Source organism: Polaromonas sp. (genome assembly GCF_035638815.1).
Lineage (GTDB): Bacteria > Pseudomonadota > Gammaproteobacteria > Burkholderiales > Burkholderiaceae_C > Polaromonas.
In genome coordinates, this window is sequence record NZ_DASQZG010000014.1 from 1 (window position 1) to 57,671 (window position 57,671).

Here is a 57,671-nt window from a genome sequence, read left to right on the forward strand (position 1 = left end):
CCAGGGTGTAGCTGATGGAGGAGATGACGCGGTCTGTGCCTTCGGCTGCCGCCTCAACGACGCTGTCAGAGGCGTTGTCTACGTAGTACGTGTCGTCGCCCAAGCCGCCAGCCATGGTGTCGGCGCCTAAGCCGCCGTTCAAGGTGTCGTTGCCAGCACCTCCAGAGAGGGTGTTGGCTGCGGTGTTTCCTACCAGGGTGTTGTTGAGGGCATTGCCTGTGCCATTGATGGCTGCTGTGCCGGTCAAGGTCAGGTTCTCGACATTCTCTGCGAGGCTGTAACTGACTGCGGCCTTGACCGTATCCGTCCCCTCATTGGTCAGTTCGATGACGGAGTCTGCGGCGTTCTCAACGGTATAGATGTCGTTGCCTGCACCGCCGAGCATGGTGTCTGCGCCTGCACCACCGTTTAGGGTGTCGTTGCCTTCCAAGCCATACAGGTAGTCTCGCCCGGTGGTGCCCGTCAAGGTGTCACCGACAACGGTCCCATTGACGCTATTGGCGATATCCAGACTGAAACTTGTTGTCTCACTCGCGCCGGTCAGGTCGGTTGCGGTGATCCGCAACGTCAGAATCCCAGAAGCCGTGTCGGGCGGCGCTCCAGTGAGGGTGCGCGTGGCTGCATCAAAAGACAGCCAAGATGGCAGCGCGCGGCCATCGGACAGTGCGGCACCGTAGGACAGCAAGTCGCCAGCGTCAACATCGGCAAACACATCATCAGGCAACACGTAAGTCCAGACGCTACTTTCGATAGCATCCTGGTTTGCAATTGCCCTAGCTACCGTCGGGGCGTCATTTCTGTTTGTAATCGCCAGACTGAATGTGCTTGATGCGCTGGCACCTGAGGGATCAGTTGCGATAAGTCGAAATGTCAGACCACCAACATCTGCATTTGAAGGAACACCACTGAACGTCTGAGTCTGGGCGTTGAAACTCAACCAGGCAGGAAGTGGACCTCCGTCAGCCAACGTTGCGTCGTACGTCAACACATCGGCGTCGACATCGCCAAATGCGTCAGCAGGTATCGTGAAGTGCCATGCTGTGTCTTCATTGGCCACTTGCTGGCCTATTGTTTGAAGCGCTACCGGGGCCTGGTTGCTACTCGCCGCCATCAACGCATTCCAGGCCCACACCGTGCCATCGGCAAACTTTACCTGCTCTATTGAGCTCGGAGTCGGAAAAACACCATCACCTCTGTAACTGGGCGAATAGATAGAAATTTTGTCAGATGTGTCTCTGAAGGTGATGTGAATAAAGTGCTCGTCGCGACCGAAGATTAGGTCCGACGCTGCAATGCCATCACCAAATTCAATTCGATCGGTAACGCCTCCCGTGTCGTCCATGACGTCTTGGCCGTCACCCCGATTAAATTTGTATGTGTCGTTCGAGGTTTCGTCACCGTCAAACACGCGATCATTTCCACGGCCGCCTTCGAATACATCGTCATCAGAGATCCAGGAATTCCCGTTGCCAAAAAGCTCGTCGGCACCGTCTCCGCCCATCAAAATATCACTGCCGCCCGAGCCAAAAATTTGGTCATCACCCTCGCTGCCGTTGATGAAGTCACTCGTCTCGTAGCCTTCGATGCGATCGTCACGCAAGCTTCCCTCCAGCGACTTCGCTCTCATAGTCGTCCAGTCCCAGCGAGTGCCGTCAGCAAATGCAACGTATTCCATTGCTTGCGCCTGCAGGGAATTGTCAGACCAATGGAACATCGAATCAATCCACATGGTGTTCAGTGAATCCATCTCCAGATAGAAATGCCTGCCGAAATGCCGCACTATCACTTCGTCTGAAGAGATTCCCTGCCCAAACTCAATGGTGTCCGTACCGCCAGCATCCCAGATGTCGTCCCACCCATCCCCGCGGTTGTATCGATACACATCGCTGGAGGTCATGTTTTCATCATAGAGACGGTCGTTGCCGGTGCCGCCTACAAAGATATCGTTGCCTTCGTAATCAACGAGCACGTCGTTACCGCCAAAACCCTGCAATAAATCGTTCCCTACGGTACCGACAATTGTTTCAGCACCTTCAGTCCCAAGAAGCGATTTCTGCGCGATGGTAGCCGCATCCCAAACAGCACCCGAAGCAAATCGAATGGCTTGAATTCCATGCGGTGCTGCAGCAGTCGGTTGCGCGGCAGACACGTGCAATGAGTCACCGGTGAGAAGATTAACAATGACCAGCCGCTCCGCTACGTTGCGAAGCATCAAATCCTGTTCATTGACGCCAGCACCAAATTCAATAACATCCAGCGAATCCTCCGTGGATATCCAATCGCTTCCCCAACCTGCCTCCAGCTTATAGACATCTGCCCCGCCGCCTCCGGTCAGCTGATCGTTGCCATTTTCACCAGCCAAAACATCGTCCCCATCCCCGCCCGAGAGAATGTCGTTTTCGGCGCCGCCGTGCAGGGTATCGTTATCCGCTCCACCGTTTAGTTGGTCATCGCCTGCGCCCCCCCGCAACTCATCCGAACCTGCCTCGGCATTCAGAGAATCAGCGCCATCGCCACCGTCGAGTGCGTCACTGCCCTCACCACCGAACATCGTGTCGTCGTCCCCGCCGCCACTCATGACATCGTCGCCCTCGTCGCCATACAGCAGATCGATACCCGTATTGCCCGTCAAAGTATCGTTACCGCTACCCCCCAGCATTGTGTCTGTACCCTCTCCACCATGGAGGGTGTCATTACCACTGCCACCTTCCAGAATGTCATTGCCGTCACCGCCATCGACCATATCGTCGCCACCGCCGCCGTACAAAAGATCCAAGCCTTCGTTGCCCTTCAGAATGTCGTTACCAGAACCTCCAACCAGCTCGTCGTCGCCCAGTCCACCTGTCAGGGTGTCGTCATTGCCACCACCTTCCAGAATGTCGTTTCCCTCTCCCCCGTCGAGTATGTCTTTGCCGTGGGTAGCCGGGTCAATGACAAAGTTGCCTGAGGCATGCGTGATGTCATCACCGTAGATTTCATCGTCCCCAGCACCGCCCCAAATGACGTCGTCGCCCCCACCGCCAATTAAGCCGTCATTTCCCCCGAAACCTCGGATGCGGTCAGTGATGTTGGTGCCAAGTAGAACGTCGTCTAGCTCGCTACCGTCAACATCAAACCCGCGCGTTAGCAATTGGCTGCTGCTCAAACTGCTGCCATCGGAAAACTGGAAGCTGTCGATCGCAACGCTGTTGTATGCATCGTTTTGATCAAAATTGTCGATATGGATCTGATCGCCGTTCCCTATATCTAACAACAACGAGCCCAAGCGCAGGGTGATGTCGTTGGAGGTGATCCCTGCTCCGAAGCGAAAAATGTTGTTTTCAGATTTCGTGTCAATCACCGTATCGGTACCGTCACCCCGATTGAAAAGATAGATATCTTGACCGGCGCCACCTTCAAGATAGTCGTCCCCGGCGCCACCCACCAAGATGTCATTCCCGACCCCTCCCCAAAGTTGATCAGCTTCAGCGCCGCCATCCAGGTAGTCGTCACCCATAAAGGCTTCGACATCTCCATTAACATCAATGCCATCACCATTGAGTACGTCTTTTCCTGCGCCTCCAAACAGTGCGTCGTTGTCACCGTCCCCGACCAGGACGTCGTCTCCACTTTCGCCGAACAGCACATCGTTACCGCGGCCACCCCAGGCGTGATCATTGCCTGTGCCCGCATAAATCACGTCCGCACCAAAGTCAGCGGGATTGGAAGTTCCACTTGCAGGAGTAAATAGCCGCGTAGTGCCAGCCACCACTTGCCAGTTCAGGCTGCTTGGCATCCAGTCCACATCTCCCGAAATGTCGTCGTCGCCTGCGCCACCAACCATGAGGTCAGCTCCGCCGCCCCCAAAAAGAACATCGTTATCTGTCCCGCCAATCATGATGTCGTCACCAGAATTACCCGCCAGCCAATCCCCTCTATTTCCGCTGCCATTCTGGCTGTTGCCGCTGTCAATCGCCTGAGCTACGGTAATTTGACTGTCGGCGTAAAGACGATCATCACCGCCGCCGCCCTGCAAGATGTCACCATCCGACCCGCCCATCACCAAGTCTTTGCCCGCCCCACCATATACCCAGTCGCGTCCGCTGCCGGTTTCCACCTTGTTATCGCCGCCACGGGTTGTGTAGACGACATCATTGCCGCCCCCACTGGTTATGTGATCGTTGCCAGCACTGTCTTTGAGCGTATCCCTGCGATCAGCGTCGGCTTCCCCGCCGACAATGATGTTGCCCAATGCATCTTCCTTGTATTGATCGCCTTCCTCAGCGGGGTCGGTGTCTATTGGCTTGAGGTCGCCTTTGATCTCCCTAGTGGTTGCCGGGCTCTCCACCACGGACGCGTCGCTGTAGGTAATACCGAAGTCAGATCGACCCTTGTCATAGGTTTGCACCACAATCTGGCCATCAATGATGAGGGTCCTGTCGTCGGCAAGGACATAAAGGTGTTTATTGTCGGCGCTGCGGTAGACGCGGTTGTCGCCATACTGGGCACCTCCAGTTAATGTTTCGCCGTCCCGGATGATGCTGCCCTTGCCGTCGCTGTCGAGGATGGTGTCCAGCCCATCACCGCTTTGGAAAACGTAGGTGTCGCTTCCTAATCCGCCCAACAGGGTGTCGTTGCCGGTTCCACCCATAAGCAGATCGTCGCCAGCGTTGCCCACCAACAGGTCGGCGGCGATTCCGCCCACCAGGGCATCGCTGTTACTCCCGCCTAGCATGAAAGCGCCACGATTGAAAATGTCGGTGTTGGCCAGACCGTTTGCGCCGGCTTGTACGTACCAGTCGCGCATATAGGGCAGCATGGACTGGATGAGTTGGTGCTCGAAGCTAGTTAATCCTGATGATTGAGTGAGGTAGTTCTGGAAATAGAGATCAAAGCCTTTGGCGTCGGTCAAGTCGAGCTTTTCGTTGGATTGAAATGCTGCGGCGAATTCAGTGGAGACGTTCGCCATGTCGAACTGGATGCCGCCGGTGACATCGGTAAAGAGTTCTTTTTTGTAGCCTGCGCTAGCAGAATTTTCTTCGTAATACTTTTGCATTGCGAAGGCGGTTAACGCCTTGCTGATATTGTTGGCGGCACTTCTAAAGATGCCTGCGTTGCCGTCTGTCAGGGTCAAGCCGTTGTCTTGAGCTAGCTTGATCATGTCCTTCGTGAAGCGGGTAATCATGGCATCAGCCCCTGTCACCAAAGGTGCGTCGCCGAATTCATGTCTTACCAAACGATCAATAAAATTCTCGTTTTCTTTATCCGTTGGAAAGCCATAAAGCTTGTCACTAAAGATCAACCGAATCATGTCAGGTAGTTTGAATGACACCTCCCTCAATGACGAAGTAACTACGCCGCTTTGCTTGGACATATCACTTTGCAAGAAAGCTGCCAGAAGAGCCTGTGAATGCAGCGCAATACCTAGACTAATATCTGTTGTCCCGTGGTCTAAAGTGATCTGCTGATTCCCAATTCTGCTGAGTAGAGGCTGTACGGTTAAAAATTCACCTTTAACGTTTATGTTGGAAACTCTGGCTTCTCTGATCGCCAAGCCGTCTTGTGACCAGCCTAACCCCAAGGGATCCAATGATGAAATAAATCGGTCTAACGGTGCGAGCCAAGTTGATGCCATTGGGTAGCTCGCGGCTGGGAACATCGCCATCAATTCACTTCGTAATCCGTGAGCCACTGCCGCATTGGCGGCGTTGCGAAACGGTGCTTGATCAAATGTCAAAGCGGTTTCATTGAAAAATATTGCAGTTAAAGAAGCCAGTCCACCGCCTAGTGAGTGACCAGTGAAAGTGAATTGAGCCGTTGGGTAATCAGTTTTTATTTGCAAGTAATACTGCGCGGCTTGTAGTAATTGAATCGATCCAACACCTGAGCCAAGACCCAAATTTGCTGCGTTATCCCCAGCCAAATCGCTTGGGTAAGTACCCGCGTAGGAGATGACAATTTGATTGCCCTTAAAAAACGCCCCAGCTTCAAATCCAGTTGTCAAATTTACATGTGAAAGCGGTATTTCCGACCAGCCATCTGGCACTGGTAGTTTATTGATGCTGGTACGTGTCGAAAGATAGACTTGTCCAGCCATCAATGCGCAATCAATTTCAAATTGTGTTGCCATAGTCTGCTTCTTAAGTTTTATTTGGTTTTGTTTAACTGTTGATCCATCATGCGTTTGCCAATCGAATTGCCAGGGCTTACCCAACCGCCGTCAATCCGAACCATCTCCGGGCAACCCTCGGAGCCTTCCCGTTTAACTGGCGCACGCAATATAGTTTGATACTCCGCCTGCGTCAGGCTGCTATTAAGTTTTTTGATGCTCGCAGCTGATACAGTGCCAGCCTGACGACTTTCGTCAATCAACTTTTTCTCATGTGCTGAGGTATTAATGACAACATTAATTTCCTTGAATACAGCAGGTAATTCGGTGAGGGAAATTCGTATCCACGCTGACGTGTCGTACCGAAAGAAGACATATGGCGGGTTTGGTCGACCCCATTTGTTATATGCGAGACATCCGTAGGCTGATGTCACGATATAAGCAGTACCGTTGAGTACATGTACGGCCAGTAAGTCAAAATTCGAATGCCCTACATCCTCACTGAATTCATCCTTCCATGTCACTGGCTTGGCTGTGCCCGGTAGCGCAAAACTAATTACTTGTTCTTTGATGGGCGATTGACCAACTTCACCCCTGCCCCCCCGACTTTGAGAACGTGTCACCACCATCTTGCTTCCATCGTGCAACAACACTTCCTCTTTCCAAGTTGTTTCTGAACATGCTGTCATGCTGACTCCTAATGTCATTACAAATCCAATTGTTTTGAATACCCTCACTAGCCTACGTCCGTAGTCCATGCTGTTTTCCTTTCAAATGAACTTCCATATTTCGCATTGATCGTCGTTATGGCAGTCACCAACAGCGCTGGTGCACCCCTACGGCATAGGCTGCCATTCTTCTGACGCAAGTTGCCACCCAGAAGCAGAGCCCGCCTCGCGCTCATCTCTCCCGCCCCGCCTCAGCCGACACCTTCTGCACCGGGCTCAACAGATACTCCATGATGGTTCTGCGGCCTTGGTGAATCTCTACAGCCACCTGCATGCCAGCCTCAAGGCCCTTGCGCTGGCTGGTGTCGCCGTTGAGCGATTCCAGAAACTGTGTATCCAGCTTGACCATCGCTTTGTAGCCCTGCGGCGCGGGCTGGCCGGGGTTGTTGGTGTTCGATTGCGCGTCGGGTGCCAAAGTTTGCATGCGCCCTTCTATCAGGCCGTATTTTTGAAATGGGTAAGCCGCTACCTTGATGCGCACCTGCTGGCCCGCCTGCACAAAACCCACGTCTTCGTTTTTAACCTGCACCTCAGCCAACAGCTGCTCGCCCTTCGGAACCAACGTCAGCAGAACCATGCCAGGCTGCACCACAGCACCCTTGCTCGTAGTGGCTACGTCCTTGACGATGCCGGCTTGCGGCGCCTTCAACTCGAGCAGGCCGGTTTTATAGCCCATTTTCTGGGTGTCTTGCTCCAACTTTGCAAGTTGGCCCATGGCCTCGGTGCGCTCAATCAGCAGTTGGCTGCGGAAGGTGCTGGATAGGCCAGCGATTTTTTTGTCTTGAGCGGTGATGGTGGACAGCAAGCCCTGTACGGTGGCAGCCTGCGCTTTGAGGTCTTGCGACTTTTCAATGGCTTCGCGCTCTTTGTCGTTGCCAGCTATCGGACTCAAAAAGCCTTCTGCCACCAGCTTGTTGTGCGCTTTGGCGCTCTGCTCATAGCTGGGTAGTGTGCTTTTGAGTTTGGTGAGAGTTTCTTGCGCAGAGCGCAGCTCGTTTTGTGCCCGCTCGCGCGTGGCCACCTCTTGTGCCAGCGAATCGGTGAAGGCTTGGCGGTGTGCGTTGGCCTGGGCCTGCACCTGGGCAATCATGGCGGGCTCGTCCCCGTCCTTGATGGCCAGCGGAATGCCTGCCAGTTCTGAATCTACACGCCGCAATGTGAGGCGTTTGAGTGTCAGCTCGCTTGCCAAGCTGCGGCTGTCGGCGCCTGTCATGGTGGGGTCAAGACGGATCAATACTTGCCCGGCTTGCACCTGGTCACCCTCTTTCACCAGAATTTCGGCCACCACGCCGGCCTCGGCGGGTTGAACGATTTTTGTATAGCTGATGGGCACCAGCTTGCCTTCGGCTACGGCAACGATGTCAACCTTGGCGAAGATGGTCCACGCCAGCAAGATGGTGAAGAGCACCGCGACGATGTAAAAAATCAACCGCGGCAGCTTGGGCATCGGGCTTTCCTGAATGGCTAGCAAGCCAGGGGAAAACTCGGCTGCATCAGGCAACAGGCGTTTGGTCAGGGCTTGGGTCAAGTTGCTCATGCCACTGCCTTTGTCTGCACAACTCTTTTCAGGTGCCCGCCGCCGATGACGAAGATTTCATCAACCTGCAGGGTCTTGGGCAACGCATGCGTCACAAACAGCATGCTGACCTTGCCGCGCAAGGCGTTGACCGTGGTGGCAAAGGAGTTGGCGGTTTGTGCGTCCAGCGCGCTGGTGGCTTCGTCAAAAATCAGCACTTTGGGTTTTTTGAGTAAGGCGCGGGCAATGGCCAGGCGCTGCTTTTGCCCGCCAGACAAACCTGCGCCGCGCTCGCCAATCTCAGTTTGATAGCCTTGCGGCAGTGCCTGGATGGCGTCGTGAATCTCCGCCATCTGGCAAGCCTGCACCACTTGCTCAAAGCTGGCATGCGGGTTAGCCATGATCAGGTTGTCATACACCGTGCCACTGAACAGCACCGTCTCTTGCGGCACCACGCCAAAGTTTGCGCGCAGCTCATTGGCGCTCAGGTGCAGGATGTCGATGCCGTCTACCTTGATCTGCCCTTCGGTAGGCCGATAAAAGCCCTGAAGCAGCTTGGTGAGGGTTGATTTGCCCGTGCCGCTAGGGCCCATGATGGCGACCGTTTGGCCCGGCTCAATGGTGAGGTTGACGTTGCGGTACAGTAGCGGCAGATCATCCGCATAGCGAAAGCCGATGTCTATCAATTCAATTTCGCCTTTGGCCTGGCTTTTGCGGCTGGGCGCAAGGCGGTAGGGCTCGGTGGGAACGTTCATTAAGTCGCCCAGCCTGTCCACAGCCAGGCTAGCTTGTTGAAACTGCTGCCACAGACCAACCATGCGCAGCATGGGCTGGCTGAGCTTGCCGGCAAACATCTGAAAAGCCACCAGCATGCCGATGGTGAACACGGTGCCTGTACCCGCTGCCAGGGCCACGGTGTCAGGGTGCATGACAATCCACGCGCCTGTCACCAATATCAGCAGCGTCATCATCTGCTCTAGCGTGTTGGCCACCACGTTGTAGGTGTTGGCAATCTGTTTGGTTTGAAAGCCCGATTGCAGGTAGGTGGCCAGGTAGCCGTCGTATCTGGCTTGCAGTTGCGGCTCAAACTGAAGGCTTTTGACGGTCTCCAGGCCGGCGATGTATTCAGTTAAAAAAGCCTGGTTGCGCGCGCCCAGCATGAACTGCTGGTTCAGCCGCGTTTGGAAAATGGGCGCGACCAAAAACGACAGCAACGCAATGACGGCCAGAATGCCCAGCACAATCAGCGTGAGCGTGACCGAGTAGTAAAACATCACGCCCATGCAGATCAGCAAAAAAGGCACATCCAGAATGATGGTGACAGCCGCCGAGGCAATAAACTCGCGTATGGTCTCTACCCCATGCAGCCGCGCCGCGATGACGCCGGTGGGCCGGTTCTGAAAATACTTGGGCGGCAGCCGAAACAAATGCTGAAACACCGCCGCGCCCAGCACCGCATCAACCCGGTTACCGGTGTGCAAAATCGCGTACTGGCGCACCCAAGTGAGCAGCGCGGTAAACAGCATGAACACCCCCATGCCAATGGCCAGGGCAATCAGCGTGCTCTCAGTGCGGTTAACGACCACTTTGTCGATGATGGCTTGGGTAAACAGGGGCAGGCCTAGCGCCAGCAGCTGCAACACCAGACTTGCGCCCAATACCTCGTGCCACACCTTGCGGTGCTTGAGAAGCTCAGGCACAAACCAGCGAAAGCCGAAAGAGGCACTTGCGCCGGGAGCAGCGTCCGGGTCGCGGATGGCTTCATCTTCGGGATAGAGCAAGAACACCCGACCCGTCAGCTCAGAAAATAGTTGCCCGCGCGGTGTGGTTACTGGCGAATCACTGCCAGTCGCCAGCCATACGGCTTCGGTATCACTTAGCGCAATAAGCACTGCGACCGTTAGTTTCTGCGGCTCAAGATCTGCAGCAAGATCCAATTCAGCTACATCGGACTCGTCAGACCCTTTGACGGGCGCCGAAGCTTGTCGCTCTACGAGCAGGGGGAGTGGTAACTGTGAAAACTGCGCCGGTTCAATCGTTCGAAGCTGTGCCTTAAAGCCCAAGCCACGGGCAGCGCGGACCACTGCTGCAGTGTCATAGGGGGGCGGAAATTGCTGGAGAAGCAAATTTCCATCGAAGGGAAGTCGATGCACGGCGCACATGGTCTGCAGCGCCCACACAAAATCCGCCTTGATGTATTGCTCCCCTCTCATTACGCACCTTGTTATTTGCCTAGCGCCAGGGGATGAACACCCCATGAGCCAGCCTCCCGGCAAGCTTTGTGAAGTCTATCTTTTAGGGCATACGAGTAAACACAAATCGCTACATATTACAAATTGTGTCGTGTTTCGTGCACTCATAGGCATACTTATTTCTTTGGCGCATAAGTTCATGCTGCCTGCAACACTGGGATCAGCCCAAGTTAAGTGGATGCTTGCGGCACAGTGTTGCCCCAGCACTCCGTGCCGGGCTGGAACACTAGAACTTCAGGACAGTTACCCGAGGGCAATGATCACTCGAGACTATCTTTTGTCCCGCCTTCTGCGCAACTGGGAGCTTGACCGACCGGGGTTCGGCAGGCTGCAATGCACGCAAGGTAGAGCTGAGCAAAATGTGATCCAGGCCAACAAATCCCTTGCAGCCTACTGCAGACTCATCCAGTAAAACCTGATGAAGCGATGGGTTGCCATCGGAAATCTCTTGCCACAGGTACTTGCTCGCTACCTGCCCGTCAGCGTCCGCCCTGTTCACACCAGCTGGATCAGTTCCATCGACGCGAACTTTGTTCACAGGTACTTTTTGCTTGGCCTCTTCGTCAAGGCGCCTGTTGAAATCTCCCAACAGGACAAAACGTGGTGATTTGGCTGCAACGCGCTCAATCCAGCTTTCAAGCGGTGCTACCTGACGATTGAGCACTTGGCAGGCTGAGTCTTTGTCAGTAAGAAGCCGACCCGGAAACCCACCGCCAGTTATCAAATTCGCGCACGAAGATTTTAGGTGCACATTCATGATCGTCAGTGGTTGGCCTTCTACGGTCAATTCGAGGGACAAGCCGGGGCGCAAGGTCCTTAGGGACGTTGAGTCCTGCAGCTTTTCTTTAATGGAGAGTGAGCTCTCTGGGACACAGCTTGCCGGCGCGGATGACAACGTCTTTACCCAGGCGAAGCCAACCGTTTGAAACGCACTGTGGTTCGCCAGGCAAGTATCAAATTTTGCGGCATGCACTCCGAGTATTTCTCGAATAACACCCACCGATTTCACCTCCTGGAATGCAAAGATCTGAACCTGCTTTTCAGCCACAAGGGTGTGCACCGTCTCTTTCAACCCTTGGAGCTTTTCGAGGTAAAGATTCGCTGCGCCACCTACTACCTTTTTTGGAGTGAGCTTGTAGGCGTTGCACGGTGCGACTGACATACCCGCCAGCGGGCCACCGGATGCTTTGTCAAAGTCGATCTGACACTGCTTCGCGCGCGCCTCTTCCACTGACGTTGGTTCCTGCGCGCCCGTTTCCTTCTTCGCGCGGGTGTCGCACCACTGGACGGCGGGGGCAGAACAAACCTCCGCGTGACGATTGAAATCAGTGGTGGTTCCGGCCCATGCCAGATTGAATGACGCTATGCCAATGTCAGCAGCTCCTGCCACATCTAGCAAACCAAGCGAAAAGAACGCGGACAAACAAATCCTTGCGATACGCATGATTACTCCCTATTGTTAAGTTGTTGACGAGCCAGAGAAATGGTTTCTACCGTTTCGATGCTTGGTGCCGCGTCCTCGGCATCCGGCATAGTTCTTCTTCCGTTTTTTGTAATCGTGTAGGTCCCGCCGCCCTGCCCCGCGCAAACACGTCTGCCCAGACGACTGGGCAGGAGGCGCGTGAAGCGGTGGCACTGCGGCATTTGATCCGTCGAGCCGTGACCGTGATAGTCACCAGTCTTGCGCTTCGCGTGCCATCCCTGTGAATTCGTGCCACCGGGGAGAGGGGAAGCAAAACCGCAAGCCAGCAGCAGCGCGATCTCGCAATGCAGGTCCATGATGTGTCCGATTGTGCGAACATATGGTGACATATGCGTCTCACAGGCGCCTCCCCCAATTGGAGGAGTTTTTCGACTACCTAAGGTGAAAGATCGGAAAGAACTAGACTAGCTTGTCCAAGGATATGCCGCCCCTAACTGTCCTAGGTTGAGCCTCGGCATCGCCTAACGGTCTATCCGCCAGTGCTCAAATGGCGTGCTATACGTCCCCGAGAAACTGCCTGTAGGTAAAGTGGATTTCCCCACGACAAGATCATCGAGAAGAAATGCAGGGCCGAAAACAGGTTCGACTTCCACTTCTATCAATCGCACTTTTTGCCCGAGAGCGGCGCCCTAACCCACTCCCCGCTGTCCTTGCTGAAATTCAAATGAGCTAGCGCTGGTCCTCCGTGACGCTTCGTTGATTTGGTTCGGTAGTCTTCCTACCGCAAACTTCGCCGTCCAGCGCGGGACGGGTGGTGATGACGATGCGCCACAAACGCAAGGCGCCTCGCTGTCGATCAGCGACGCTGACGTTACAAGGGCTCACTTCGAGTGAATGCTTCGCATGCTTCCTGTTTTAAGCACAACCACTACTACGTCTTCTTGATCAGGCCGATATAGGACTGCGTACGAAGGTCGTCCGACGATAAGTCTGCCTGTGAACGTTTCCCCGGTGTCGCCATTCAAAACTTCAACGCAGTCGGCCCCTATCTCCTGCTTTCCCGTTCTAGCCATTTTCTCAAGTTCGACCCTTTTTTTGAGCGTGCTCACGCAATGCCGAGGACCAACGATCAAGTCTTTCGCGTAAGCCGTTCCTGCGGTATAGCCCAATAACGGGATTACGGAAAAGACAGAAAACAGCGTCACCAGCGCCACCCCGACTACTGGAACAGCTAAAAAGCCCGTTAGACCCGCCGCCGCAACTACTGCAACCGCGCGTCCCACCAGCGAAAGCGGCACACGACTTTTTTCGTTCTGCTGTGGACGACTAAAGCGCTTTACGAGGCTTTGCCACCAACGATCAAGTCGTTTAACAATAAAGGGATAAGCGATTACGCAAAGAATCATCACGAAGGCCATCGCAGCAATTGCAAGCCCATACGCCGTCATCACCCGCAGGAGTGCTTTCGAGTCAAAACGAGACGTCAGAGCACTCATCGCACCCAGAAATCCTTCACCGCAGAGGGAAATCAGTTCAAGTGCGGACGTGTACCAGATGCCGCTGTTGTAGCCGAAATTAGCAGTCAACGCCAAAGATACGCCGTAACCGAAGAGCGCGCCAGTCACATACAGTGCCGCGCTTGCAAGGCTGACGTTTTTGAGCAAGCTCAATAGCAAGCTCTTTTGGCTATTCTCTGATTGCTCGTTTTTTAAGGCAAACGGCGTGTTTCGGGCGCGATGCTTGGAAGGTCGAATTGGTGTCATATGTCCACGCTGAAGTTACTAGAGCCGCAAACGCTCAGTGGCGCGCAGGTCGGCATGGTCGCCGAGCTGAACCCGTTGGACAAGGTAAAGAATTTGGTTGACGACTACGCAAAATGGTGCAGGACCATTTCTATATGAGCCATCCTGGGCGGCGGTTTGTCCTGTTTAGCTCTTAGTCAAACCCGAAGAGCGCTCTCAGAATTCCCGCGCGCGGGTATTCCATGCAACAGCATCATTGCGATAGCACCTGTATCGCCCGCGGCCTTACCTGGTGACGACCGAACCAAGTCAGGCCGATATCACCCCGGCAATGACGCCAGAACCCGGACGCGCAGTCGAGAAGCTTATGGCAATGCAAGCATTCACTTCTTCACTGGCTTATTGGATGAATCCGGCTTAGTGGTCGCCCCTACCGGTTTTGCCCGCTCTTGGCCCGTTGGAGCAGTCGGCTTCGATATCTCAGGCGTTTTAGCACACTGACCGCCTTGGACCATACCCGCAGCCAAGACACCACCACCATTAATTGAACAATGATATTCCGCCCCGGATTTTGTCCTGGCTGTGTAGTACGTGTTCGTACCCTGCTCATTGCGGTTGAGGATCGTCAGCTCGGCCGCACTTACGCCAATCAAGGGAGAGGTATGGGCGCGCAGCTTCTCATCAGAAAGCATTTGGCTGGCGCAGCCGGAGCATGCAGCCACGATAGCAAGTTGGGAGAACGTATTGGCAATCGTCATTTGAGTTCCTCCGAAATAAAGTTGTTGGGCGCTTGGCGTGGCATTGCGTTGAGTACTACTTGAAGTTCGCCAGCAGGTTTTCGGGAGTGATTTCAGCGCGCGGCTTTCCGTCCACTTCCGATAAACCTCCCGCACTAAACAGACCCTTCCGGTTGGCAAGCTCAAAGCTTACAAATTGCGCGATCGCCGTCCCTTTGAGAGGCAGTGGCGATGGGAACAACTTTCGGGCAAACCACACGCTGGCCCCCGTGTTGTTGAGGATTACCTGTACTTTGCTGGCTCGGACCATCTTGATCTGATCCCCGTACTTGTTGGTTTTCCCCTTGTATTGGCTGGTCAAGTCCTGAAACTCGAGAATCTCGCGCTTCCCGCTGTACTGAATATCTACAGGGCAGAACAAGCCGTTTTCGTCGGTATGCATCTGCACCCTCAAAAACTCTGCTCCCCTCTTCGTCGTGCGGTACTTGTCAGCCTGTCCAGACTGCGGTTCGATTAATTTCTCTTGCAGAGCCACCTTTAAGATCAATTTGCCAAGGTTTGTCGCGGGCGGAGTCTCGGCTTTGATATTCACGCAGTTAACGTTGAGGCTGCGCAAACGGTATTGCCGAAGCGCATTCGTGACGATCAGCTCCTTTGACTGCTCATTAAATTCTTCCTTCGCTTTTTCAGAGCCAGTTTCATCGGCAAACTTTCTGGCTACCTCGAAGTCAAGATCGTTGGCAAAGCGTGCGTTGCGGCAGCCCAAGGATTTGGGGTCATCCGCCCCGTCCCGACAGGCCAACACCCTGTCGATTCGCTCCCCGGCGTTCTCGGTGTAGTAGCTGATGGTTTTCTCGGCATAGACCGCCATGGACGGCAGAAGCAATCCCAAACCAAGGAGACATTGGAAGTAGATAGACAGCCGGGTCGGCTTTGGAGAACAAATGTGAAGCATTGGAATTGTTCCCCGGGGTTACATAGAGCGGTTGACCGTCAGCTTGAACAACAGCAGAAACATCGATACGGGCCAAAGGAGAAACATCGAGAGCTTGGCTTTGAATACATTGGCCACCGTGTTGTGCATGGGATGAAACTCCATCACGCTCCCCATGACATACCGAGTCATCACAAAGCCGAAGCCCAAGTACATCACTGTCGCGATGAGGGCCAGAGTCTTACCGTTGGGCATCATCACCACCACCATCCAGAGCAGCAAAGCGCCCAGATAGAGCAGCCAAGCCATGCCCAAACCCATGGACATGGGTGCCTCCCCCTCAATGGCGTCTTGCCCAAACGCTGGGCTGGAAGGAGCCATGGCCTGCACTGCGGGCGGCGGCATTGCGCTCATGTCAAAACCGCAACGTCCGCAGAACCTGGCCTCCGGTCGGGCAGCAGCACCACACTGGTCGCAGAACTTCTTCATTTCTTGATCTGTCTGTTCCACTTTGTTCTCCCTGAGTAAGCAAGCATTGCAAATGTACGAATCCGTGTGTGTATGAATGAGTATACAAACACGATAGTGTTTTGGTGGTTACCACCTCTATCGATCCCCGTAAGGCCTTGGGCCTGCGGATTAAGCAACTCCGCGCCGAATACCCGCTCACCCAGGAAGAGCTGGCCGACCGGTGCGATTTGTTCCGCACCTATATGAGCCGAATTGAGTCCGGGCTCGCCAACCCGACCCTCACCGTCCTACACACCTTGGCGAAGGGCTTGGAGGTCGACGTCGCGTCGCTGCTTGCCATGCCAGTCGCGAAGGCTCCTGCCAAAGTGCGCTCAGCTCGACCTGTCTCGCGCGGCCGGGTTGCCCGGTAGTCGTTTTCGGGGGCTTGCTGGCCGTATCGCTAGCTGGCGCAGACCCAAGCCATCCAGCGCAACATCACTTCCCGGTGGTCCAATGCGCTTCCAGAAATAGCTTGGAGGCTTAAGCTCCAGCCCCGGCTTTGCGCCAACCACTCGCCGGCCGGCACGTCGCCGATGGCTTCCATGCGGTGCCAGTGAAGTTCGACCAACTCGGGTATCAAGCTTTCGAGACCTTGAAGACGCACGGGCCCGCTGGCCAACCTGTGCAGGAGCGGCTCCGGCAAGACATCCAGTCGGCTGATGTCTAACTGGAGCTGTGAGCGAGGCAAGCGAAGCTCAAGCGTGTTGCCGTCCGGTGACATCGCAGGTTTCCAGTGCCACTCTCCCGGGCTGGTTGCGAATGCAAGCGACAAGGCGCAGCGCATCATTCTTTCTGCCAGAAACTCCTGGGCCTGGCTGACGGCTTCGATGTAGGCGCCCTTGGCCGCAAAGCTGAAAAGATCACTCACATGCTTTTCTGTCAATTCAAAATGATGGACGTCCGCCCTCTTCTCCAGCCAAGCCTTAAGGTGCCTCAACTGCGGTCGGGTTATAGGAGTATCAGGATTGATGACCGCTGCCCCTTCTAAGGAACCACCGACAAACATGGACCGGGTTAGGCACCAAGTCACCAATTGGCCCCAAAGCTCTTCTCCAGTTCGTGCGCTGCTGTTGATTGGCCGCAGGCTCAGCCACAGGACCTGTTCCTTCATGAACGTCCTCCCGCGCCAATCGGATCCCTAGCAAATCCCTCCTTGGAAGTCTCAACACACAAGGCGCGGGCACTGTCACACACGTATCGCCGACCTGTAGCTCTGACTTCGAGAACGAGCGGTGTTCCAGTTCGAATAGCCACAGCCTTGTGAAGCGGCAAAAAACCCTGATCAGTCTGAATAATCATTGAGCCTGACCAACTGCCTACGGGACTCATATGGACCAGATTCCCAATGGCTTGGCTGGACACCACATCCTCATTGCCCCAAACCTGGAACACAGCCCAGACCAGAAAGCACAAGGGTGCTGCAACGATAAGGGCCGATGCGAGCATCAGAGCCCACACCAGGCCCTTGCGGGCTGGCGGCAGGGTTCGATTAAGGCGCGGTAATTTGGGTGGACGAGGATCATTCATGTATTGCTCCTTGATCACTCGCTTACAAACCGCTCGTAGCCCAGACGGCCCGGGTCTGGAGATGAGCCAGATGCACGGCTGACATCAACCTTGAGACTTGCTGCGGATGAATGTGTCCCTCCCCCGGCAAGCCCAAGACCGCTCTCAAGGTATCGGACATAGCCGCATCCTCGCGGCGCAGCGATCGCAGCGCATCAGTCAGAAACAAACCGCGCAAATGAGTCAACCAGTCTGGGGAAACCGCAATGCGCTGGTAACCACCCATCACCGCAGCTCGGACGCTGTGAAACAAGGCGCAGGGATAGACCATCGTCGCCAAGTGAATGAACTCCCGTTCGTGGGGAAGCACGATCACCATTGACATCGCCTGGTTGGCTGCAGCGTTCACCATGTGGAGTGGTGTCCAAACAGCTTTCATATTCAACTGGGCCACGCTGCCGAAGGACTGCTGATGCGGGCTGGGACCCACCTCTCGCGGGAAGAAGTATGCCCAGACCATGTTGTCGTCGGCGAAGAACTCCCGTGCGAACCGCTCCAGCCTCGGATCGTTGTAGTGCCGACGTCGGCGAATCAAGGTGCTCCGAAGCACTTCTGCAGATTGCAGCAGTTGGGGGTCGTAAGGTGAGGACACGGGTACGGCGCGGCCTTTGGGGGATGCGCTAGTGACCCCGGATTGAAACTGGTCGTAAGGACGGCGCGATGAGGGTGTGTTCATGAAAGGCTTTCGGGACAGATAAATGGAATGGGGGGAAAGACGAGGCGGCAACGTTCAAGCCGGGCCATTGCTTACAACCTCTGCCGCAGCTTGCGCGAGGTGGCGGCTGACGGATTGACCAGCTTGCTTTTGCCCTTTGCACTTACCTTTGCACCCTTGCGCGCCTGCGGCTTGATCGCGTCTTGCGATTCAGGGATGTCGTGCCCTAAGGGAAAGTGCACGATGGGCATGCGGATGTAGACCACATCACTCGGATCGCGCAGGATCACTATCAGCTCACGTGATTCGATGTTCGAGGTATGACGCTCGTAGGCTTCGTCGCCGATCAGCTCGCGCAGAGTTGCGGGAATGCAGAGCGCGGCAAAGCCTGTGAGATCGTGAATTCGGACCAGGTTGTCTTGCTCGGTGTCGGAGACCGTGCCGGGATTGGCGGGCTCTGTTGGCTGGGTAGCGTTGGCGAAAGGTGAAGCGGCTTTAGTGGGCTTAGACGACTTGCGTGATTTGGTGTTCATGGGGTTCCTGCTGATCAATACGTTTAAGAAATTTCGGGCAAAGCTTTCCCCTGCACCGCCGCAAAAAAGTTTTGCGGCGGCGATCTGGAGTGAGTCAAGCTGTAGGTTGGAGCGTCAGGTATGCCAGGGCGCTGGCTCTGGCCTGAAGTTACTCATCCGCCAAGGGGGCGGCTGGGGTTCGCTACCGCCGTAGGTGGACGGCACGATGATTGCCTCGCCATCTGGTGCGAGTGGCATGGGATCCGCACGCGCTGGCATCCGGCGGGCGCCGTGTACGCCTCGCGGTTTGGGAATGGGTTGCGGCGCGACGTCGTTGGCCGGGACATACAAAGTGCGAGACCCAGTGGGTCCGCCCTGCCCCATCCCGTCTGTCTGTATGGGAATCAATGGCCCCACTGACAATCGGCTCGCCAAAAGCCGCTCCATGGCCGAACCGTCTTGACGGGTCAGATTGGGAACGTACCGGCTATACACCCTGAAAAGCATCTCGGTACTGGTGTGACCGAGCTGCCGGGCAATCCACTCTGGGGCTTCGCCCGATGCCAGCCTAAGTGTCGCCGCCGTGTGTCGCATTTGATAGGGACGCCGTTTCTGGAGACCAAGGTGACGCAGCAAGGGGTACCAAACCCTGTCGGAGAAGTTCTTGTTGTCCAACGGCTGGCCTGTGAGATTGCAGAACACGTATTCGGACACCTCGCCAGTGGCCTTGAACTGTTCTTGCAAAGCATCAAACACCGGCTGGCTCATCTGGATGTCGCGCTGGCTGCCGTCAGTCTTGGTGTATTCGTCTTCGCCGAGCACGAAGGTTTCCCGCACGCGGATGACGCGCAGTTCAAAGTCGACGTATTTCCATTTGAGGCCGTGAACTTCGCCTGTCCGCATGCCCGTGAAGAAACGCGTGACGAAGTACTGCTTGTAGTCAGCGCGGACTGTCGCAAGGATGCGCTGGACATCCGTCAGGTTGAACGGGTCGACATCAGTTCTGCGCAGGCGCAGGCGTTTGATGTTGGTGGTGGGTGTTGTGAACCCGAAGCGGTCTGACGCTTCGACCAGGATCTGGTTGAGCGTGCCGATGATTTCATTGATGCGTTTGGGCGAGAGGCCTTCCTTCTCGCCGCGGCCTTTGGCTTTGGCCAGGGTGGCGCGGAAGGCGAGGATGTCGGACTTGGTGATATCGCCGACAGCCTTTCCTCCGAAATGTGGAATGAGGCGGCCATTGATGGTGGACAACAGGGATCGTATGTGGCTCCTGCGCCATTCGATGCTGTGTTCGTCTACCCACTGGTTGACGAAGGCTTGGAATAAGGGAGTACTGTCTTGAGTGACAGATTCGACTTCGATTGGGATCGGGTCAGCGGGGGACAACGGATCAAATCGCGCAGCAAGCGCGCTCTCGGGGAAGAAATCCCGATATCTAAACGTGCCTTCTTGCTGAGTTTTTTTAATTTTGTCGATCACCCCCTGGACACGCTTTAGGTTTTGCGGCGATTCAGGCAGGGCCGTTTGCTCCCTACAACGCACACCACGGTAGGTAAAATCGATGACCAACTTACCAGTTTCTTTGCGAACAGTAACTTTAGCCATTGAGGACCGCTCCATTGGCCATCGGAATTGCGACAGAACCAGTGGATGACTGGATCGACATGACTCTCATGTCTCGCTCGATGGCCTCCCACACAAACAGAATTTTCCGACCACCAAACGGGCGCAAGTAATGCACTCCCTCCAGCAAAACGCTGTCTTTCAGACGCTCGCGAATCGTGCGAACGTCATATTTGATCCGCGAGGACAGTTCATTGGTGGTGAGATATGTCTGACCTAACATTGCTAGCTCCTTTACAATTTAAGTGGCAGGCGATAAAAATATTTATCACTTGACGCTAATGATATGCATAAAAGCTGAATATTCAAGCCATTTGATACATTTTTTTATCTTTTTATATTTTTTTCAATCATGATCCGATTTAAGCTTGGCGAAATGATTGAGAAAAAGCAGTTCGCTGAAGGGCGTCGAGTCACGATCAATGAGATCGCGACAGCAACTGGATTGAATCGAATGACGCTGTCAAAGATTCTTAATTCAAAGGGGTATGGCACTGGAACAGAAACCATCGACAAGCTCTGCCAATACTTCAATTGCAGGGTGGAGGATCTGATGGAATACATGCCAGGAACCGGCGGCTAGTCAGGAGTCGCTAAGTTCTAGCGCCTAATTTTTAACGGAGTGCACTTCGTAGGCCCACTACGAGCGACTCACGGCTATCTCAGCACCCAAGCGGAAGCCATGAATAGTAGTTCGCCCGGCGTGAATGAGTTGGTGGTCTTCGGACCGATGCGTGGTCTGAGATCAACCTAATGCGGAACCATGTTTTGGCGAGACCACGTCCCGAAAAAATAGTACGCTGCATCGCCACAACTTAAGATTAGGCACGCAATGCGCTGCAGCTTAGAGACGCAAGGCAACTACAATGGCAATCTCTATTCAGCGTAGTAGTTGTTGCGCCAAAAACTGCTGCCACGGTCTGTCCTCATTCAGTAAGCGATCTTTCCATTTTCCTCGCAGTTTATCGAATCGATTTTTTAATTGTCGTTCGATAGCGGGCCAATGTAGACGGAAAGGCTCTTGTGCTTCCTCCTCAGAGGACCTGAGAACCTCGAAGCGACCATCAACCACAACGAGGAAAAGCACCGCCGCACTCCAGAAATCCTCCGCAGAACGTGCAACGCGCATAGCAGCAAACCAATGTTCTGCCCAAACATGCCGCTCGTGAACCTCCCGCGCAACATGCTGCGTTTCGCCGAGCAGGCCCGGCACACCATCAAATCGTGCCATCACACTGCTGCTGTGTGAGTTTTCTCCCATCAAGCCTGCAACTAAGATGGCTCGTGCCTGCATAGCCGGCCACAATGAATCCAAACGCTCATCAATGTATAGCCTGAGCTTTCCCGACTTCCCGTTCCACAACGCGGCCCACACCTCCTGAGCAAGGTCTTCGTTATTGGCAGCTTGGTCCAGACGACGTGCGCGCAAAGCATCCAGTTGATGATTGTCTGGCGCAGACCAAATTGCCATCGCGCCTAGTTCTATCGACGAGTGGCCGAAAACTACGCGTACCATTGGCAAAATTGGTTCGTATTTTTCGAACAGTTGAACCGACCGAACGGGATCACGTGTAGCTATCGCACGTGCTATCAGAAGCCCCATATTTCTCACCGCGGCCAAGTGAGCACCATCTGGCGGCGTAAGCAACAAGGCACACCAGCTATCTGTCAAGGAAATATCGGCCTCAGCAATGACCGAGAAATCGTCCATCCTAAATTGATCCAATAGCCTACCTGCATCAAGGCGCGTGAGGTTTGCCACCATCCTTTCGAAGGCATCTTGCAATTTCTTCTGGCGTTCGTTAAAACTATCATTGTCCTCAGAAGCGAGCCGCAGAGCTTCAAATGGGTCATCCGACAGAGTTTGATGTGCGTGCAGTCTGAAGTACTGCATTTGTGGAGCAGCTGCAGGGTGCCGCATAAGCTCAATCTCCAGCATGCTAGCCTCGACGGGCAGTTTCAGCGAGAGGCGGAGCAACGCGTCAACAAGACCCGCGACGAATTGCACCGCCGCCCCACGCAGAGATTGCGATAGAGAACCGAGATGCTGATACTCCATGCTCGGAACTAACGTCTCCCATGGAGCAACACCCTTCACCGCGGCCTCGAGGAGAACCTCTGAACCGTACCATCGCTCCATTTTTTCGTCTTTGCCTAAATGGGCATGACTCCATTCTTCCTGCAAAACTATCTGCAATGCGTCCCTGTCTCCCGACTGTCCAACCATGCGCAAGGCATAAGCACGTACTAGCGTCGATTTGCTCCGCAGCAGCTTAGCAACATGATTCCGTGTCTCTGGCGGCAACAGCTCATCTACAAAGGGGGAAAACAAAAGTGTGGTGAATACCGCTTCTTCGTCACCCGACGTAATTGCACTAGTAAGCTTTTCATTGAAAGATTTTTTGTCGAGCGGCTTTATTATCTCAACCAAATTTAAAGACAACCTGCTGCCACAGCGCATCTGCAGCAGAGAATCGAACTGCGCAGATGCCTCTAGCGACGGGAAAGCCAGCTGCAAATGAAATTGCGCCCAAATTGAGGCCTCGTCGCCCAGAGAGCGCAGCGCGTCAGAGTCAGCCTCACTGCCGCATACACGGCGGACAAGCGCCAGAGATTGTGCGTGTGTGATTAATGAAGAGTGCGCCAGAAGGCTAACTACACCCTGACGCAAGGGCGGTCCGCTGCGACGAAGAACATCGTCAATCAACGCACGATGACGTTCGACGGCGGTATCCTTGTTGTAACGACAAATAGCCGGCCGCGCTTTACTAAAGAAGTGATCCAAAACATCCATGCCCATACGCTGATGGAGTTTGGTGACGTCAACGGCTTGGTACTGCCCAGTGGTTTGCGCTACGTTTTCGGGTTCCCGATTGTTTGGGTCGCATGGATCGGTGCTGCAATACTTCTCTACCAAGCGCCATCCTTGTCGTCGAGGCTGCCCCGCACGCAGTACATCAGCGAGTTCCTGTGCGTACTGCGCATCCTCTTGGTTCCCGGTGGCATCAAGCAGAGAAACTAAAGCCCATCGGCCCACGGTCGAAGTTACTTTGTTGCGAAGCGTCTGACTGGAATGCAAGAGAGCCTCACGCGCAGCTACCCAATCAATGCTATTAAAGCGGATCAGTTGGCGAAGCTCCTTATTGGGTGCGTCGTAGCTGCCATTAAGACTATTCGCGAACTTCCACTGAACAAGTCCCTGCGAGAATGGCGCCAAAGGCATCCCTGCTAGCAGTTTAATAGCGACCCGTCCAAGCAACGAAGTATCTTGAGCTGTAGTGCGATTTAGTGAATTGAAGACTTCGCGCTCCCCCAGGGAAAGCTTCTCCAGTTTTGCATCGAGGGCGTTTCTTCGCTCAGTGCGAAGTTGCGCGATCTCTTCTGGGGTTTTGCCGGTGGAGAAGATTTGCTTTTCTATATCTAGGGTTACATGCGCTAGCCAGACTTTGATTGCCGTGGATATTGATTCCCAAGCATGGTTATCTGTTTTGGCCTTGTGCAAAGCCAGCTCGATCCAGTCGAAGTTGGGAACTCTACCGCCCTGAAGCGCAAGCAGCCGCGCGGATTCGAGAAAAACCAGCGGCTGGATACGAGCTAGCGCGGCAACTGAATCAAACGCGTCATCGTCCGGGTTCTGTAAGCTGGCAAACGCAATCAGTATCGCCACACCGATCTCAGTCGGATATTCTTCGCTCATGCAAACTACTGTCATTGCGGCTAGCATGGCCTCCGAAGTCAAATCTAAAGCCACGATTGGCTCTGCTATCGTTGCTAACGCTTCGCCAAGATCGCGACCGTTACGTCGAGCAGAAACTAGTTCGTCGAGAATGGCCAAACCGAGGGCGAGTCCGAGCCCTTCTTCTCGCACCGCATAACGAGTTGGATCTTCCGCCAGTGGCGTGAAGAAACGCCCCTCGACGACTGCATCGAGGCCACCTTCGAAAACTTTCAGATCGTCGCGCTGTTGCGTGTTCAAGCGCTGCAGGACTTGTCTCGCGTGATCCTGAAGATTGCGCTTAAAGTGCTCAGCAGATAGGTCGTAGGTATCGCGCTGACTAGTGCGAAGATGTTCAAATAATAAAAGGGGAACACTTAACTCTTCCATCGCTTGAAGCTGCGCGCTGTCAAGCAAAGTCAAGGCAATGCCAAGTAGACGCGGATTGCGTAACGAATTGGCTACCCGCTCATGTAACTGACCGCCGAGCGTGCCAGAGGCAACAAGCAAGGCATCACGCTCCGTTGGCGTCCATTCCGGCACCCTCAACTCTCGACATGGTGATGCCAGGCGCGCTTTTACCGTTCCGTCAAAGTAACGTTTTCGGGAGGTAACAATTAACTTCCCACCAATGAACTCCAACTCTTCGCTGAGTTTGTCGATAAAGCGCGCCCATTCGGTTCGCGGGCGTTGATTCAGACCATCAAGTACAACAATAATTCCTTGTGCAGGTCCTTGCCGTTGCGCACGCCACGTATTCCACTGGGTAGTCCAAAATTCCTGATGGGATTCGACTCCCTCTCTGCCGGTTTGCACGCAAAGATTTCGTGCAATGAGCGCGATCGGATCGGCGACCTGATCGCTGACGTTTTCCGCTGTCAAAAATAGAGTCAGGGGTTTAGCCGAAAGGGAAAGCCAAGCTTGTGCGACTAGCCAGGATTTCCCATTGCCTTCATCCCCAGTGACCGCTACCACGCCGCCAAATGGGGATTCACGTAGTAGACTTTCAAAGCTCTCGATCAGGTTGGTTCTAGCTATCGGATGGACCCGCGCCATGCCGTCAGCCGGATTGAGCGGTTGGCCGAGCCGCGTCTTTGCTTTGCGTTGACTGGAAAAGCTTTCCAACAACCAATTCTCATTGGCTTTGCAGGCCGCTTCCAATGACCACCCAAGCTCCGGCAGTCTTTGTTCGCCAACCCGCATGTCAAGCTCGTCGAGGCGCTCCTGCAAGGCGCGCATGCTCACTTGGAGAATGGCTCCTAATGCAGTATCTTTTAACCCACCATACACGCCTGCCACTAGCACCTTCAAGGCATGCTCGACGATATCGTCAGCCCGGCTCTGGTGTTCACCAGAGGCCAACATATAGCTTTCAACCAATGCCGAACGTTCGCTCGATGGTTCGCTCGCTGCGGTGATGCGCGCATGTGCAAGGCGTTGAAGATGGCGCTGCGTTTCCTCTAAGTCCAACCACTCACGCACATGCGGAAGGGAAAAGGGTTCCGCCATCACCAGTTGACGTAGGAATACTTGAAGTACCAGTTTCCAACCTGCCGCATCGGGCGTAGTTGCACCGAGATTTGCGAAGGTTGCCTCGTCCAGGTCGTCGATTGGTGAAGACGTGGCCTGCCCTGGATTAAGGACAGCTGTGCGTTCAGCCCAAGGCTTTTTTAAAAATCCCAGCAATGGTGCGGCTGCAGAGGCAAGCAAGCGTGAAATCGTTGAGAAATCCAACTTCGTCCTTTAATACTGAGGCAACCCAAAAATCCCTCCCGGTGCCCATGACGCCAGAAGTTTTGTTTAGCAATTTTTGAAGTTGCTATGTATTCAAGACGCTTGCGCGTGAGAACTGGCATCGGCAACAGTGCGTTCGATTCGTAAAGTCGCCTGTTCTATTTCCTGGGAGGGCCGCTGAACATAGCCGCCCCACCAAGAAAACTGACCATCGCAATAAGGACTTTTTCTGCGGTGTCGACCTTGTCCAGGTACAACGCGAATGTCGCAAATCCCGTGAAACAGAATATGATTATTCCCAGAAGAATACCGGTAATCAGACCGGTATGACGATTTGATCGTTCCAACGCTGCGATTGCAGCATCAGCGATCCGGGACACGATCGGACCCGCGACCTCCCAAAGACGAACTACATCCACAACAGAGCCCGTGAGAGATTCAGGAATAGGGGGTTTCGCTTCGGTGAGCGGTTTAAGGTCTTCTGGCATTTGGCGCTACTTTCTTCTGATATTTTCCTGAGCCTGGCGCAACAATCGCTTTCGTTGATGATCTTTGCACCATTCTCTCTTTGATTCACCACTACGCCATCCTCTAATTAGGGGAGCCTCAACGGACCACATTGCTGGCTTGGCCGTAAAGTCGGACGAGAAGCATCGCACTAACAATTAGCCCAACAGGTCTGAGCGATCGTCATAGAAATCAGAACGATCATTTTTCTAGTCGCGCACTCCAATAGGCGGACAGAGGAGTTAGTACCGGATCCTTGAACCCATTTCGTTGCCATTTGATGTACCTGCAGGCCCGCGCGTGAACAGTCTGATCTCCGCCCAGCGCCTTATTCATAACATCCTCCAGATCCAAGAATCCGTTGTTGATCATGTTCGCCGCAAGCTGTAGAAAGAACTCGTCGTCGTCACCCAGTCGCTTTAAAAATGAGACAGGCACGTTATATAACTGCGGATCCCCTGATGCTTTGCATGCGTGAGTCGCCGTTATTCCAACAAGAACCGCTATATCTCGCCACGAACTTTGCTTTGTGTTCCATTGAGTTGCCAAGGGAAATATTGCGTCAAATACTACATCACACATCGCAACTGCGGCATGGTAGTTATGTTCATTTAAAAGGTTTTCCACAACGCCAACGCCGACACTTGCAAGAAAGAGACTTGGTTCCTGCGCGCCCTGGTCCTCGGTAAAGTTCCAGTGCAGTCCCCTACGTCTCTGTGCGATCAAGGTATTCCAGTCCTCATTCCAGCGCTTTGTTGACTCCCAACGATACAACCTGGCTATTGTTGGGAACTCCCAGTTTGACTCAAGAAAGTTATGTCGCCATAACTCGCCATGCCGCTCGAGCAGCAGACGACGAAATACGGCATACAGTTTTGATGCTTCGGCGCTTAACTCCGATTCCGACTTCAAATCCTCTTCAGTCAACAGAATCGTCAGCAGAAGTAGTTGATAGTCATGATCCAAAACGGCATCGTCTTTTTCTTCGCCTACGCCCGAAACCTGCAAAGCAAGTTCTCGATCAGATGAAATGGGCACGAATGTTTCCAAATGAGATTGCATTAAGCGCGAAACAAAATCCTTACTCTCATGAATCACCTCTATGATTGAGTTGATGGCATCGTTGTTTACAGCAGATGGTCTTATTCTGTTTTGTTTAATAAGGTGAATGGCCCAACCGGTGATTAAAAAGTTGCCGTCATTGCGGTTCAGTGCGCAAGTCAAAACCTCCCGACGCGCCTTGCCGTAGTCCCCGGAATCCTTCGTCGCTTCAGACTCAATCGAGAACAGCTTAGAAATATGAGTAAAAGCTGCTTGTAAAAGCAGTGGTGCAGACATGCTCTTATTCCATTGCCGCCCCTCACCGCAAGTAGGAGCGAGCCTCAGCAGCTCCAGAAGAAGGTCCAAGTCCTCAGTAATGTCGGGGTTATCCAGAAGCGCATCAATCAAAGGCGGAAGCTTGAGGATCTCGCAAACCTCAAGAAACAATGCTGGCGTATCTGGGAGCAGTGCGTTGAATACAAACAGTCGATCCGGATGAATCAAAATGCGACGCCAATACACTTCGTTCCAAGCGTCGACGAGATCTGTACGAAGCTCCCAATCGCTCAAGGCCTCGGTGAACTGCGATCGCTCACTCCGATACACCAATTCGGTTGGGTTGACGGCAATCGCACGAGCCGCTTCTCTAAAGGCAACCTTCAGATCACCACGATTCTCGTCCATGCCCAAACGGAGTCCTGCAAAAAACGCGTGTAGCCGAATGCCGGAACTTTGCGCGACCTCATAGAGAGAAAAAAGGGCCTGCGCACTGGCCTTCTCTCCGGCGGCTACTCCCAAAGCATAGCCCGACAACCACTGCGCGTCTCCTTTGCTGCCTTTCCAATTTAATTTAACTCCAGCAGTGCCCGCAGAAAGGCTCTGGGCTAAAGGATCGGCGCTAGACATAGGGTCTTGTTGTGAATCCGCGTTTTCTATTGAATCGCGCAGATCAAGTAGTGCTTGGGCTGCGTTCGACTCGTTAGCGAGCACGTCGACGAAACTGCGCGCTAGCGCTTGAACCGTATCTTCCCAGCCAGAGTTGAACTGAATGCGAGATGCCTGAGAGACCTCCTCGGCTAACCGCAGCAGATATTCCGACTTGCCTCTCAAGTTTTTGTTAATCACGCTTCACCTCCAGCAGGCGCTAGATGGTCCCAAACACCATTGAAGAAAATCTCGGCTCCAACATCAGATACCTTCCAACCACGACTTACTGCAGTCAAGCATGGCTCCAACCCGCCAACAGTTCCGCCGAAATGCCAAAACTCCCCGTCTGTTATGGCAAACCGGTCGTGAGGAAAGGGTGTTGCCCGGGACTCCATTCCCATTCGGCACTCGATGATGGTCTGGGTACCTTGGAATATATTGGCCAGCTCGGTAGCCAGATGAATGCACTTCTCTCGATCTTGGGTGCCGCCAATCAATCTGAGAATTTGAAGCCGACGAGATGAGGGATTCAAATGAAACCTGATATTGCGAATCAAATGTGGACTGAGATGAGGGTCAAACACAAACAGCAGCTTGGCAGACTTGACCGCCTCCCAGAAACCTGAGCAACCGAGTAATGTCGGACCGACTTTGGCGTCATTCGCCTTGGCATCTCTATTGTGGCGATGCCGGCTGAGAATGTGGTTCAGATCGGGGATGCTCCTGGAGTCATGTTCCTTCAAATTTGAAGGGTGCTGAATCGAGGGCCAAATCAGCATTGGGGGCCCGGGCGGCGATGACCTCGTGAGATTAGGGTTATAGCAGTTGGTCGCCGAACCGAAGCTAATGGCGTTTCGCAAAACCGAGCTACGCTTAACTCCCATTTGTTTTGCTCTTCTGGCGATTAGTGACCCACTCTTCCAGGGGCTTGACCAACACCGCGTCGCGAACGATTTCTTGAATTTTCTGAATCACCGGTGCGGGATCTGGAAGCGAGATCATCATTCCGGCGCGCTCGCCGATCGTGCCTAGTGAATTCCCCGACAGCCACACTGCGTCATCAATGACCAAGAATCTATCGTGAAAGACTGGGCGGTCGCCTGTCATCACCAGAATATTCAGCTGAGACTGCTTCTTAAGTGCCTTGTATTGTTCAAGCAGGAGCTCCCCTGCTTCACGACTGGCATCCACTGCATCCTGATTTTTAAGCATGAGCTGCCCGCTCGTTAACACCAGAACCTCCACTTCGGAACTACTCGTGGCCAATGCGAAGCTGAACAATTCGGCCGTTGCAAAATAAGGGTCGACAATCCAAACCCTTCGCTCTGCTTTTTGAGTCAACGTGCGAATGAACAACTTGGCTTCATGGTGATTGCCGTGGAACCATTTTTGTCCCAGTCGCACCCCTTCGTCAGCCCTAGTTCTGGCATGCCGAAGACTCCTAATGCGAGCTGTAATTGGATCCTCCGTGGACAGATCGCCAATTGCAGACCGGTTCGCAAGCCGGCGTTGAGGCACCTCATATGATTCAGGGACCTCACCAGCTCTACTCGGGACCGTGACGCGTTTTGAAGCACCGGGAACATGCGACCGAAAATGCACTGTTCGGAAAAATCCAGTTGGGCCTTGCCACTCCAACAGTCCTCTCACAGAGCACATCATGGCAAGAGACACTTCTTCAACTCTTCCGGAGTGAGACACCTCCAAGTATCGATTGTCGACTTTCAGAAAAGTCACATTCGAAGGCCCGGTGGGTCGCACCTCTGTCAACAGGACTGACAAAGTTTCCAATGATTTTCCTGAACGAGCAACGAGCGAAAGGCGACTAGATTCCTCTCCACTCTCGCCGACACCCAATCTGTGCTCGAATGAACGTAGCACGGGATTTGGAACCAGCAAATTGATAGTACCCAGAAGCTCCGGATACCTAGCCAAATCTACGTAGATCTTCTCCGACATCCACCTAATTGCATCTGGCTGCACCTCTTGCATCGCTTGCACACATTGAGGTAATTCTGGGGGTATTAGGTGATGAGTACGATGACTCGCCAGGACATCGCCTGTAAATGGAAACTCAGCGCCAGTAATAAGAGACGGCCATTGAGGTTCCTCTTTTAGAACCCCGGTGGCAACGGCCTTCAATTCTTTGCTTCCTGGAAGTTCCACGATGCCGTTCCGGCAGTTAGCGTACCAGGCTAGAGCGTCTTCCGCATCCATCACGAAGCGTTCAAAATAGATACGTGCTCTATCCCCAACTTTCGAGATCTTCAATTGATCGCGAGGCTCCTGCGGTGGGCGTCCTAGCTCTTCGGGAATAAGTTCCACACCTGCAAAGAGCAAATCCCGATCTTTGCCGTTGAACATCCAGGCCATGTGGACTACGGCAAATTTGAAGTCGCTTGAAATTATGGGGGTTTTACTCACGATGATTTTTTAAAGGAGGAATTCCGACCTACGACAAATAATGTAAGCGAGGCTTTTTCCTTATACATTGACCGCGGCCCATGCGCCTCATGCAATGTGAGGAGGCCGAAAGCTGCCAACATCACCGCGTCGATCTCCATCACCACACGTTTCCGTACACGGCAATCGGGTCATGCCATTTAGAGCAGTCTAAAAATCAAATTTATCGAGAGAAGGCACTATTTCGAATGGCAAGAACACGCCAGTTAAATGGCCCATTGAAGTTTGGAGTCGATAAATTAAGTTATCGCAATAACCTGATCCGTTCTTGAAGCGCGAGTGCGATGGAAATATTTCTTGCGACCAACGTTCCCGTGATTTCGACCAACGCATCTCGCGCGTGAGAATTTTTGGACAACGCTTGAGAATTCTGATTTAGCGCAGTGTTGATCAATTCGATCAGTGCCTCGCCTGTGCTGTCGCGATGCCATTTCCCCGTTGAGCTATTTCCTTTCAACGCGCTGGAAATCCAACTCAAACTAGAGAGACGCAAGGGCGCACCAAAGTCACTCGAAAGAAAATAGCAGAACTTAGCTAGAGATTCTTCAACGACCCCCAAATGACCTGCCGCCCACTTCTGGTAGATATCATGCATCCGCAATGCAGCACCCGCATTTAGCTTCAGTAGCGCGCCTGCATTGCCAAACCCGAGCAGGGTGCAGAGCGAACTCTCCCTATAGAACCACAGGCGGCCATTATTCGAGTTCGCAGCTGCCTCAAGTGCATACTCCATCATTGCTCGCCATACTCGCTCGAATGCGTTCGCGTCATCTCCCTTGGACAGTCGAAGAAAAAAGCAGCTAGTGAAATGACCGATCGCGTAATGCGCTGCAGGTCCATGCCTCAGCACCGGCTCCCAGATGGATTGAGCATCTGCTGGTGGCGCAGCGATCGAGAGTTCGGCAAGCTTCTGAAGCACCTGGTATCCGAGATCACTAGGAAGGTCAGACTCGCCGCGCTCCTCCCTCGCTCGGACTTTGGCCCGTTCCACCTCATATGTCCACAGCCTCTTTGTGAGCCGGCTGTCATCGGACCAATCACCTGTCCCTGGTCCGTCGATAAGCCATCCGAACAGCACCTTAAGAAATGTGCTGCTAAGTCCCGTTCCAGTATGACGCTCAGGTTCGCGATTCCAGACATCCTTGCTTGTTTTGAAGGCACGCATTTGCCGATGGAAATCTAATCGCTCACATCCAGCTGCGACGCGTGAAAATTTTAGATCCTCGATCGACGCCTCTACGGTTCTCAGAGGGAAAGCTCTGAGTCTCCTCAGCCAAATGCCCCAAGTGCGCTCTGATCCCGCGTCGTCCCCATAACGAGGCGACAGTAGTGTGAGCCCGGACCATAATGTTCCTGCCTGAAGAAGCCTCCACCATGAGGAGCTGAGCTGCTTTCGGTGGCGGTAAGCAATTTCAACGATGGAGCTTGCGGCGGCTGAACTGCCGCTTGTGAGAAGCTGAAGCACTGCCGACTCCCTGTCGAGAGCCTTCTCGTCGTTTTTCATCCAGAGCTTCATCGCAGCATGCGCAGCGAACTTCAACTCGTCACGGGAACGTTCTATCCGAGATTCGCGAATTCCTTTTGAGGTGCTGGCAATCTCGGCAATAGCTGCTCGGACGACGGAGAGGACATGCTCTTTTTCCTTGGCCATCTGAGCCAACCAACTGTCGGCAAGAACCACGAGCGTGGCCGCAAGTGCTAGCCGGCACGCGCCGAAGGCATCATCATCTGCGGTATCGCCAGCCTCGCACAGCTTCAATAAGCCGTACAAATAGACCGCTCCGTCAACATCTATAGGATGATCGGCCTGGAGGAGTTTCTCGCATTGCCGAGGCAGCAGAAGGTACTCCAAAGGCCCTGCGTGTTGGGCGTCCCAGGACTGCATTTCCGATTGAAGATCTTCCGGACAGTGGAAAACCCAGTCGAGAGCTTCCGTTTCTGAATCGATGCGTGACTGGTGATTGTCGCGATTCAATGCTGCGAAAAGCAGCCTGAATTCCAAGGATGTCTTTGGATCCTGCGGGAGAGACCAACCCCGAGTTAATGCCTGAAGTCGCTCTGACAAGGTCGCGTCAGTGCGCAGGAGGTCGACAACAACGCTCTCGAATGCTTTCTGTCGATGAGGAGCCAGTGACCACGAACGTGCAAAGTTAAACACCGCGTCACCACTCCGGCTCCAAGTAAAGCTGTCGAAGCTGTACTCAATATGCTTAACGCGTCCGCGATCCCAAAAGAATATGTGCGGATCCGTCAACAATGGTGCAAGAGAGCCCAAGAGAAGTGGTGGCTGGTATTTCCCGATGTTGACTAGAAGGCCAATAAGGGCTGAAGACTCACCTTCGTGGAGTATTTGAGCGACATACGGCGTTACGTCAACGCCGGCATCGATTTGGAGCACGAGCCATCGTTCAAGTCCGTCAAGCGAACAGAACAGGTTGCCATGGTGGTGAGAGTTTTTCTGGGTCCAGTCGAAGACGTCCCACGAACCCACGAAGACCTTCTCAACACCATCTGCGAGTTGGAGATTCAGGCCTGGCGTAGGGTCTATGCCCATACGCCTACCCATGACTTCCTTAGCCCACTGCTCGGTACAAAAGTTGACGAGCGAGATTAGGGCTGTAAGGGCTGTGGCCGGCGCAGTGTTAAGAAATGGAAAGAATGGACTTTTCCAAAAAATGGTCGGATACCCGTCGGACGAAAACTCTAGGCCCAGTTCGACCTCGTGCCGGCCCAAACCACTATCTCGTTCCGGTTGGTCTTCGATGATGAGGGCGAGCAAAACCTCAGCCGCCACGTCCGGGCGCGAGCGCATCAAAGGTTGAATACTGTCTTCCTTGAAACAGGCTGCTCGAAAATCCCTGTCGACTTTGCTACTTGCCCCAAGCGGCCACGGGGACAACTTTCGCCGAAAGGATCCTATCGAAGGGGAGATATTGCGTTTTCTCTCATGCCTCTCTTTGTATTGTGAGTCCGTGAGTAGGCGCTCTCGATGTTCTTCGGATTTTTGGTGGAGAACTTCGGCAATTCGTGCGCCAACACCGCTATCAGTAATTCTTCTCCCAGCGAGCTCCAGAGCCCAAGCCCCGATCTCATCTGGTAGATCCTCGGCCCCGGCAAGCGTAGCCGTATAAACCAAGGGCTCACCCATCATGTATAGGACGCCATGCCCCTTTTCCACCTGGACCGTTCGTGCCATCGCTAACATCAAATTAGCGAGCTCTCGACGAAACGGCATCGGAGTTCCATCTGCCAATTGACGGGGAGTAGCAGTCAACCAGGTTTTGGCGATTTTGGCCAGCGCAGAGGAAACCAATCCGCTCAATTTTTCACGCTGCGCTATGAGGAATCGAAGGAGCGGAGGCCAACGGCTGATGACAAGCGAGCGATATTGCGCTTCCATGTACAACGCATGCGAGGAAGCTTTGTCTGCGACCCCACCGGTTGGAACGGTCCCGATATGGTGAAACCGAGTCAACAATCTGGTGAAATGCGTTGCGCCATTTTCCAGAAGCAGATCGATTCGCTCAGTCAAGAATCGCTCAGCTTCGGGATCTAGGCACAGCGCATCGAGCAAGATGTCTCCCGCCAAGGTATACCCAGACCTCTCCGCCGCGCCAAAAGCGTCGTCCCAAGCCGTGCCTTGCTCTCCCGCCTGGCGAAGCAGGAATTGCCCCAGCATTCGTAGCGCGTTGGTCCAAAGAGGATTCTCAGCGAACGCCGCCCATTGCGAAGTGTCAGTCCAGATTTGTTTTAGGAACTGGAAACGCGCCCAATCGGCGGCCAGATCATGCCCGAATTCGATGCGGTTAGTTCGCTGGTTTAGATGGAGAGGTAACTTGTCCGGCCACGGCGTTAATGTCGCAGTGTCACCCGCATCCAATTCGGTTATCGCGAAACTTCTTTCAAAGGACGCTTCGCGTTTTGCCAGTCGCATCACGAGCGCCTTTAAGTCAACCCGGTCTGCCGTCCAGTACGACCAAAGTTGATCAGCAATCGCCGTATGCGACGTCAAGCCATTTCCACGAGAGCCCAAAGCAACACCGGCCTTGGCGACCCAGGCCAGAGTCCGTAGGTTCGTGAGCGCGGCGACCGTGTCGTCGTGCCCCGTCAACCAGGCCAAAGATGGCGATGACCGTAGCGCTAATTTCACATCAGCGTTTTCTAAGGGCTTCACCTCCACCTGCGTCGCCTGATTAGCACCGAGTATGGCCTCAGCGCCCGCTATCCCACCCTGAGTCTGCGTGCTGATAACAACCCGCCATGCACTGTCCTCGATCTTTGCCATGGAAGGCAGAACTGCATCAAGTAGCTGGCGAATCGCTCCGAACTCTGCAGGATCAATATGTTCGGCTGAATCGATAACGAGGATATTCTTCAAGCTCGCTGCTGCATTGAGGGTGCGACCGAGTTCCTGTTTCAGAGGAAGTGCACCGCGACGTGCCGCACTGAGCGCAGTTTTCAATTCTTCCGGCCCGAACCAAACCTGTGTCCAGACTCTGAATTTGGAGTCAAGCACATTTTTCAGGAGCGCGGACTTCCCAGATCCTGACTCTCCAAATGCCACTGTGAGTAAGGTTGTAGAGATCGCAGCCTCAACCTGCGATGCTTCTTCAGCCCGTGGAATGCTGTAACCAGACGGGAGCCCTGTTTCTATTCTTGCCTTGTAATCGGAGGTGATGCTAGTGAGTGTTTCCCAATCACGCGCAAAGTCTGGGTGCAGCCGAAGTTCAAATTTGGTGCGCAGCGTCGACCAAAGCTCTTGAAGTGTTCTGGTTCCGCGGCGCAGACGCACTTCCCTCGCCGCATTGACCAGTTCTTCCCAGAGCTGCTCTGCTTCAGCCGCATCGCCACTTCTTAGAAGTTGTCGACATTGCGCAATAGACTGCGCCTTATCCTGAGAGTAAGCGAGATCCAAGTCCACGGGCAAAACATGCAACCGACGGATGAGCTCAATCGTCTTTTCATCAGATGCCGTTGGCGCGGTCTTCTCGGGATGCTGGACGCTGTTAAATATCTTTGACTGACCGGGATTATCTCGGATTCTGCTTACGGTGAGCGTCATGTCTGGACCGCTACACGCGTTCTTCACCTCTCTCCAGTTCGGGTGAAAGACGTCATGCGTGCCAAGCGTCACCAGCGCCAGGCCATCACCTTCTGGCTGCATTGGACTCTTTGGGTCTTCCAGCTGAGCCCATGCACGTGTCACGAAATCTGCAGGAAGACCCGCAGCATTGACTTGCAAATTACCCTTCGCGGAGATCGCTAACCGCCCAGTTTTTCCAGACTGCTCCCTGGTCGTTAGGAGGAGGTCGTCAATGTGCCAGCCTAAGCTGGAGACTTGCGCCTGGATTTGGACGCCAGTTCCTCCTATGGCAGGCACCTGCTCACCCGTGAGCATCTTTACGCAAAGCCAAGCGCTGATCAAATCCTCAAAATCGAATCCGGCCCCATTCGTTGACCGCAGGGTCGCGGGCGTTCGTTTTGTTCCCTTTGATTTCTGCATCGTGGACTTCAATCGTCTTGGTTCAAGGGAGACTAGCAGATTCTTTCGCTTAGATGTGGGCCTGGAGGGACCTTTAACGCGATGGACATCTCAGATGGGTGCACCTTCCTGAAGGCGCACCGCTGTCTCTGCGATTGTTGTCTCTATTCCCAGCCAAGTGGCTAGCTTCGGCGTAGGGCTCGAGCTTGCTTGAGCTGCCCCGTCTGTTGTAGCTGGGCTCGGTCTCATCCCACCGGAGGTACTACTTCGTCGTGTCGCGATCTAGGCTCGTGCGCCTTAATATCTCGCGGGGGAACATCTCATGCCGCTACGCCCATTGTGTGATGACATGCAATGTGACCACGTCTATCATTCCCAATTTGCCCTGTCTTTAAACGATCAGCGTAGTGCCTACGCGGGTCAATTTTTGACGGAATTCAATAGGCGAAGGGCTTCTTCAAAGAAACCCGATGCACGAATGATCGCCCGAACGGGCTCATGGGAGTTCGACCGTACTCGCTTTAAGTCTGGATATGACCTATGAAGCGGTACCCGCATCTATCCAAAATGCGAACACATCATCGCGGGTAGCAACTGTCCTTGATTCAAGTCTGCAGGTAACCCAAAGGTCGCAACGTCTATTTATGATATTCCGTGACGACACAGGCCTCGTCACAAACGTCGTCACAAAGCAAAACGCCCACATGAAGTGGGCGTTTGCTACCAGCCTAGATGGCTTGGAATTTGGTTGCGCGGGCAAGATTTGAACTTACGACCTTTGGGTTATGAGCCCAACGAGCTACCAGGCTGCTCCACCGCGCGATATGTTTCTATTGTACTCTACTCTGCCTTGACAGCGTCGGCTGTATTGGTGTGTTCAGAGATTTCTGGACGATCCACCAGTTCCACAAGCGCCATCGGTGCATTGTCGCCAACACGGAAGCCCATCTTCAGGATGCGCGTATAGCCGCCGGGTCGGGCTTTATAGCGAGGACCGAGTTCGGCAAAAAGCTTGACGACCATGTCGCGGTCACGCAGACGATCAAATGCCAGGCGCTTGTTGGCAACCGTAGGCTCTTTCGCGAGAGTAATCATGGGCTCCACCACGCGGCGCAATTCCTTGGCCTTAGGTAGAGTGGTTTTGATGGCTTCATGTTGAATCAAGGAATTCATCATGTTGCGCAGCATGGCCAGCCGGTGAGAGCTGGTCCGATTGAGTTTACGAAGTCCGTGTCCGTGACGCATAGTGCTTTCCTTTCATTTGTATTTCAGGCAGCCGTATCAGGTACTGCCCGTGCACCGCCTCCCGAGGGAGGTCTTTTTTTATTACCGCTTGTCAAGACCTGCAGGAGGCCAGCTTTCCAGACGCATACCCAATGTCAGACCGCGGGAAGCCAAAACTTCCTTAATCTCGTTAAGTGATTTGCGACCAAGATTTGGCGTCTTGAGCAGCTCATTCTCGGTGCGCTGAATCAGGTCGCCGATGTAATAGATATTTTCTGCTTTCAGACAGTTGGCTGAGCGAACGGTGAGTTCGAGCTCGTCAACAGGACGCAGCAGGATAGGATCAAACTGCTGTGAGCTGCGCTGAACCGGCGCATCGAAAGCAGCCAGTTCATTACCTTCCAGCTGAGCGAACACCGCCAGTTGCTCAACCAAAATCTTGGCCGAGGCGCGGACAGCGTCTTCAGCAGTCACAGCACCGTTGGTTTCAATTTCCAGCACGAGCTTGTCCAGGTCGGTGCGTTGTTCAACACGGGCGCTCTCGACGGTGTAGCTGACGCGCTTGACCGGGGAGAAAGACGCGTCAAGAACAATGCGACCAATAGATTTTGTCGACTCGTCACCGTAACGACGCATGGTGCCGGGTACATAACCACGGCCGTTTTCAACCTTGATCTGCATGTCGATTTTGCCGCCGTGCGACAGATTGACGATGACGTGCTCGGGATTGATGATCTCGACGTCATGCGGCGTCTGGATGTCAGCTGCAGTAACCGGGCCCTCGCCATCTTTACGCAGGCTGAGTGTGACTTCATCGCGGTTGTGGAGCTTGAAAACCACACCCTTGAGATTCAACAAAATGTTGACGACATCTTCCTGCACGCCATCAATGGATGAATACTCGTGCAGCACGCCGGCAATCGTCACTTCAGTCGCAGCGTGGCCCACCATGGAGGACAGCAAAACGCGACGCAAGGCATTGCCCAGCGTATGGCCATAGCCACGCTCAAAAGGCTCCAGAGTCACCTTGGCGCGGTTCGCGGCAAGTTGCTCCACATTAATGGTTTTTGGTTTTAGTAGATTGGTTTGCATGCATCTTCCTCTCAATACCCTCGGCTCGTTACACCGATAAGGCCGGGTGAAGCGACCCTGCGGCTACAGTGCCCGGTAGCCGCAGGAACGAAAAAAAATTAACGGGAGTACAGCTCGACGATCAACGATTCGTTGACGTCAGCGGCAAACTCATCGCGATCAGGCACCTTCTTGAAGATTCCCTCGCCTTTGTCGATGCTGACATCCACCCAAGCTGGCAAACCAACCTGTTGAGCCAGCTGAAGCGCTTCCGCTACGCGCGTTTGCTTCTTGGACTTGTCTCTCACAGCGATCACATCGCCTGTCTTGACCATGTAAGAAGGAATGTTCACCGAGTTGCCGTTAACAACGATGGCTTTATGGGAAACCAGCTGACGCGCTTCAGCGCGTGTGGAGCCAAAACCCATGCGGTAAACGACGTTGTCAAGACGCGATTCGAGAATGAAAAGCAGGTTGGCGCCGGTGTTGCCCTTGCGACGGTCAGCTTCCTCGAAGTAACGGCGGAACTGCTTCTCGAGCACGCCGTACATGCGCTTGACCTTCTGCTTCTCGCGAAGCTGGAGGCCGAAATCAGAAGTACGGGTACCGGAGGTACGACCGTGCTGGCCTGGCTTGGAGTCAAATTTGGCCTTGTCGCTGATGGCGCGGCGTGCGCTTTTCAGGAAAAGGTCGGTGCCTTCACGGCGGGAGAGTTTGGCCTTGGGGCCTAGATAACGTGCCACTTGATTTCCTTATGTCATCTGCTGCAGGATCTGCAGGAGCCTTCGGTACAAGACCTAACGGCGGTGGGCTTGGTAAAACGTTCTCGCGGTGAAGCAGTGGCTATTGACACCACAGCAAAGCCGCCAAAACTCGAATTAGATACGACGACGCTTTTGCGGACGGCAGCCGTTGTGCGGAACGGGCGTCACATCAGCAATCGAATTGATTCGAATGCCGAGAGCGGCGAGAGCACGCACCGAGGATTCACGACCTGGACCAGGACCCTTGATTTCAACGTCAAGGTTCTTGATGCCTTGCTCAATGGCGGCACGACCAGCAACCTCAGAAGCGACCTGGGCAGCAAAAGGAGTCGACTTGCGCGAACCTTTAAAGCCCTGACCACCAGAAGAAGCCCAAGACAATGCGTTGCCTTGACGATCGGTAATCGTGATGATGGTGTTGTTAAAAGATGCGTGAACGTGAGCGACGCCGTCGGCAACGTTTTTACGTACTTTTTTGCGAACGCGTTGAGCTGCGTTACTGCTGGGGGCTTTTGCCATAACTACCTCTTACTCAATTATTTCTTCAAGGACGCTGCCGCCTTGCGAGGGCCTTTGCGAGTACGCGCATTGGTGCGCGTACGCTGGCCACGCATGGGCAGGCCGCGACGATGGCGAAAGCCACGGTAGCAACCGATGTCCATCAGGCGCTTGATGTTCATCGTGGTTTCACGACGCAGGTCACCTTCAATGGTGAATTGCGCGATCTGGTCACGAATTTTTTCCAGGTCGCCGTCCGTTAGGTCTTTGACTTTTTTGGAATACGCAATATCACATGCGACGCAAATCTTGCGTGCACGAGTGCGACCGATGCCGAAAATAGCAGTCAAACCGATTTCGGCGTGCTGCTGCGGCGGAATATTGATACCAGCGATACGAGCCATGTGCGTCCTCTAAAACTCTTGAAAAATCAGCCTTGGCGCTGCTTGTGGCGTGGATCTGCGCAGATTACGCGAACAACGCCCTTGCGACGGATGATCTTGCAGTTGCGGCAAATTTTCTTGACCGAAGCTGAAACTCTCATTTCTTTCTCCTAAACTCTTCAAACTTTGCTTACTTGGCGCGAAACACAATGCGTGCACGCGACAAATCGTAAGGCGTTAACTCAACCGTCACCTTGTCGCCAGGAAGTATGCGGATGTAGTGCATTCGCATTTTCCCGGAGATGTGCCCCAAAACTACATGTCCGTTTTCCAGCTTCACGCGAAATGTCGCGTTAGGCAAATTTTCCACGACCTCGCCCTGCATCTGGATGACGTCATCCTTAGACATTCCATCAGGCGCCCGGCGAAGTTTTAAAGTTGGCCTTCTTCAGCAGGGATTCGTACTGTTGAGACATCATGTAGTTCTGGACCTGCGCCATGAAATCCATGGTGACAACCACAATAATCAGCAAGGATGTGCCGCCAAAATAAAACGGCACGTTGTACTTCAAAATCAAAAACTCAGGCAACAGGCACACAAAGGTGATGTAAACGGCTCCGGCCAAAGTCAGGCGAACCAGAATCTTGTCGATGTACCGCGCCGTCTGATCACCAGGACGGATGCCCGGAATGAAAGCCCCGCTCTTTTTCAGGTTGTCTGCTGTTTCCCGGCTGTTGAACACCAACGCCGTATAAAAGAAGCAGAAAAATACAATCGCTATTGTGTACAACAACACATAAATTGGTTGCCCCGGGGTCAGGGTGCCAGCAATGTCTTTTAGCCAACGCATGCCATCACCGGCGCTAAACCAGCCCACCACCGTCGCAGGCAACAGAATAATCGAGGATGCAAAAATCGGAGGGATAACACCCGCCATGTTCAACTTCAAAGGCAGATGGGACGACTGGCCGCCATACACCTTGTTGCCTACTTGCCTTCGGGCATAGTTGACCAAAATCTTCCGTTGGCCGCGTTCCACAAAGACGACAAAATAAGTCACCAGTGCAACCACGACCACAATCACGATGGCCACCAGCACATTCATGGCGCCAGTACGAACCAGCTCAAGCAAACCGCCCATCGCGCTTGGCAAACCTGCTGCGATTCCCGCAAAAATCAGGATCGAAATACCATTGCCCAAACCGCGCTCGGTAATCTGCTCACCCAGCCACATCAAAAACATCGTGCCGGCGGTCAAACTGACCACCGCGGTCATGCGAAAGCCAAAGCCAGGGGCCAACACCAGACCCGGGGAGCTCTCCAGCGCAATCGCTATACCCATGGACTGAAACAGCGCCAGACCTAAGGTGCCATAACGCGTGTACTGCGTAATCTTCCTGCGACCGGCTTCGCCTTCTTTCTTCATCTGCTCAAATGTCGGAACGACATAAGTCAGCAGTTGCATGATGATGGAAGCCGAGATGTAGGGCATGATCCCCAACGCAAACACCGTGAACCGCGAGAGGGCGCCACCGGAGAACATATTGAACAAACTCAATATGCCGCCCTGCTGCCCTTTAAACAATTGCTGCAATTGCGCCGGGTCAATTCCAGGAACCGGAATATGCGCACCGACGCGATAAACCACCAGCGCAAGCAACAAAAACACAAGCCTGTTGCGCAGGTCACCGAACTTGCCGGTTTTCGCAATTTGTGCAGAGCTGGTTGCCACTGATTTATCCGTCTTGAAGTTTTAAGCGAGGGCGCCGCCGGCGGCTTCGATCGCAGCTTTTGCACCTGCAGTCGCGCCAATGCCATTGAGCTTGACGGCTTTGGTCAGCTCGCCAGACTTGATGACTTTGACATTCTTAGCGATCTGGCCCACGAGGCCTGCCGTCTTGAGCGCCAGCAAATCGACCTCAGCCAAACCGAGTTGCTCAAGAGCAGCCAGTGTGACTTCAGCGTTGTACTTGAGGTTATGCGACTTGAAGCCACGCTTTGGCAAGCGGCGCTGCAAAGGCATTTGACCACCCTCAAAGCCGACCTTGTGGTAGCCGCCCGCACGGGATTTCTGGCCTTTATGACCGCGACCTGCGGTCTTGCCGAGGCCAGAGCCGATGCCGCGTCCGACGCGGCGTTTGGCATGTTTTGCGCCTGCGGCAGGCTTGATTCCGTTTAGTTCCATCATTAGCTCCGCTTACAGCACCTTGACCAGGTAGCTGATCTTGTTGATCATGCCGCGCACTGCGGGCGTATCCTGCAACTCGCTCTTGCTGTTGATACCGCGCAGGCCCAGACCACGCACAGTCGCGCGGTGGGATTCCTTGGTGCCAATCGGGCTGCGAACCAGGGTTACCGTGAGTTTTTTCTCTGTCGTCATGGGTACCGCCTTAGCCGAAGATTTCTTCAACTGATTTGCCACGCTTGGCTGCAATGTCCGAAGCCGTTGTGGAGTTGTTCAGCGCGTCCATCGTGGCACGCACCATGTTGTAAGGGTTGCTGGAACCATGGCTCTTGGCCACGATATCCGTGATGCCCATCACTTCAAACACTGCACGCATAGGACCGCCCGCAATGATGCCGGTACCCTTGGCGGCTGGCATCATCATGACGCTGGCTGCACCCCAGTGGCCGAACACATTGTGGTGAATGGTGCCGTTTTTCAACGAGACCTTGGTCATGTTGCGACGGGCTTCTTCCATGGCCTTTTGCACGGCAGCTGGCACCTCTTTCGATTTGCCCTTGCCCATGCCGACGCGACCGTCGCCATCACCAACCACTGTGAGTGCGGCGAAACCGAGAATACGGCCACCCTTCACCACTTTGGTCACGCGGTTGACCGCGATCATTTTTTCCTTCAGACCATCGTCTGGAGCGTCGTTGTTTGATTTTGCTTGAAACTTGGCCATACTTATTTCCAGTCTGCTTAGAACTGCAAGCCAGCTTCGCGAGCCGCATCAGCCAGCGCTTTGACGCGGCCATGGTACGCAAAGCCAGCGCGGTCAAACGCTACTTTTTCCACACCTGCTGCCTTTGCTTTTTCAGCAATACGCTTGCCAATGGCCTGCGCAGCAGCAACGTTTGCACCCTTGCCGGAAGCTCCGAGGTCCTTGCGAACTTCAACTTCTGCGGTGGAGGCAGATGCCAGGATCTTGCTGCCGTCGCCAGAGATGACGCTGGCGTAAATATGCAAATTGGTGCGATTGACGGTCAGACGGGCAACACCTTGCGTGGCAATGCGGATGCGGGTCTGGCGTGAACGACGAAGGCGCTGCTCTTTTTTGGTCAACATGATGCAGCTCCTTATTTCTTCTTGGTTTCTTTGATCGTGATCTTCTCATCCACATAGCGGATGCCCTTGCCCTTGTAAGGCTCGGGGGGACGAACAGCACGAACTTCGGCGGCGATCTGACCAACACGCTGGCGGTCGGAACCCTTGATCACCACTTCAGTGGGGGTAGGGGTTGCAACGGTAATGCCAGCGGGCATGTCCATGATCACAGGGTGGGAATAACCAACCGTCAGATTCAGCTTGGCGCCTTGCGCCTGGGCCTTGTAACCCACGCCGATCAGGCTCAGCTTTTTCTCGAAACCCTTGGTCACGCCGGAGACCATGTTGTTCACGAGCTGGCGCATGGTGCCACTCATGGCATTGGCTTCACGGGAATCATTGGCAGGCACAAAAGTCAACTTGCCGGCATCGTTCTTGATGGTGACCAGCGCGTTTTGCGTCAAAGCCAGGGTACCAAGGCTGCCCTTGACATTGATCTGGTCGTCTTTCATCGCCACATCCACACCCGCAGGCAGGACAACTGGCATTTTTGCTACACGAGACATTTTCTTTACTCCTCGATGTCGCCGTTAAGCCACGTAGCAAAGAACTTCACCACCGGTACCGGTAGCGCGAGCTTTGCGATCAGTCATCACACCCTTGGGCGTGGTGACAATGGCGACGCCCAGGCCGTTCATGACCTGAGGGATGGCGCCGTGGCCTTTGTAAACGCGGAGACCAGGGCGGCTGACGCGCTCAATGCGCTCAATCACGGGCTTGCCTGCGTAATACTTCAGGGCGATTTCCAGCTGGGCTTTGCCGTCGTCGGTTTTGACGGAGAAGCCATCGATGTAGCCCTCATCCTTCAACACTTGCGCGATGGCAACTTTGACTTTGGAAGACGGCACCAGCACAACAGCTTTTTCAACCATTTGTGCATTGCGGATACGCGTCAACATGTCAGCAATAGGATCACTCATGCTCATTTTGTAATTCTCCTATTACCAGCTTGCCTTGGTGATACCAGGGATATCACCAGCAAAAGCCAACTCACGGATCTTGGCGCGAGCCAGCCCGAATTGACGGAATGTGCCACGCGGACGGCCCGTGATCGCACAACGGTTGCGCTGACGTGTCGGGTTCGCGTTGCGGGGCAGCTTTTGCAATTCCAGACGGGCCAGGGCGCGCTCTGCATCGGAGCGCTTGGCGTCGTTGGACGTTGCTTTGAGTTCTGCGTATTTCTTGGCGAATTTGGCGGCGAGTTTTTCGCGCTTCAGTTCACGTTGCAATAAAGCTTGTTTTGCCATGCCCGCCTCAGTTCTTGAACGGAAAACGGAAGCCGGTGAGGAGCGCCTTGCACTCTTCGTCGGACTTGGCCGTGGTGGTGATGCTGATATTGAGACCGCGCAGGGCGTCGACCTTGTCGTACTCAATTTCAGGGAAGATGATCTGCTCTTTCACGCCGATGTTGTAGTTTCCGCGGCCATCAAAGGCCCGGCCGGAAATACCGCGGAAGTCACGAACGCGGGGCAGAGCCACGGTCACGAAACGATCGAGGAATTCATACATCTGCACGCCGCGCAGGGTGACCATGCAACCAATGGGCAGGTCTTCGCGGATTTTGAAACCGGCGATAGCCTTTTTGGCTTTGGTGACCACGGGCTTCTGACCGGCAATCTTGGTCATGTCGCTGACAGCGTGGTCCATGACCTTCTTGTCGGCAACCGCCTCGCTCACACCCATATTGAGCGTGATCTTGGTGATACGCGGAACCTGCATTGGCGACTTGTAGCCAAACTTTTCCATCAGGGCCGGCGCGATTTTTTCGCGGAACTGGGCCTGCAGGCGAGCCTGCGCAGGAGCAGCTTGAGTAGGTGCGGTTTTTGCCATGTTTATGCAGCCTTGATTTCGTCGCCGCTGGACTTGAAGACGCGCACTTTTTTGCCGTCAGCCAACAACTTGATGCCAACCCGATCAGCCTTGCCCGACGCCGCATTGAAAATGGCTACGTTGGACTGGTGAATCGGCATGCTTTTTTCAACGATGCCGCCGGTGGTGCCCTTGAGAGGGTTGGGCTTGGTGTGTTTTTTCACCAGGTTGATGCCCTCAACCAGCACGTAGCTGTCGTCTTTGCGGAGTGTGATCGTGCCGCGCTTGCCCTTGTCCCGGCCTGCGATGACGATGATCTCGTCGCCTTTGCGAATCTTGTTCATGGTCTGCCCTTACAGAACTTCAGGAGCCAGGGACACGATCTTCATGAACTTTTCGGTGCGCAATTCGCGCGTGACCGGTCCGAAGATGCGGGTGCCGATAGGCTCCAGCTTGGCGTTAAGCAACACTGCTGCGTTGCCATCGAATTTGACGAGGGAGCCATCACCGCGGCGGATGCCTTTGGCGGTGCGAACGACCACAGCACTGTAAACCTCGCCTTTTTTGACGCGGCCACGTGGAGCGGCTTCTTTGATACTCACCTTGATGACATCACCAACGCTGGCGTACCGGCGCTTGGATCCGCCCAGCACTTTGATGCACATCACGGATTTGGCGCCCGTGTTGTCAGCAACATCGAGTTTGGATTGCGTTTGAATCATTTAAATTTAGTCCCAACTTGCACCGGAACGCCCCTCTTTCAAGAAGCAGACCAATCAGTCTTGGGCCTGTCGTCCACATTGCAAACCACTCGCAATGCTTCCGTTAGGCAGAATTCTTAGCTTTTTACAGCGAAGCCCACGATTATTATCAATTTCGAGCTCTCTGTCAACAACCTGCGTGCAAAACCGATGCAGAAGCGCGACGACGCGGCGATTATGAGCAGAAGTGGCACCTCGCCCTTTACCAATGGGCAGAGTGAGCTATCAAAAAAGGAGCGGATCAGGCGGGAACAGTGAGGTATTGCCCGGCGAGCTCCAGAAATTCGGCCAGATGCGGGTCCCAATTGTTTTCTTCTTGCAGCAGGTCGGCAACCTCAGGCGCCAAGGATTTGGCGAGCGCCGCATCCAGAAACAGCAAGCGGGACCGGCGTGCGAGAACGTCCTCAACCGTCCTGGCGTACTCGTAACGTGCCGAAAACCGAACCATGGCTTCTGTTAGACCGCCACCCAGCGTGCGTTCGGCCCCCGGCAAGGCCAAAACCGAAGCAGCCTCGTTGCCATAAAGATGCACCCCGGGGGCGTCGCTGATCTTGTGCACGGAAGCCTGGGCTCCCACCAGCCTCAAGTCTGCTGTCACCCCTCCCGGCCGTTTGGGTAGCAGCGCCGCCTTAAAGCAGTTGTCCAGCACGTCCTCGGCCATGGCCCTGTAGGTTGTCCACTTTCCACCGGTCACCGTGACAAGACCACTTTTACTGATCAATACCGTGTGCTCGCGCGATAAGGCCTGCGTACCGTCTCCATCTTCTTTGGGCGGCTTCACCAGTGGACGCAGGCCCACCCACATGCTCTTGATGTCCGCGAGCTTGGGCGCCCTGCTTAAATAGCGGGCAGACTCACCCAGGATGAAGTCGATTTCCTCGCGAAAAGCCAATGGCTCGCGCGCCAGGTCACTGCGGGGGGTATCCGTTGTACCCAGAATGGTTTTCCCCAGCCAAGGCACGGCAAACAAAACCCGCCCATCGGCGGTTTTGGGAATCAGCAGGGCATGGTCACCCGGCAAAAAAGACCTGTCCACCACGATATGAACACCCTGACTGGGCGCCACGACAGGCTGCACGTCACGGCCAATGGCCTCGCCGTCCAGCACGCGGAGTTGGTCCACCCAAACCCCCGCCGCATTCACAACACATGTCGCTCGCAGCGTAAATGCCTGCCCACTTTCTTGCTCCGTGACACGTAAACCAACCAGCTTTCCTGCCTCGTGGACAAGCCCCGTGGCGGGGCAGTAATTAATAAGCAAAGCGCCCGCCCGCGCCGCACTCCGGGCCAACGCCAGCGCCAGACGCGCATCGTCAAACTGTCCATCCCAATACTTGACGCTGCCTTTGAGCCCGGCCTCGCGTGCAGTTGGCAGGCATTTCAACGTCTCATCACGGCTCAGAAATTCTGTGCTGCCCAGGCCTGCCTTGCCGGCCAGGGCGTCATACATCTTCAGGCCCACACCGTAAAACGGCGTCTCCCAAAACTTGTAGGAAGGCATTACGAAAGGAAGGGGCTGAGCCAGGTGCGGCGCATTGGCCAGCAAGCGCGTGCGCTCGTGCAAGGCCTCACGCACCAAAGATATATTGCCCTGTGCCAGATAACGAACGCCGCCGTGAACCAGCTTGGTTGCGCGTGAGGACGTTCCTTTGGCAAAGTCGTGCGACTCAACCAGAACCACGGAGAACCCGCGCGCCGCTGCGTCCAGTGCAACACCCAGTCCCGTAGCGCCACCGCCGATGATGGCGATGTCGTATGTATGGGCCGCCTGCAGGCGCCGTATCAGTTCTGCGCGCGGCGTAGGCAGCGGCGGTGATCCAAAAGTCATGGGCTCCATCGATCCATCTCCAGGGAAACCCCAGAGCAGGTTTCGCCTTCCTCGCCTGGTTATTGGTGGATGCGCGGGCCCCGTGCACGCGCATCCACTCTCTCAAACAATGTGCGGGCCTATGCGGGTTTTGGCCCGCATAGCTCCGCTTTTAGCGAACCTTGCCGTCTTTCCAGGCTTGCAGCAACTTGTCGTAGTTGATGGTCTCGCCTTTTGGTTTTTCATTGGCGAGCTTTTTCCACGGTGCACCGGTGTCACTCAGGTACTTGGCCGGATCACCCTTGGGATTGAGCTTGGGAGGGCAATTCGCCATACCCGCACGCTCAAGCCTGCCCAGCACCTGGTCCATCTCGTCGGCAAGGGTATCCATCGCAACCTGCGGTGTTTTTTCGCCTGTCACCGCCTGTGCCACGTTTTTCCACCACAACTGTGCCAGCTTGGGGTAGTCAGGAACGTTGGTGCCGGTTGGCGACCATGCCACGCGCGCCGGGCTGCGGTAGAACTCAACCAGACCACCCAGCTTGGGCGCCATGTCGGTCATGGCCTGTGAGCGGATGTCGGATTCGCGGATCGGTGTCAGTCCGACCATGGTCTTTTTCAGCGACGTCGTTTTGGCCGTCACGAATTGCGCGTACAGCCAGGCTGCGGCCGTGCGGTTGGCGTCGTGGTCCTTGAAGAAAGTCCATGAGCCCACGTCCTGGTAGCCGTTTTGCATGCCCTGCTTCCAGTAGGGACCGTTGGGGCCTGGAGCCATGCGCCACTTCGGTGTACCGTCGGCATTAACGACTGGCAAGCCGGGCTTGACCATGTCCGCGGTGAACGCGGTGTACCAGAAGATCTGCTGTGCGATCTGACCCTGCGCAGGCACTGGACCAGCTTCGCCGAACGTCATGCCGGTGGCTTCCTTGGGCGCGAACTTCTTCATCCAGTCGACGTACTTCGTCAGGGCGTAAACGGCCGCTGGCGAGTTGGTCGCGCCGCCCCGGGCAACCGAGGCGCCAACCGGTGTGCACTTGTCATCACCCACACGTATGCCCCACTCGTCCACAGGCAGTCCATTGGGGTTGCCAATGTCCGCAGTGCCCGCCATGGAGAGCCATGCGTCCGTGAAACGCCAGCCAAGCGAAGGATCTTTCTTGCCGTAGTCCATGTGACCATAAATCGGCTTGCCGTCAATTTGTTTGACGTCGTTGCTGAAGAAGGCCGCGATGTCTTCATAGGCGGACCAATTGAGTGGGACGCCCAGGTCGTAGCCGTACTTGGCCTTGAACTTTTCCTGCAGTTCAGGCTTGGCAAAAAGGTCAGCGCGGAACCAGTAAAGATTGGCAAACTGCTGGTCAGGCAACTGGTAGAGCTTCTTGTCCGGTCCGGTGGTGAAACTGGTTCCGATGAAGTCCTTCAGGTCGAGCCCGGGGTTGGTGAACTCTTTACCCGCACCTTCCATATAGTCGGACAGCGCCAGGATTTTGCCGTAGCGGTAGTGAGTGCCGATCAGGTCCGAGTCGGAAATCCAGCCGTCATAAATCGACTGGCCGGACTGCATGGAGGTCTGCAGCTTTTCAACCACGTCGCCTTCCTGAATCAGGTCATGCTTCACCTTGATACCGGTGATTTCCTCGAACGCCTTGGCCAGGGTTTTGGACTCGTATTCGTGTGTGGTGATGGTTTCAGAAACCACAGAGATTTCGTTCACACCCTTGGCTTTGAGCTTGGCAGCGGCATCGATGAACCATTTCATCTCGGTAGCTTGCTGATCCTTGGTCAAAGTCGATGGCTGGAACTCGTTGTCTATCCACTTCTTTGCAGCGTCTGAGACTACTGGAGCCGGAGCCGCAGCAGGCGCGACCACAACGGGCGGCGCGACAACTGCAACCGGTTCTTCCTTTTTCCCGCAGGCGGACATCATCAAGACTGCCGCACCGATGGCCGACAGTGCATAAATAGAGCGCTTCATCGTTTAACTCCCTGGCGTTGGGCCACAGCAAGCGCTGCGGCAGTGGTGTAAAAGTTCATCTCAGTCTCCTCAATGACTTCCCCATATTCCCTGACACGCCGGCGGGGAAGGGTTGCCGGGCGCCGTTCTCCTGAAAAAACTAGCCCTTGCGCATCACCAGCGCAATCCATCCCATGGAAATGACAAAACTGATCCAGATCGACGGGTCCACTTGAAGCCCCATCGCCGCTCCCAGCTTGCCACTCAACCCCACAAAGATGAGGTTGATATATGCAGCGCCGAGCAGGCCGATAAACAGTCTGTCTCCGCGCGTGGTTTCCAGCGGCAAAAACCCGCGGCGCATCGCCGTAGGCGATTTGATTTCCCAGACCGTCATGCCGATCAGCATCAACACAATGCAGCTGAAAAATATGGCAACCGGCAAGGTCCACGCCATCCACTCAAACATATGTTTTCTCCTTGTTCGCGGGCCGTGGGTAGGCACTGCATGGACGGCAGAAAAGGGCTACCGCGGAACCGGCTCTGCCGGGCCGCAGGTGGCGCCCCCTTGAGGGGGAGGTGCCGAAGGCACTTCGGGGGTGCTTCATACCCTGCCCATCGCAAAACCCTTGGCAATGTAGTGCCGCACAAACCAGATCACAATCGCGCCCGGCACGATGGTCAACACGCCCGCTGCCGCGAGGGTTGCCCAGTCCATGCCCGAGGCCGATACGGTGCGAGTCATCGTCGCCACAATGGGTTTGGCGTTCACGCTGGTCAGCGTTCGCGCCAGCAGCAACTCAACCCAGCTGAACATGAAACAAAAGAACGCCGCCACCCCGACGCCAGCCTTGATCAGGGGCAGGAAAATAACCACAAAAAAGCGGGGGAAGGAATAGCCGTCGATATAGGCCGTCTCGTCAATCTCGCGAGGGATGCCGCTCATGAAACCCTCCAGAATCCAGACCGCCAGGGGGACGTTAAACAACAGATGCGCCAGCGCCACGGCGATGTGCGTGTCCATCAAGCCCACCGTGGTGTACAGCTGGAAGAACGGCAACAAAAAGACGGCCGGCGGCGTCATGCGGTTGGTCAGCAGCCAGAAGAAGACATGCTTGTCGCCAATGAAGCTATAGCGCGAGAACGCATACGCGGCCGGCAGTGCCACGGTGATTGAAATGACCGTGTTGATGGCTACATAAATCAGGGAGTTGATGTAGCCCGAATACCAGGACGGATCGGTAAAAATCGTCCGGTAATTGGCCCAGGTGAACTCTTGCGGGAAGAACGAAAAGCTCGAGACAATCTCTGAATTGGTCTTGAAGCTCATGTTGATCATCCAGTAGATGGGCAACAGGGCAAAAATTATGTAGGCAATGAGAAACAGCGTTCTCGCCTGAAAGCGCGGTTTATTCACCGGTGTTCTCCTTGGTCGCCGTTCCAACCCGCTGCATCCAGTTGTAGAGGATGAAGCACAGCAGCAAAATGATCAGAAAGTAAATCAGCGAGAAAGCTGCCGCGGGACCGAGGTCAAACTGCCCCACGGCCTTTTGCGTCAGGTATTGCGACAAGAATGTGGTGGCATTGCCAGGACCGCCGCCCGTCAGTACAAAGGGCTCGGTGTAAATCATGAAGCTGTCCATGAACCGCAGCAGTACGGCAATCATGAGCACGCCGCGCATCTTGGGCAGCTGGATATAGCGAAACACAGCGAGCTTGCTGGCGCCGTCGATGCGTGCAGCCTGGTAATACGCGTCCGGAATGGAACGCAGGCCGGCGTAGCAAAGCAGCGCAACCAGCGGCGTCCAGTGCCAGACGTCCATGATCAGCACGGTCAGCCATGCATGCGTGGCGTTGCCGGTGTAGCTGTAATCAAATCCCATTTTCTGCAGCGTCATGCCCAGCAGCCCGATGTCGGCCCGGCCATAAATCTGCCAGATGGTGCCCACCACATTCCAGGGAATCAGCAGCGCGAGGGCCACCAGCACCAGCACCAGCGAGGCCTTCCACCCTTGCGCCGGCATGGACAGGGCCAGTGCAATGCCCAGCGGAATTTCAACCGCCAGCACAGCCACCGAAAAAGTCAACTGCCGCCACAGGGCTGCATGCAAATCCTGGTCGCGCATCACCGCCGCAAACCACTCGGTGCCGACAAAAACCCGCCGGTCTGGCGAAATAATGTCCTGCACCGAATAGTTGACCACCGTCATCAGAGGCAAGATGGCCGAGAAGGCTACGCACACCAGAACCGGCAGCACCAGCAACCAGGCTTTCTGGTTGACGGGTTTGGTCGTTGTACTCATGCCACCAACTCCTCGTTTTTATAAAAGCAGGTGTGTGTGCCAAGCACGTGCAGCCACACCGTGTCGCCCGGTTTAGGCTGCGCGGCGTCTGGATGGAGGCGCACCTTGAGAGCCACATCGCCGATCATCGCCGTGAGCATCACGTGGGTTCCGATGTCCTGCGCGCGCGTGACGGTTGCGGACAAAGCACCGCCCGCACCTGCGGCCGACAGCGTCACATACTCGGGTCGGACCCCCAGCTTGTAGTCGCCGTCTGGCAGCTCGCGACCGGACGGCATTGCCAGCGTCTGACCCGCTATCTCGAGTGATTCACCCGCTACACGGGCTGGCAGGAAATTCATGCCCGGTGACCCAATAAAGTGACCCACAAAGGTGTGCTGCGGGCGCTCAAACAGTGCGTCAGCACCGCCCACCTGCACAGCACGGCCGCGCGTCATCACTATCACCTGCTCGGCAAAGGTCAAGGCCTCGATCTGATCGTGGGTGACATAAATCAGGGTGAGCTTGAGCTCATGGTGAATCTGCTTGAGTTTGCGGCGCAACTGCCACTTCAGATGCGGGTCGATGACCGTCAAGGGTTCGTCAAAAAGAACGGCCGATACATCAGGCCGCACCAGGCCCCGGCCCAGCGAGATTTTCTGCTTGGCGTCGGCTGACAAACCTGCCGCGCGCTGGTTCAGCTGCCCGCTCATCTCCAGCATTTCGGCGATCTGACCGACGCGCTTCTTGATCTGGTCTTCCGGCATCTTCCGGTTGCGCAGCGGAAAGGCAAGGTTCTCCGCCACAGTCATGGTGTCGTAGATCACCGGAAACTGAAACACCTGGGCGATGTTGCGCTCTTGCGGCGAGGCGTGCGTCATGTCGCGCCCGTCAAACTTGACGCTGCCTTGCGATGGCGCCAGCAGGCCGGAAATAACGTTGAGCATGGTGGTCTTGCCGCAACCCGAAGGGCCCAGCAAAGCGTAGGCGCCGCCATCATCAAAGGTCATCTTCAGGGGCAGCAGCGCGTAGTCGGCGTCCTCAACCGGGTTGGCCTTGTAGGCATGCGCGAGGTCCAGATCAATGCGAGCCATCTCAGTGACCTCCCCGGCGCTGCGGCGCTACAAGCAACTCATCCTTGTCGTCGAAGACGTAGGCGTGCGAGGGATGCAGATACAACTGGATGGCCATGCCGAGCTCAAAATAATGCACGCCCACCAGCTGGGCAACCAGCTCACCTACCGCCGTGCTGACGTGCACAAAAGTGTCGGAACCCGAAATTTCCGCCAACTCAACCTGTCCGGCCAGAACGATGTCGCCCTCGCGCCGCGTTTCGCGCAGCGCACTGGCACGCACGCCGACCGTCAACGCGGATGAAGCACCGGAAGGCAGGCGAATGGCCAACTCGCCTCCACCCGCCAGCTGAACACCGCCTTGCGCACTGACGCTGGCCTTGATGAGATTCATTGGAGGATCGCTGAACGCGCGCGCGACGCGCAGTGACTTTGGCGAATGGAATACTTCAGCAGTCGGCCCGTATTGCAGCAACTCGCCGCGATCCAGAACCGCCGTGTATCCCCCGAGCAGTAGGGCCTCACCGGGCTCGGTGGTCGCATAAATCACCGTGGAGTCGCCGGCCGCAAAAAGCTGCGTCAACTCTTCCCTCAGCTCTTCGCGTAGCTTGTAGTCCAGGTTGACAAGGGGCTCGTCCAGCAGCATCAGGGGGGCGCCTTTGGCGAGCGCACGCGCCAGGGCAACGCGCTGCTGCTGGCCACCAGACAGCTCAGCAGGGTAGCGATCCAGAAACATCTCTATATGCAAACGCTCGGCAATCTCGCGCACACGCTGATCGATATTTTTTTCGCCGCGCAGCTTGAGCGGGGATGCAATGTTGTTGGCGACTTTGAGCGACGGATAGTTGATGAACTGCTGATAGACCATGGCGACATTGCGCTCGCGCACGGGCACGCCGGTCACATCCGCACCATCCACCCGTACCCGGCCCGAGCTGGGAACGTCCAATCCCGCCATGATGCGCATCAGGCTGGTTTTGCCCGCCTGGGTAGCACCGAGCAACACGGTCACCTCACCGGGTCGCGGCGCCACCGTCATGTCGTAAAGCCATTGTTCAGGCCCGACCTTTTTGCTGATGCCTTCGGCTACGAGCTGCATGGCGCCCTCCATGCAACTGAGGGCACGTCAATCCACTGACAGAAAGAGTCCAAGGTCGGTCCCGGTAAAGTTCGTATTTCTTCTATTTTTATTCTTTTTGTTTCGTTTGTAATACATGATTTCCCTAATTTGTTTCTTTTTGTTTCGCTATACAGTCATCTCACTTCCAATCCACAATCTCGCGTGAATTCAAATCCCCGGCAACTCAAACTCCTCGACGTCGTCCGCGAGCGCGGCTCTGTCACCGTAGAGCAACTCGCAGACACACTGGATGTAACCCTGCAAACCGTGCGCCGCGACGTGCAGCGTCTGGCCGATGAGGGCCTTCTGGCCCGGTTTCACGGCGGTGTACGGGTACCCACATCAACCACTGAAAACCTGGCACACCAGCAGCGCGAAAGCCTCAACGCCGATGGCAAGGCCCGCATCGCGCGGGCCGTCGCCAACGAGGTGCCTGACAACTGCTCCCTGATCCTCAATATCGGCACCACCACCGAGGCCATCGCCAAGGCCCTGCTGCAGCACAAGGGGCTGCGGGTGATCACCAACAACCTCAATGTGGCGGCCATTTTGAGCAGCAATTCGGATTGCGAAGTCATCGTGGCGGGCGGCGTGGTTCGCGCCCGGGACCGCGGCATTGTGGGCGAGGCAGCCGTTGACTTCATCAAACAGTTTCGCGTGGACATTGCCTTGATCGGTATTTCCGGCATCGAGGCCGACGGATCTCTGCGCGATTTTGATTACCGGGAGGTCAAGGTCGCGCAAACCATCATCGAACATGCGCGCGAGGTCTGGCTGGCGGCAGACAGCAGCAAGTTCAACCGACCTGCCATGGTTGAACTTGCTACGCTGTCGCAGATCGACCGCCTGTTTACCGACCAGCCACCGCCCGAGCCCTTTCCGGACCTCCTTATCGAAGCCGGCGTCAGCTGCCACGTGGCACCGGTCTAGTCGTCCCCCAACCTACCATCCAACAAGCCCCATGACCTACCTGCTCGCCCTGGACCAGGGCACCTCCAGCTCCCGCAGCATTGTGTTTGACGCCGAGGGCCGCATCGTGGCCATGGCGCAAAAGGAATTGCCGCAGATCTACCCGCAACCAGGCTGGGTCGAACACGACCCGATGGAAATCTGGCGCACGCAACTTGCCACAGCACGCGAAGCACTCTCCACAGCCAAGCTCAAAGCTGCAGACATCCGGGCCATAGGCATCACCAACCAGCGCGAGACCACCGTGGTGTGGAACCGCCAAACCGGCCTGCCCATTCACCACGCCATCGTCTGGCAGGACCGCCGAGCGGAGGCTACCTGCGCCGCACTCCGGGACGAAGGCAAAGCCCCGCTGATCCAGCAAAAGACCGGCCTGCTTGTCGATGCCTATTTTTCCGGCACCAAGCTGAAATGGTTGCTGGACAACGTGCCCCAAGCCAGGCAGCAGGCCGCCCGCGGCGAGCTCGCCTTTGGCACCATCGACAGCTGGTTGATTTGGCAGCTCACCGGCGGCAAGCTGCATGCCACTGATGTCACCAACGCCTCGCGCACCATGCTGTTTAACGTGCACACCAACAGTTGGGACGCCGAGTTGCTGGCACTGCTGGACATTCCAGAGAGCCTGATGCCCCGCGTGATGCCATCGAGTACGCACTACGGCGAAGTGCTGCCCGACTTGCTGGGCGCCGCGATCCCGATTGGCGGCGTCGCCGGCGACCAGCAAAGTGCGCTGTTCGGTCAGGCGTGCTTCAAGGAGGGCATGGCCAAAAACACCTATGGCACCGGTTGCTTCATGCTGATGCACACGGGCAACAAATTCCAGACCTCTCACAACGGGCTGCTCACCACCAGTGCGGCACAAGTGACGCAGCAGACCGAATACGCTTATGAAGGCAGCGTGTTTGTAGGTGGGGCCGTGGTGCAGTGGCTGCGCGACGGCCTGCACGCCATCAAAGGCAGCGGCGAGGTGCAGGGCCTGGCCGAAAGCGTGCCGGACTCCGGCGGCGTGATGATGGTGCCGGCATTTACAGGCTTGGGCGCGCCCTACTGGAAACCGGACGCGCGCGGCACCATCACCGGGCTGACACGCGGCACCACAGTAGCCCACATTGCACGGGCTGCACTGGAAAGCATTGCCTATCAAAGCGCCGCGTTGCTGCAGGCCATGAGCCGCGATGCCGTAGCCGCAGGCGCGGCACCGGTTGCAGAGTTGCGGGTAGACGGCGGCGCCTGTATCAATGATCTGCTGATGCAATTTCAGGCCGACCTGCTGGGCATACCCGTGGTGCGACCAGCGGTTACCGAGACCACGGCCCTGGGAGCGGCTTATCTGGCGGGCCTGTCCAATGGCGTCTATGCAAGCACCAGCGAACTTTCCGACATGTGGCGCGCCGAACGCAGGTTTTTACCCACCTTGAGCGCTGATCGGGCAGCCGGTCTGATGGCTCAATGGGAACACGCGGTGCGCCAAACGGTGCTGGCCTGAGCCTTGCGGCACCCGGGTGGGTGACAATCGGGTCGGGCGGATGTTTTCAAAGCCGCTCCCTCCAGCGAGCCACACCCCATGAGCACCCCTTCCACAACCAGTTCAAGCAGCAGCCGGCAACAGATTGCCTTCATTGGCGGCGGCAACATGGCCAGTGCCCTCATCGGGGGCCTGCTCAAACGCGGCCTGCCCGCCAGCCAGATCCAGGTAGTCGAACCCTGGACCGAGCAGCAAACCAAGCTCCAGGAGCAGTTTGATGTGCAAGTGCATGACAAAGCGGGCGAATCACTTGGCAGCGCCACGCTGGTGGTCTGGGCTGTCAAGCCGCAGACCTTCAAAGACGCCGCTCTGGCCACCCGCTTCCACACCAAGACCGCCCTGCACCTCAGCGTGGCGGCCGGGATCCGCTCGGACAGCATTGCGCACTGGCTGGGTACGCAGCGCGTGGTGCGCTCCATGCCCAACACACCCGCGCTGATTGGCAAGGGCGTCACCGCCCTGTTCCCCCGACCTGCCGTCAGTGCCACCGACCGCAAAACCGTCGAGCGTGTGATCCGTACCACGGGCGACTTCATCTGGCTTGATGACGAGACGCATCTGGATGCGGTGACCGCCCTGTCGGGGTCCGGCCCGGCCTATGTGTTCTACTTTATCGAAGCAATGGTTCAGGCCGGTGTGGACATGGGGCTCGGCCATGAACAGGCCCACAAGTTGGCAGTGGGCACCTTTGCCGGAGCGGCAGAGCTGGCCCGCTTGTCGACTGAACCTCCTGAAATCCTCCGCGCCCGGGTCACATCAAAAGGAGGGACCACCTATGCAGCCCTGTCATCGATGGAGCAGGATGACATCAAAAAACAATTCATGCGCGCAATACATGCCGCCAGGCGGCGCGCCGCAGAGATGGGCGACGAATTTGGGGCATAGTGATTACGATCGCAAACAGCCTCATCGTGCCGCCGCTTGATGGGAAGGGTCGGCTGCTA

The 57,671-nt window shown here is 55.2% G+C and carries 51 protein-coding genes and 1 tRNA gene; 5 read left to right on the forward strand and 47 right to left on the reverse strand.

Annotated elements, in window-relative coordinates:
* From VE934_RS08725 to VE934_RS08770, 10 genes are all read right to left on the reverse strand, one after another.
* Nucleotides 1-6,109, reverse strand: a 6,109-nt coding sequence (locus tag VE934_RS08725; protein WP_324886440.1) for a putative Ig domain-containing protein, incomplete at its 3' end; no start/stop codon positions are given.
* Nucleotides 6,110-6,126: 17 nt separating this feature from the next.
* On the reverse strand, nucleotides 6,127-6,846 hold the full coding sequence (locus VE934_RS08730) for a hypothetical protein (protein ID WP_324886442.1): 720 nt from the start codon (nucleotides 6,844-6,846) through the stop codon (nucleotides 6,127-6,129).
* A gap of 142 nt (nucleotides 6,847-6,988) precedes the next feature.
* Entirely contained in the window at nucleotides 6,989-8,353 is a 1,365-nt protein-coding gene (locus VE934_RS08735) for an HlyD family type I secretion periplasmic adaptor subunit (RefSeq protein ID WP_324886444.1), read from the reverse strand.
* A complete protein-coding gene (locus tag VE934_RS08740) occupies nucleotides 8,350-10,545 on the reverse strand; it encodes a peptidase domain-containing ABC transporter (RefSeq protein WP_324886446.1) in 2,196 nt (731 codons plus the stop codon). Before VE934_RS08740 ends, VE934_RS08735 begins: the two co-directional genes overlap by 4 nt.
* A gap of 265 nt (nucleotides 10,546-10,810) precedes the next feature.
* Nucleotides 10,811-12,028 (reverse strand): hypothetical protein, encoded by a 1,218-nt coding sequence (locus VE934_RS08745; RefSeq protein WP_324886448.1) that lies wholly within the window; start codon nucleotides 12,026-12,028, stop codon nucleotides 10,811-10,813.
* 2 nt (nucleotides 12,029-12,030) lie between these two features.
* Nucleotides 12,031-12,363, reverse strand: a complete 333-nt coding sequence (locus tag VE934_RS08750; protein WP_324886450.1) for a hypothetical protein — start codon at nucleotides 12,361-12,363, stop codon at nucleotides 12,031-12,033.
* A gap of 525 nt (nucleotides 12,364-12,888) precedes the next feature.
* Nucleotides 12,889-13,770, reverse strand: a complete 882-nt coding sequence (locus VE934_RS08755; protein ID WP_324886452.1) for a hypothetical protein — start codon at nucleotides 13,768-13,770, stop codon at nucleotides 12,889-12,891.
* A gap of 362 nt (nucleotides 13,771-14,132) precedes the next feature.
* Nucleotides 14,133-14,507, reverse strand: coding sequence for a hypothetical protein (locus VE934_RS08760; protein WP_324886454.1), 375 nt, complete (start codon nucleotides 14,505-14,507; stop codon nucleotides 14,133-14,135).
* A 55-nt stretch (nucleotides 14,508-14,562) separates the two neighbouring features.
* Nucleotides 14,563-15,357 (reverse strand): hypothetical protein, encoded by a 795-nt coding sequence (locus VE934_RS08765; protein ID WP_324886456.1) that lies wholly within the window; start codon nucleotides 15,355-15,357, stop codon nucleotides 14,563-14,565.
* Between the two features lie 102 nt (nucleotides 15,358-15,459).
* On the reverse strand, nucleotides 15,460-15,930 hold the full coding sequence (locus VE934_RS08770) for a zinc ribbon domain-containing protein (RefSeq protein WP_324886458.1): 471 nt from the start codon (nucleotides 15,928-15,930) through the stop codon (nucleotides 15,460-15,462).
* An 83-nt stretch (nucleotides 15,931-16,013) separates the two neighbouring features.
* On the opposite strand from VE934_RS08770, the gene VE934_RS08775 reads away from it, so the two are divergent.
* Entirely contained in the window at nucleotides 16,014-16,301 is a 288-nt protein-coding gene (locus tag VE934_RS08775; RefSeq protein ID WP_324886861.1) for a helix-turn-helix transcriptional regulator, read from the forward strand.
* Between the two features lie 29 nt (nucleotides 16,302-16,330).
* Here VE934_RS08775 and VE934_RS08780 read toward each other — a convergent pair whose 3' ends face one another.
* The 5 genes from VE934_RS08780 to VE934_RS08800 all read right to left on the reverse strand — a co-directional run bounded on the left by VE934_RS08780 (nucleotide 16,331) and on the right by VE934_RS08800 (nucleotide 20,509).
* Nucleotides 16,331-17,041, reverse strand: coding sequence for a hypothetical protein (locus VE934_RS08780; protein ID WP_324886460.1), 711 nt, complete (start codon nucleotides 17,039-17,041; stop codon nucleotides 16,331-16,333).
* 438 nt (nucleotides 17,042-17,479) lie between these two features.
* The gene (locus VE934_RS08785; RefSeq protein WP_324886462.1) at nucleotides 17,480-18,172 is read right to left on the reverse strand and encodes a hypothetical protein; all 693 of its coding nucleotides are present in this window, start codon (nucleotides 18,170-18,172) and stop codon (nucleotides 17,480-17,482) included.
* Nucleotides 18,173-18,243: 71 nt separating this feature from the next.
* Nucleotides 18,244-18,684: a hypothetical protein gene (locus VE934_RS08790; protein ID WP_324886464.1), complete on the reverse strand. Its 441-nt coding sequence runs from the start codon at nucleotides 18,682-18,684 to the stop codon at nucleotides 18,244-18,246.
* A 114-nt stretch (nucleotides 18,685-18,798) separates the two neighbouring features.
* Nucleotides 18,799-20,283, reverse strand: coding sequence for a tyrosine-type recombinase/integrase (locus VE934_RS08795; protein WP_324886466.1), 1,485 nt, complete (start codon nucleotides 20,281-20,283; stop codon nucleotides 18,799-18,801).
* On the reverse strand, nucleotides 20,261-20,509 hold the full coding sequence (locus tag VE934_RS08800; protein ID WP_324886468.1) for a hypothetical protein: 249 nt from the start codon (nucleotides 20,507-20,509) through the stop codon (nucleotides 20,261-20,263). The genes VE934_RS08795 and VE934_RS08800 overlap by 23 nt, the downstream gene beginning before the upstream one ends.
* Before the next feature lie 153 nt (nucleotides 20,510-20,662).
* Here VE934_RS08800 and VE934_RS08805 point away from each other — a divergent pair, with 153 nt between their 5' ends.
* Entirely contained in the window at nucleotides 20,663-20,869 is a 207-nt protein-coding gene (locus VE934_RS08805) for a helix-turn-helix transcriptional regulator (RefSeq protein ID WP_324886470.1), read from the forward strand.
* A 297-nt stretch (nucleotides 20,870-21,166) separates the two neighbouring features.
* Here the strand turns inward: VE934_RS08805 and VE934_RS08810 are convergent, their stop codons facing one another.
* The 32 genes from VE934_RS08810 to VE934_RS08965 all read right to left on the reverse strand — a co-directional run bounded on the left by VE934_RS08810 (nucleotide 21,167) and on the right by VE934_RS08965 (nucleotide 54,212).
* Nucleotides 21,167-25,735 carry a hypothetical protein gene (locus VE934_RS08810; protein ID WP_324886472.1) on the reverse strand — a complete coding sequence of 1,523 codons (4,569 nt, stop codon included), beginning with the start codon at nucleotides 25,733-25,735 and terminating at the stop codon, nucleotides 21,167-21,169.
* A gap of 158 nt (nucleotides 25,736-25,893) precedes the next feature.
* A complete protein-coding gene (locus VE934_RS08815) occupies nucleotides 25,894-26,223 on the reverse strand; it encodes a hypothetical protein (protein WP_324886474.1) in 330 nt (109 codons plus the stop codon).
* A gap of 220 nt (nucleotides 26,224-26,443) precedes the next feature.
* Nucleotides 26,444-28,408: a hypothetical protein gene (locus VE934_RS08820; protein ID WP_324886476.1), complete on the reverse strand. Its 1,965-nt coding sequence runs from the start codon at nucleotides 28,406-28,408 to the stop codon at nucleotides 26,444-26,446.
* Nucleotides 28,405-28,989, reverse strand: coding sequence for a hypothetical protein (locus VE934_RS08825; protein WP_324886478.1), 585 nt, complete (start codon nucleotides 28,987-28,989; stop codon nucleotides 28,405-28,407). The genes VE934_RS08820 and VE934_RS08825 overlap by 4 nt, the downstream gene beginning before the upstream one ends.
* Nucleotides 28,990-29,083: 94 nt before the next feature.
* Nucleotides 29,084-30,634, reverse strand: coding sequence for a VPA1262 family N-terminal domain-containing protein (locus VE934_RS08830; protein WP_324886480.1), 1,551 nt, complete (start codon nucleotides 30,632-30,634; stop codon nucleotides 29,084-29,086).
* A 283-nt stretch (nucleotides 30,635-30,917) separates the two neighbouring features.
* Nucleotides 30,918-36,176, reverse strand: a complete 5,259-nt coding sequence (locus tag VE934_RS08835) for a hypothetical protein (RefSeq protein ID WP_324886482.1) — start codon at nucleotides 36,174-36,176, stop codon at nucleotides 30,918-30,920.
* Nucleotides 36,177-36,900: 724 nt separating this feature from the next.
* Nucleotides 36,901-36,977, reverse strand: a tRNA-Met gene (locus VE934_RS08840).
* An 18-nt stretch (nucleotides 36,978-36,995) separates the two neighbouring features.
* On the reverse strand, nucleotides 36,996-37,400 hold the full coding sequence (gene rplQ / locus VE934_RS08845; RefSeq protein WP_324886484.1) for a 50S ribosomal protein L17: 405 nt from the start codon (nucleotides 37,398-37,400) through the stop codon (nucleotides 36,996-36,998).
* 81 nt (nucleotides 37,401-37,481) lie between these two features.
* Complete coding sequence (locus VE934_RS08850; RefSeq protein ID WP_077592473.1) at nucleotides 37,482-38,471, reverse strand: DNA-directed RNA polymerase subunit alpha; 990 nt, start codon at nucleotides 38,469-38,471, stop codon at nucleotides 37,482-37,484.
* A 98-nt stretch (nucleotides 38,472-38,569) separates the two neighbouring features.
* Nucleotides 38,570-39,193: a 30S ribosomal protein S4 gene (gene rpsD, locus VE934_RS08855; RefSeq protein WP_324886488.1), complete on the reverse strand. Its 624-nt coding sequence runs from the start codon at nucleotides 39,191-39,193 to the stop codon at nucleotides 38,570-38,572.
* 135 nt (nucleotides 39,194-39,328) lie between these two features.
* Nucleotides 39,329-39,733, reverse strand: a complete 405-nt coding sequence (gene rpsK / locus VE934_RS08860; protein ID WP_077592475.1) for a 30S ribosomal protein S11 — start codon at nucleotides 39,731-39,733, stop codon at nucleotides 39,329-39,331.
* A 17-nt stretch (nucleotides 39,734-39,750) separates the two neighbouring features.
* Complete coding sequence (gene rpsM, locus VE934_RS08865) at nucleotides 39,751-40,116, reverse strand: 30S ribosomal protein S13 (protein WP_077592476.1); 366 nt, start codon at nucleotides 40,114-40,116, stop codon at nucleotides 39,751-39,753.
* A gap of 26 nt (nucleotides 40,117-40,142) precedes the next feature.
* Nucleotides 40,143-40,256 (reverse strand): 50S ribosomal protein L36, encoded by a 114-nt coding sequence (gene rpmJ, locus VE934_RS08870; protein ID WP_188709717.1) that lies wholly within the window; start codon nucleotides 40,254-40,256, stop codon nucleotides 40,143-40,145.
* 29 nt (nucleotides 40,257-40,285) lie between these two features.
* Nucleotides 40,286-40,504 (reverse strand): translation initiation factor IF-1, encoded by a 219-nt coding sequence (gene infA, locus VE934_RS08875; protein WP_007869286.1) that lies wholly within the window; start codon nucleotides 40,502-40,504, stop codon nucleotides 40,286-40,288.
* A gap of 4 nt (nucleotides 40,505-40,508) precedes the next feature.
* Entirely contained in the window at nucleotides 40,509-41,828 is a 1,320-nt protein-coding gene (secY, locus tag VE934_RS08880) for a preprotein translocase subunit SecY (RefSeq protein WP_324886505.1), read from the reverse strand.
* Between the two features lie 21 nt (nucleotides 41,829-41,849).
* Nucleotides 41,850-42,281, reverse strand: coding sequence for a 50S ribosomal protein L15 (rplO, locus tag VE934_RS08885; protein WP_324886507.1), 432 nt, complete (start codon nucleotides 42,279-42,281; stop codon nucleotides 41,850-41,852).
* A gap of 12 nt (nucleotides 42,282-42,293) precedes the next feature.
* Nucleotides 42,294-42,476, reverse strand: a complete 183-nt coding sequence (gene rpmD, locus VE934_RS08890; protein WP_077592479.1) for a 50S ribosomal protein L30 — start codon at nucleotides 42,474-42,476, stop codon at nucleotides 42,294-42,296.
* A gap of 10 nt (nucleotides 42,477-42,486) precedes the next feature.
* The gene (gene rpsE, locus VE934_RS08895; protein WP_188709721.1) at nucleotides 42,487-43,005 is read right to left on the reverse strand and encodes a 30S ribosomal protein S5; all 519 of its coding nucleotides are present in this window, start codon (nucleotides 43,003-43,005) and stop codon (nucleotides 42,487-42,489) included.
* Nucleotides 43,006-43,022: 17 nt separating this feature from the next.
* Nucleotides 43,023-43,388, reverse strand: a complete 366-nt coding sequence (rplR, locus tag VE934_RS08900; protein ID WP_324886510.1) for a 50S ribosomal protein L18 — start codon at nucleotides 43,386-43,388, stop codon at nucleotides 43,023-43,025.
* A gap of 11 nt (nucleotides 43,389-43,399) precedes the next feature.
* Nucleotides 43,400-43,933 (reverse strand): 50S ribosomal protein L6, encoded by a 534-nt coding sequence (rplF, locus tag VE934_RS08905; RefSeq protein ID WP_324886513.1) that lies wholly within the window; start codon nucleotides 43,931-43,933, stop codon nucleotides 43,400-43,402.
* A 24-nt stretch (nucleotides 43,934-43,957) separates the two neighbouring features.
* The gene (rpsH, locus tag VE934_RS08910) at nucleotides 43,958-44,353 is read right to left on the reverse strand and encodes a 30S ribosomal protein S8 (RefSeq protein ID WP_324886515.1); all 396 of its coding nucleotides are present in this window, start codon (nucleotides 44,351-44,353) and stop codon (nucleotides 43,958-43,960) included.
* Nucleotides 44,354-44,368: 15 nt separating this feature from the next.
* Nucleotides 44,369-44,674, reverse strand: a complete 306-nt coding sequence (gene rpsN, locus VE934_RS08915) for a 30S ribosomal protein S14 (RefSeq protein ID WP_324886517.1) — start codon at nucleotides 44,672-44,674, stop codon at nucleotides 44,369-44,371.
* A gap of 7 nt (nucleotides 44,675-44,681) precedes the next feature.
* Nucleotides 44,682-45,257, reverse strand: coding sequence for a 50S ribosomal protein L5 (gene rplE, locus VE934_RS08920; protein ID WP_324886519.1), 576 nt, complete (start codon nucleotides 45,255-45,257; stop codon nucleotides 44,682-44,684).
* 2 nt (nucleotides 45,258-45,259) lie between these two features.
* On the reverse strand, nucleotides 45,260-45,580 hold the full coding sequence (gene rplX / locus VE934_RS08925; protein ID WP_324886521.1) for a 50S ribosomal protein L24: 321 nt from the start codon (nucleotides 45,578-45,580) through the stop codon (nucleotides 45,260-45,262).
* Between the two features lie 9 nt (nucleotides 45,581-45,589).
* Complete coding sequence (gene rplN, locus VE934_RS08930) at nucleotides 45,590-45,958, reverse strand: 50S ribosomal protein L14 (protein WP_007869247.1); 369 nt, start codon at nucleotides 45,956-45,958, stop codon at nucleotides 45,590-45,592.
* Nucleotides 45,959-46,238: 280 nt separating this feature from the next.
* Complete coding sequence (locus VE934_RS08935) at nucleotides 46,239-47,825, reverse strand: glycerol-3-phosphate dehydrogenase/oxidase (protein ID WP_324886529.1); 1,587 nt, start codon at nucleotides 47,823-47,825, stop codon at nucleotides 46,239-46,241.
* 151 nt (nucleotides 47,826-47,976) lie between these two features.
* Nucleotides 47,977-49,779, reverse strand: a complete 1,803-nt coding sequence (locus VE934_RS08940) for an ABC transporter substrate-binding protein (RefSeq protein WP_324886531.1) — start codon at nucleotides 49,777-49,779, stop codon at nucleotides 47,977-47,979.
* 139 nt (nucleotides 49,780-49,918) lie between these two features.
* Nucleotides 49,919-50,227 (reverse strand): DUF2160 domain-containing protein, encoded by a 309-nt coding sequence (locus tag VE934_RS08945; protein WP_324886533.1) that lies wholly within the window; start codon nucleotides 50,225-50,227, stop codon nucleotides 49,919-49,921.
* Nucleotides 50,228-50,362: 135 nt separating this feature from the next.
* On the reverse strand, nucleotides 50,363-51,175 hold the full coding sequence (locus VE934_RS08950; RefSeq protein WP_324886535.1) for a carbohydrate ABC transporter permease: 813 nt from the start codon (nucleotides 51,173-51,175) through the stop codon (nucleotides 50,363-50,365).
* Nucleotides 51,168-52,061, reverse strand: coding sequence for a sugar ABC transporter permease (locus VE934_RS08955; RefSeq protein WP_324886537.1), 894 nt, complete (start codon nucleotides 52,059-52,061; stop codon nucleotides 51,168-51,170). The genes VE934_RS08950 and VE934_RS08955 overlap by 8 nt, the downstream gene beginning before the upstream one ends.
* Nucleotides 52,058-53,134, reverse strand: coding sequence for an ABC transporter ATP-binding protein (locus VE934_RS08960; protein WP_324886539.1), 1,077 nt, complete (start codon nucleotides 53,132-53,134; stop codon nucleotides 52,058-52,060). Before VE934_RS08960 ends, VE934_RS08955 begins: the two co-directional genes overlap by 4 nt.
* A 1-nt stretch (nucleotide 53,135) precedes the next feature.
* Entirely contained in the window at nucleotides 53,136-54,212 is a 1,077-nt protein-coding gene (locus VE934_RS08965) for an ABC transporter ATP-binding protein (RefSeq protein ID WP_324886541.1), read from the reverse strand.
* 183 nt (nucleotides 54,213-54,395) lie between these two features.
* Here VE934_RS08965 and VE934_RS08970 point away from each other — a divergent pair, with 183 nt between their 5' ends.
* The 3 genes from VE934_RS08970 to proC all read left to right on the forward strand — a co-directional run bounded on the left by VE934_RS08970 (nucleotide 54,396) and on the right by proC (nucleotide 57,612).
* Complete coding sequence (locus VE934_RS08970; RefSeq protein WP_324886543.1) at nucleotides 54,396-55,163, forward strand: DeoR/GlpR family DNA-binding transcription regulator; 768 nt, start codon at nucleotides 54,396-54,398, stop codon at nucleotides 55,161-55,163.
* Nucleotides 55,164-55,194: 31 nt separating this feature from the next.
* Nucleotides 55,195-56,688 carry a glycerol kinase GlpK gene (gene glpK / locus VE934_RS08975; protein ID WP_324886545.1) on the forward strand — a complete coding sequence of 498 codons (1,494 nt, stop codon included), beginning with the start codon at nucleotides 55,195-55,197 and terminating at the stop codon, nucleotides 56,686-56,688.
* 78 nt (nucleotides 56,689-56,766) lie between these two features.
* A complete protein-coding gene (gene proC, locus VE934_RS08980) occupies nucleotides 56,767-57,612 on the forward strand; it encodes a pyrroline-5-carboxylate reductase (RefSeq protein WP_324886547.1) in 846 nt (281 codons plus the stop codon).
* The last annotated feature ends 59 nt before the right edge of the window (nucleotides 57,613-57,671 follow it).

Excerpts from the sequence above, each read along its gene's own strand:
- VE934_RS08730 (WP_324886442.1), bottom strand. The coding sequence starts at position 6,846 with ATGGACTACGGACGTAGGCTAGTGAGGGTATTCAAAACAATTGGATTT.
- VE934_RS08735 (WP_324886444.1), bottom strand. The coding sequence starts at position 8,353 with ATGAGCAACTTGACCCAAGCCCTGACCAAACGCCTGTTGCCTGATGCA.
- VE934_RS08740 (WP_324886446.1), bottom strand. The coding sequence starts at position 10,545 with ATGAGAGGGGAGCAATACATCAAGGCGGATTTTGTGTGGGCGCTGCAG.
- VE934_RS08745 (WP_324886448.1), bottom strand. The coding sequence starts at position 12,028 with ATGCGTATCGCAAGGATTTGTTTGTCCGCGTTCTTTTCGCTTGGTTTG.
- VE934_RS08750 (WP_324886450.1), bottom strand. The coding sequence starts at position 12,363 with ATGGACCTGCATTGCGAGATCGCGCTGCTGCTGGCTTGCGGTTTTGCT.
- VE934_RS08755 (WP_324886452.1), bottom strand. The coding sequence starts at position 13,770 with ATGACACCAATTCGACCTTCCAAGCATCGCGCCCGAAACACGCCGTTT.
- VE934_RS08760 (WP_324886454.1), bottom strand. The coding sequence starts at position 14,507 with ATGACGATTGCCAATACGTTCTCCCAACTTGCTATCGTGGCTGCATGC.
- VE934_RS08765 (WP_324886456.1), bottom strand. The coding sequence starts at position 15,357 with ATGGCGGTCTATGCCGAGAAAACCATCAGCTACTACACCGAGAACGCC.
- VE934_RS08780 (WP_324886460.1), bottom strand. The coding sequence starts at position 17,041 with ATGAAGGAACAGGTCCTGTGGCTGAGCCTGCGGCCAATCAACAGCAGC.
- VE934_RS08785 (WP_324886462.1), bottom strand. The coding sequence starts at position 18,172 with ATGAACACACCCTCATCGCGCCGTCCTTACGACCAGTTTCAATCCGGG.
- VE934_RS08790 (WP_324886464.1), bottom strand. The coding sequence starts at position 18,684 with ATGAACACCAAATCACGCAAGTCGTCTAAGCCCACTAAAGCCGCTTCA.
- VE934_RS08795 (WP_324886466.1), bottom strand. The coding sequence starts at position 20,283 with ATGGAGCGGTCCTCAATGGCTAAAGTTACTGTTCGCAAAGAAACTGGT.
- VE934_RS08800 (WP_324886468.1), bottom strand. The coding sequence starts at position 20,509 with ATGTTAGGTCAGACATATCTCACCACCAATGAACTGTCCTCGCGGATC.
- VE934_RS08805 (WP_324886470.1), top strand. The coding sequence starts at position 20,663 with ATGATTGAGAAAAAGCAGTTCGCTGAAGGGCGTCGAGTCACGATCAAT.
- VE934_RS08815 (WP_324886474.1), bottom strand. The coding sequence starts at position 26,223 with ATGCCAGAAGACCTTAAACCGCTCACCGAAGCGAAACCCCCTATTCCT.
- VE934_RS08825 (WP_324886478.1), bottom strand. The coding sequence starts at position 28,989 with ATGCTGATTTGGCCCTCGATTCAGCACCCTTCAAATTTGAAGGAACAT.
- VE934_RS08835 (WP_324886482.1), bottom strand. The coding sequence starts at position 36,176 with ATGCAGAAATCAAAGGGAACAAAACGAACGCCCGCGACCCTGCGGTCA.
- rplQ (WP_324886484.1), bottom strand. The coding sequence starts at position 37,400 with ATGCGTCACGGACACGGACTTCGTAAACTCAATCGGACCAGCTCTCAC.
- VE934_RS08850 (WP_077592473.1), bottom strand. The coding sequence starts at position 38,471 with ATGCAAACCAATCTACTAAAACCAAAAACCATTAATGTGGAGCAACTT.
- rpsK (WP_077592475.1), bottom strand. The coding sequence starts at position 39,733 with ATGGCAAAAGCCCCCAGCAGTAACGCAGCTCAACGCGTTCGCAAAAAA.
- rpsM (WP_077592476.1), bottom strand. The coding sequence starts at position 40,116 with ATGGCTCGTATCGCTGGTATCAATATTCCGCCGCAGCAGCACGCCGAA.
- rpmJ (WP_188709717.1), bottom strand. The coding sequence starts at position 40,256 with ATGAGAGTTTCAGCTTCGGTCAAGAAAATTTGCCGCAACTGCAAGATC.
- infA (WP_007869286.1), bottom strand. The coding sequence starts at position 40,504 with ATGTCTAAGGATGACGTCATCCAGATGCAGGGCGAGGTCGTGGAAAAT.
- rplO (WP_324886507.1), bottom strand. The coding sequence starts at position 42,281 with ATGGAACTAAACGGAATCAAGCCTGCCGCAGGCGCAAAACATGCCAAA.
- rpmD (WP_077592479.1), bottom strand. The coding sequence starts at position 42,476 with ATGACGACAGAGAAAAAACTCACGGTAACCCTGGTTCGCAGCCCGATT.
- rpsE (WP_188709721.1), bottom strand. The coding sequence starts at position 43,005 with ATGGCCAAGTTTCAAGCAAAATCAAACAACGACGCTCCAGACGATGGT.
- rplR (WP_324886510.1), bottom strand. The coding sequence starts at position 43,388 with ATGTTGACCAAAAAAGAGCAGCGCCTTCGTCGTTCACGCCAGACCCGC.
- rplF (WP_324886513.1), bottom strand. The coding sequence starts at position 43,933 with ATGTCTCGTGTAGCAAAAATGCCAGTTGTCCTGCCTGCGGGTGTGGAT.
- rpsH (WP_324886515.1), bottom strand. The coding sequence starts at position 44,353 with ATGAGCATGAGTGATCCTATTGCTGACATGTTGACGCGTATCCGCAAT.
- rpsN (WP_324886517.1), bottom strand. The coding sequence starts at position 44,674 with ATGGCAAAACAAGCTTTATTGCAACGTGAACTGAAGCGCGAAAAACTC.
- rplE (WP_324886519.1), bottom strand. The coding sequence starts at position 45,257 with ATGGCAAAAACCGCACCTACTCAAGCTGCTCCTGCGCAGGCTCGCCTG.
- rplX (WP_324886521.1), bottom strand. The coding sequence starts at position 45,580 with ATGAACAAGATTCGCAAAGGCGACGAGATCATCGTCATCGCAGGCCGG.
- rplN (WP_007869247.1), bottom strand. The coding sequence starts at position 45,958 with ATGATTCAAACGCAATCCAAACTCGATGTTGCTGACAACACGGGCGCC.
- VE934_RS08935 (WP_324886529.1), bottom strand. The coding sequence starts at position 47,825 with ATGACTTTTGGATCACCGCCGCTGCCTACGCCGCGCGCAGAACTGATA.
- VE934_RS08940 (WP_324886531.1), bottom strand. The coding sequence starts at position 49,779 with ATGAAGCGCTCTATTTATGCACTGTCGGCCATCGGTGCGGCAGTCTTG.
- VE934_RS08945 (WP_324886533.1), bottom strand. The coding sequence starts at position 50,227 with ATGTTTGAGTGGATGGCGTGGACCTTGCCGGTTGCCATATTTTTCAGC.
- VE934_RS08955 (WP_324886537.1), bottom strand. The coding sequence starts at position 52,061 with ATGAGTACAACGACCAAACCCGTCAACCAGAAAGCCTGGTTGCTGGTG.
- VE934_RS08960 (WP_324886539.1), bottom strand. The coding sequence starts at position 53,134 with ATGGCTCGCATTGATCTGGACCTCGCGCATGCCTACAAGGCCAACCCG.
- VE934_RS08965 (WP_324886541.1), bottom strand. The coding sequence starts at position 54,212 with ATGCAGCTCGTAGCCGAAGGCATCAGCAAAAAGGTCGGGCCTGAACAA.
- glpK (WP_324886545.1), top strand. The coding sequence starts at position 55,195 with ATGACCTACCTGCTCGCCCTGGACCAGGGCACCTCCAGCTCCCGCAGC.
- proC (WP_324886547.1), top strand. The coding sequence starts at position 56,767 with ATGAGCACCCCTTCCACAACCAGTTCAAGCAGCAGCCGGCAACAGATT.